Origin of the sequence: Streptomyces sp. NPDC097981, assembly GCF_040302565.1 — a bacterium.
Taxonomy (GTDB): domain Bacteria; phylum Actinomycetota; class Actinomycetes; order Streptomycetales; family Streptomycetaceae; genus Streptomyces.
On record NZ_JBEORW010000003.1, the window covers coordinates 1 to 57,175 of the forward strand.

The 57,175-nt window shown below is 72.6% G+C and carries 48 protein-coding genes and 2 pseudogenes (1 of these 50 cut by a window edge); 27 read left to right on the forward strand and 23 right to left on the reverse strand.

What is annotated here, in order from left to right:
- Positions 1-145 precede the first annotated feature (145 nt).
- The 4 genes from ABTY04_RS03310 to ABTY04_RS03325 form a co-directional block, all read right to left on the reverse strand.
- Positions 146-1,609, reverse strand: coding sequence for a catalase (locus ABTY04_RS03310; protein WP_352211601.1), 1,464 nt, complete (start codon positions 1,607-1,609; stop codon positions 146-148).
- Positions 1,610-1,676: 67 nt separating this feature from the next.
- Positions 1,677-4,100, reverse strand: a complete 2,424-nt coding sequence (locus ABTY04_RS03315; RefSeq protein ID WP_352211602.1) for a SpoIIE family protein phosphatase — start codon at positions 4,098-4,100, stop codon at positions 1,677-1,679.
- A 252-nt stretch (positions 4,101-4,352) separates the two neighbouring features.
- Positions 4,353-5,048 carry a cytidylyl-2-hydroxypropylphosphonate hydrolase gene (gene fomD / locus ABTY04_RS03320; protein WP_352211603.1) on the reverse strand — a complete coding sequence of 232 codons (696 nt, stop codon included), beginning with the start codon at positions 5,046-5,048 and terminating at the stop codon, positions 4,353-4,355.
- A gap of 132 nt (positions 5,049-5,180) precedes the next feature.
- Positions 5,181-6,596: a class II fumarate hydratase gene (locus ABTY04_RS03325; protein ID WP_352211604.1), complete on the reverse strand. Its 1,416-nt coding sequence runs from the start codon at positions 6,594-6,596 to the stop codon at positions 5,181-5,183.
- A gap of 106 nt (positions 6,597-6,702) precedes the next feature.
- On the opposite strand from ABTY04_RS03325, the gene ABTY04_RS03330 reads away from it, so the two are divergent.
- The gene (locus ABTY04_RS03330; protein WP_352211605.1) at positions 6,703-8,256 is read left to right on the forward strand and encodes a ricin-type beta-trefoil lectin domain protein; all 1,554 of its coding nucleotides are present in this window, start codon (positions 6,703-6,705) and stop codon (positions 8,254-8,256) included.
- Between the two features lie 114 nt (positions 8,257-8,370).
- Here the strand turns inward: ABTY04_RS03330 and ABTY04_RS03335 are convergent, their stop codons facing one another.
- Positions 8,371-9,135 (reverse strand): glycerophosphodiester phosphodiesterase, encoded by a 765-nt coding sequence (locus ABTY04_RS03335; protein WP_352211606.1) that lies wholly within the window; start codon positions 9,133-9,135, stop codon positions 8,371-8,373.
- A gap of 53 nt (positions 9,136-9,188) precedes the next feature.
- Here ABTY04_RS03335 and ABTY04_RS03340 point away from each other — a divergent pair, with 53 nt between their 5' ends.
- Positions 9,189-9,557, forward strand: a complete 369-nt coding sequence (locus ABTY04_RS03340) for a hypothetical protein (RefSeq protein ID WP_352211607.1) — start codon at positions 9,189-9,191, stop codon at positions 9,555-9,557.
- Positions 9,558-9,601: 44 nt separating this feature from the next.
- Here ABTY04_RS03340 and ABTY04_RS03345 read toward each other — a convergent pair whose 3' ends face one another.
- Positions 9,602-11,269, reverse strand: coding sequence for a fumarate hydratase (locus tag ABTY04_RS03345; RefSeq protein ID WP_352211608.1), 1,668 nt, complete (start codon positions 11,267-11,269; stop codon positions 9,602-9,604).
- A gap of 148 nt (positions 11,270-11,417) precedes the next feature.
- Between ABTY04_RS03345 and ABTY04_RS03350 the strand changes: the two genes are divergently transcribed.
- The 3 genes from ABTY04_RS03350 to ABTY04_RS03360 all read left to right on the forward strand — a co-directional run bounded on the left by ABTY04_RS03350 (position 11,418) and on the right by ABTY04_RS03360 (position 13,374).
- Entirely contained in the window at positions 11,418-12,098 is a 681-nt protein-coding gene (locus ABTY04_RS03350) for a DUF1707 SHOCT-like domain-containing protein (protein ID WP_352211609.1), read from the forward strand.
- A gap of 117 nt (positions 12,099-12,215) precedes the next feature.
- Complete coding sequence (locus ABTY04_RS03355; RefSeq protein ID WP_352211610.1) at positions 12,216-12,815, forward strand: TIGR03086 family metal-binding protein; 600 nt, start codon at positions 12,216-12,218, stop codon at positions 12,813-12,815.
- A gap of 160 nt (positions 12,816-12,975) precedes the next feature.
- On the forward strand, positions 12,976-13,374 hold the full coding sequence (locus ABTY04_RS03360) for a WhiB family transcriptional regulator (protein ID WP_502996545.1): 399 nt from the start codon (positions 12,976-12,978) through the stop codon (positions 13,372-13,374).
- 83 nt (positions 13,375-13,457) lie between these two features.
- Here ABTY04_RS03360 and glpX read toward each other — a convergent pair whose 3' ends face one another.
- A complete protein-coding gene (glpX, locus tag ABTY04_RS03365; RefSeq protein WP_352211611.1) occupies positions 13,458-14,489 on the reverse strand; it encodes a class II fructose-bisphosphatase in 1,032 nt (343 codons plus the stop codon).
- Between the two features lie 212 nt (positions 14,490-14,701).
- Between glpX and ABTY04_RS03370 the strand changes: the two genes are divergently transcribed.
- Positions 14,702-15,223: a DUF4245 domain-containing protein gene (locus tag ABTY04_RS03370; RefSeq protein ID WP_352211865.1), complete on the forward strand. Its 522-nt coding sequence runs from the start codon at positions 14,702-14,704 to the stop codon at positions 15,221-15,223.
- Positions 15,224-15,344: 121 nt separating this feature from the next.
- On the opposite strand, the gene ABTY04_RS03375 is transcribed toward ABTY04_RS03370, so the two are convergent.
- From ABTY04_RS03375 to ABTY04_RS03390, 4 genes and pseudogenes are all read right to left on the reverse strand, one after another.
- Positions 15,345-15,935, reverse strand: a complete 591-nt coding sequence (locus tag ABTY04_RS03375; RefSeq protein ID WP_352211612.1) for a malonic semialdehyde reductase — start codon at positions 15,933-15,935, stop codon at positions 15,345-15,347.
- Between the two features lie 112 nt (positions 15,936-16,047).
- Complete coding sequence (locus tag ABTY04_RS03380) at positions 16,048-16,311, reverse strand: exodeoxyribonuclease VII small subunit (RefSeq protein ID WP_352211613.1); 264 nt, start codon at positions 16,309-16,311, stop codon at positions 16,048-16,050.
- 52 nt (positions 16,312-16,363) lie between these two features.
- Positions 16,364-17,596 (reverse strand): exodeoxyribonuclease VII large subunit, encoded by a 1,233-nt coding sequence (gene xseA, locus ABTY04_RS03385; RefSeq protein WP_352211614.1) that lies wholly within the window; start codon positions 17,594-17,596, stop codon positions 16,364-16,366.
- A gap of 224 nt (positions 17,597-17,820) precedes the next feature.
- Positions 17,821-19,196: pseudogene (locus ABTY04_RS03390) on the reverse strand (APC family permease).
- A gap of 94 nt (positions 19,197-19,290) precedes the next feature.
- On the opposite strand from ABTY04_RS03390, the gene ABTY04_RS03395 reads away from it, so the two are divergent.
- Together ABTY04_RS03395 and ppgK are read left to right on the forward strand one after the other, a co-directional pair.
- The gene (locus ABTY04_RS03395; protein ID WP_352211615.1) at positions 19,291-20,295 is read left to right on the forward strand and encodes a 4-hydroxy-3-methylbut-2-enyl diphosphate reductase; all 1,005 of its coding nucleotides are present in this window, start codon (positions 19,291-19,293) and stop codon (positions 20,293-20,295) included.
- Between the two features lie 21 nt (positions 20,296-20,316).
- Positions 20,317-21,063: a polyphosphate--glucose phosphotransferase gene (gene ppgK, locus ABTY04_RS03400; RefSeq protein WP_352211616.1), complete on the forward strand. Its 747-nt coding sequence runs from the start codon at positions 20,317-20,319 to the stop codon at positions 21,061-21,063.
- Positions 21,064-21,075: 12 nt separating this feature from the next.
- Here the strand turns inward: ppgK and ABTY04_RS03405 are convergent, their stop codons facing one another.
- Positions 21,076-21,600 (reverse strand): DUF6542 domain-containing protein, encoded by a 525-nt coding sequence (locus ABTY04_RS03405; RefSeq protein ID WP_502996546.1) that lies wholly within the window; start codon positions 21,598-21,600, stop codon positions 21,076-21,078.
- A gap of 135 nt (positions 21,601-21,735) precedes the next feature.
- Here ABTY04_RS03405 and ychF point away from each other — a divergent pair, with 135 nt between their 5' ends.
- The 3 genes from ychF (at position 21,736) to ABTY04_RS03420 (ending at position 27,114) form a co-directional block, all read left to right on the forward strand.
- Entirely contained in the window at positions 21,736-22,824 is a 1,089-nt protein-coding gene (gene ychF, locus ABTY04_RS03410) for a redox-regulated ATPase YchF (RefSeq protein ID WP_352211617.1), read from the forward strand.
- A gap of 689 nt (positions 22,825-23,513) precedes the next feature.
- The gene (locus tag ABTY04_RS03415) at positions 23,514-26,717 is read left to right on the forward strand and encodes a M36 family metallopeptidase (RefSeq protein WP_352211618.1); all 3,204 of its coding nucleotides are present in this window, start codon (positions 23,514-23,516) and stop codon (positions 26,715-26,717) included.
- Complete coding sequence (locus tag ABTY04_RS03420) at positions 26,710-27,114, forward strand: hypothetical protein (RefSeq protein ID WP_352211619.1); 405 nt, start codon at positions 26,710-26,712, stop codon at positions 27,112-27,114. The genes ABTY04_RS03415 and ABTY04_RS03420 overlap by 8 nt, the downstream gene beginning before the upstream one ends.
- Positions 27,115-27,159: 45 nt before the next feature.
- On the opposite strand, the gene ABTY04_RS03425 is transcribed toward ABTY04_RS03420, so the two are convergent.
- From ABTY04_RS03425 to ABTY04_RS03435, 3 genes are all read right to left on the reverse strand, one after another.
- Positions 27,160-27,360: a hypothetical protein gene (locus ABTY04_RS03425; RefSeq protein WP_352211620.1), complete on the reverse strand. Its 201-nt coding sequence runs from the start codon at positions 27,358-27,360 to the stop codon at positions 27,160-27,162.
- 109 nt (positions 27,361-27,469) lie between these two features.
- Positions 27,470-28,156: a zf-HC2 domain-containing protein gene (locus tag ABTY04_RS03430; protein WP_352211621.1), complete on the reverse strand. Its 687-nt coding sequence runs from the start codon at positions 28,154-28,156 to the stop codon at positions 27,470-27,472.
- Positions 28,153-28,722: an RNA polymerase sigma factor gene (locus ABTY04_RS03435; protein WP_352211622.1), complete on the reverse strand. Its 570-nt coding sequence runs from the start codon at positions 28,720-28,722 to the stop codon at positions 28,153-28,155. The genes ABTY04_RS03430 and ABTY04_RS03435 overlap by 4 nt, the downstream gene beginning before the upstream one ends.
- Positions 28,723-28,885: 163 nt before the next feature.
- Between ABTY04_RS03435 and ABTY04_RS03440 the strand changes: the two genes are divergently transcribed.
- The 3 genes from ABTY04_RS03440 to ABTY04_RS03450 are packed head-to-tail and all read left to right on the forward strand — an operon-like array spanning position 28,886 to position 32,011.
- Positions 28,886-29,341, forward strand: a complete 456-nt coding sequence (locus tag ABTY04_RS03440; protein ID WP_352211623.1) for a copper-binding protein — start codon at positions 28,886-28,888, stop codon at positions 29,339-29,341.
- Positions 29,331-29,786, forward strand: coding sequence for a hypothetical protein (locus tag ABTY04_RS03445; RefSeq protein ID WP_352211624.1), 456 nt, complete (start codon positions 29,331-29,333; stop codon positions 29,784-29,786). The genes ABTY04_RS03440 and ABTY04_RS03445 overlap by 11 nt, the downstream gene beginning before the upstream one ends.
- A 59-nt stretch (positions 29,787-29,845) precedes the next feature.
- A complete protein-coding gene (locus ABTY04_RS03450; RefSeq protein ID WP_352211625.1) occupies positions 29,846-32,011 on the forward strand; it encodes a DEAD/DEAH box helicase in 2,166 nt (721 codons plus the stop codon).
- 149 nt (positions 32,012-32,160) lie between these two features.
- Here the strand turns inward: ABTY04_RS03450 and ABTY04_RS03455 are convergent, their stop codons facing one another.
- Complete coding sequence (locus ABTY04_RS03455) at positions 32,161-33,141, reverse strand: SMP-30/gluconolactonase/LRE family protein (protein WP_352211626.1); 981 nt, start codon at positions 33,139-33,141, stop codon at positions 32,161-32,163.
- 79 nt (positions 33,142-33,220) lie between these two features.
- Here ABTY04_RS03455 and ABTY04_RS03460 point away from each other — a divergent pair, with 79 nt between their 5' ends.
- The 4 genes from ABTY04_RS03460 to ABTY04_RS03475 all read left to right on the forward strand — a co-directional run bounded on the left by ABTY04_RS03460 (position 33,221) and on the right by ABTY04_RS03475 (position 37,031).
- Complete coding sequence (locus tag ABTY04_RS03460) at positions 33,221-33,658, forward strand: MarR family winged helix-turn-helix transcriptional regulator (RefSeq protein WP_352211627.1); 438 nt, start codon at positions 33,221-33,223, stop codon at positions 33,656-33,658.
- Positions 33,659-33,938: 280 nt separating this feature from the next.
- On the forward strand, positions 33,939-34,970 hold the full coding sequence (locus ABTY04_RS03465) for an alpha/beta hydrolase (RefSeq protein WP_352211628.1): 1,032 nt from the start codon (positions 33,939-33,941) through the stop codon (positions 34,968-34,970).
- Between the two features lie 163 nt (positions 34,971-35,133).
- Positions 35,134-36,237, forward strand: coding sequence for an alpha/beta hydrolase (locus tag ABTY04_RS03470; RefSeq protein ID WP_352211629.1), 1,104 nt, complete (start codon positions 35,134-35,136; stop codon positions 36,235-36,237).
- Positions 36,238-36,245: 8 nt separating this feature from the next.
- Positions 36,246-37,031 (forward strand): trypsin-like serine peptidase, encoded by a 786-nt coding sequence (locus ABTY04_RS03475; RefSeq protein ID WP_352211630.1) that lies wholly within the window; start codon positions 36,246-36,248, stop codon positions 37,029-37,031.
- Positions 37,032-37,224: 193 nt separating this feature from the next.
- On the opposite strand, the gene ABTY04_RS03480 is transcribed toward ABTY04_RS03475, so the two are convergent.
- Both ABTY04_RS03480 and ABTY04_RS03485 read right to left on the reverse strand, forming a co-directional pair.
- On the reverse strand, positions 37,225-38,034 hold the full coding sequence (locus ABTY04_RS03480) for an isocitrate lyase/PEP mutase family protein (protein WP_352211631.1): 810 nt from the start codon (positions 38,032-38,034) through the stop codon (positions 37,225-37,227).
- A 99-nt stretch (positions 38,035-38,133) separates the two neighbouring features.
- Positions 38,134-39,249, reverse strand: coding sequence for a pyridoxal-phosphate dependent enzyme (locus ABTY04_RS03485; RefSeq protein ID WP_352211632.1), 1,116 nt, complete (start codon positions 39,247-39,249; stop codon positions 38,134-38,136).
- Between the two features lie 194 nt (positions 39,250-39,443).
- Between ABTY04_RS03485 and ABTY04_RS03490 the strand changes: the two are divergent.
- From ABTY04_RS03490 to ABTY04_RS03520, 7 genes and pseudogenes are all read left to right on the forward strand, one after another.
- Positions 39,444-41,026: pseudogene (locus tag ABTY04_RS03490) on the forward strand (S8 family peptidase).
- A gap of 128 nt (positions 41,027-41,154) precedes the next feature.
- Entirely contained in the window at positions 41,155-42,258 is a 1,104-nt protein-coding gene (locus ABTY04_RS03495; protein WP_352211633.1) for a DUF4190 domain-containing protein, read from the forward strand.
- 148 nt (positions 42,259-42,406) lie between these two features.
- A complete protein-coding gene (locus ABTY04_RS03500; RefSeq protein ID WP_352211634.1) occupies positions 42,407-43,159 on the forward strand; it encodes a GntR family transcriptional regulator in 753 nt (250 codons plus the stop codon).
- A 359-nt stretch (positions 43,160-43,518) separates the two neighbouring features.
- The gene (locus ABTY04_RS03505) at positions 43,519-43,704 is read left to right on the forward strand and encodes an SPOR domain-containing protein (RefSeq protein ID WP_352211635.1); all 186 of its coding nucleotides are present in this window, start codon (positions 43,519-43,521) and stop codon (positions 43,702-43,704) included.
- 30 nt (positions 43,705-43,734) lie between these two features.
- Positions 43,735-44,184 carry a (deoxy)nucleoside triphosphate pyrophosphohydrolase gene (locus tag ABTY04_RS03510; protein WP_352211636.1) on the forward strand — a complete coding sequence of 150 codons (450 nt, stop codon included), beginning with the start codon at positions 43,735-43,737 and terminating at the stop codon, positions 44,182-44,184.
- 163 nt (positions 44,185-44,347) lie between these two features.
- Complete coding sequence (locus ABTY04_RS03515) at positions 44,348-44,776, forward strand: ATP-binding protein (RefSeq protein WP_352211867.1); 429 nt, start codon at positions 44,348-44,350, stop codon at positions 44,774-44,776.
- 158 nt (positions 44,777-44,934) lie between these two features.
- Positions 44,935-47,547, forward strand: coding sequence for a SpoIIE family protein phosphatase (locus tag ABTY04_RS03520; protein ID WP_502996555.1), 2,613 nt, complete (start codon positions 44,935-44,937; stop codon positions 47,545-47,547).
- 190 nt (positions 47,548-47,737) lie between these two features.
- Here the strand turns inward: ABTY04_RS03520 and ABTY04_RS03525 are convergent, their stop codons facing one another.
- From ABTY04_RS03525 to ABTY04_RS03545, 5 genes are all read right to left on the reverse strand, one after another.
- Positions 47,738-49,855 carry a TPM domain-containing protein gene (locus tag ABTY04_RS03525; protein ID WP_502996547.1) on the reverse strand — a complete coding sequence of 706 codons (2,118 nt, stop codon included), beginning with the start codon at positions 49,853-49,855 and terminating at the stop codon, positions 47,738-47,740.
- A gap of 194 nt (positions 49,856-50,049) precedes the next feature.
- On the reverse strand, positions 50,050-50,823 hold the full coding sequence (locus ABTY04_RS03530) for a succinate dehydrogenase/fumarate reductase iron-sulfur subunit (RefSeq protein ID WP_352211637.1): 774 nt from the start codon (positions 50,821-50,823) through the stop codon (positions 50,050-50,052).
- The gene (locus ABTY04_RS03535; RefSeq protein WP_352211638.1) at positions 50,820-52,724 is read right to left on the reverse strand and encodes a fumarate reductase/succinate dehydrogenase flavoprotein subunit; all 1,905 of its coding nucleotides are present in this window, start codon (positions 52,722-52,724) and stop codon (positions 50,820-50,822) included. The genes ABTY04_RS03530 and ABTY04_RS03535 overlap by 4 nt, the downstream gene beginning before the upstream one ends.
- Before the next feature lies 1 nt (position 52,725).
- On the reverse strand, positions 52,726-53,547 hold the full coding sequence (gene sdhC, locus ABTY04_RS03540) for a succinate dehydrogenase subunit SdhC (RefSeq protein WP_352211639.1): 822 nt from the start codon (positions 53,545-53,547) through the stop codon (positions 52,726-52,728).
- A 136-nt stretch (positions 53,548-53,683) separates the two neighbouring features.
- A complete protein-coding gene (locus tag ABTY04_RS03545; protein ID WP_352211640.1) occupies positions 53,684-53,905 on the reverse strand; it encodes an Rv0250c family protein in 222 nt (73 codons plus the stop codon).
- Between the two features lie 349 nt (positions 53,906-54,254).
- Between ABTY04_RS03545 and ABTY04_RS03550 the strand changes: the two genes are divergently transcribed.
- Both ABTY04_RS03550 and typA read left to right on the forward strand, forming a co-directional pair.
- Positions 54,255-56,621 carry an ABC transporter family substrate-binding protein gene (locus ABTY04_RS03550; RefSeq protein ID WP_352211641.1) on the forward strand — a complete coding sequence of 789 codons (2,367 nt, stop codon included), beginning with the start codon at positions 54,255-54,257 and terminating at the stop codon, positions 56,619-56,621.
- 315 nt (positions 56,622-56,936) lie between these two features.
- Positions 56,937-57,175, forward strand: the 5' portion of a protein-coding gene (gene typA, locus ABTY04_RS03555) for a translational GTPase TypA (protein WP_352211642.1). 1,666 nt of this gene lie beyond the right edge of the window; the window shows 239 of its 1,905 coding nt (coding positions 1-239); it begins with the start codon at positions 56,937-56,939; its stop codon lies beyond the right edge, outside the window.

Genomic DNA, 57,175 nt, shown 5'->3' on the forward strand with positions numbered 1-57,175 from the left:
CCGCCCACCACCGCGCGCCCCCCGACCACCCCCCCGCCGTCCCGTTCCCGCCCCCCCCCGCCTCCCCCCCCCCGCAGGCACGGGGCCGGCGGCCCGGCGGCGTATCCGGGCTCCCGGGCTCCCGGGCTCCCGGGCCCGCGGGGCCTCAGCCGTCCCGGACCGCCGCGGCGATCCGGTCGCCGAGCGCCCCGTCGATGCTGCGCCAGTACCGGAAGGCGCGCTCCAGGACCGGGGCGCTCACCCCGTCCTTCAAGTGCCCGCTCACGTTCGCCACGAGGCGGTCGCGAGCCGGGTCGTCCAGCACCCGCCGGACCAGCGTGCCGGGCTGGCCCCAGTCGTCGTCCTCGCCGCGCAGGGAGTACGCCTCCCGCACCATCTCGCCCGCCGCGGCCCACCCCGCCGGCCCGCCGAAGCGCCCGCCTCCGGCCGCCGGGCCGCCGTACGAGTTCGGGGCGTACGGGCGCGCCGTCGCCGATGCCTCGAAGCGCATCGCGCCGTCCTTCGCGTACGAGGAGACCGGCGAGCGGGACCGGTTCGGTGGGAGCTGGGCGTAGTTCGCCCCGATCCGGTAGCGGTGCGCGTCCGGGTACGAGAAGAGCCGGCCCAGCAGCATCCTGTCCGGCGACGGGCCGATGCCGGGGACCAGGCTGGAGGGCTCGAAGGCGGCCTGCTCGACGTGGATGAACCAGTCCTCCGGGTTCCGGTCCAGGGTCATCCGGCCGACCTCGATCAGCGGGTGGTCGCCGTGCGGCCACACCTTGGTCAGGTCGAACGGGTTGAACCGGTAGTCCGGGGCGTCCTCGAACGGCATGACCTGGACGTACATCGTCCAGCTCGGCGGCTCGCCGCGCGCGATCGACTCGTACAGGTCGCGGCGGTGGCTGTCCGGGTCCTCGCCCGCGATCCGGTCGGCTTCGTCCTGGGTGAGGAACTCGACGCCCTGGTCGGTCTTCAGGTGGTACTTCACCCAGAACTTCTCGCCGCCGCCGTTGACCCACAGATAGGTGTGCGAGCCGTAGCCGTTCATGTGCCGGTACGACCTCGGGATGCCCCGGTCGCCCATCAGCCACGCCACCATGTGCGCGGACTCGGGGGAGAGGGTCCAGAAGTCCCATTGCATGTCGTGGTCGCGCAGCCCGCTGTCGGGGCGGCGCTTCTGCGAGCGGATGAAGTCCTGGAACTTGCTCGGGTCGCGCACGAAGAAGACCGGCGTGTTGTTGCCGACGAGGTCGTAATTGCCGTGGTCCGTATAGAACTTCAGGGCGAAGCCGCGCGGGTCGCGCCAGGTGTCGGGGGAGCCCTGCTCTCCCGCGACCGTCGAGAAGCGGGCCAGCATCCCGGTCCGGCGGCCCGGCTGGAACAGGTCGGCCCGGGTGAACTGGCTGACGTCGTTGGTGACCCGGAAGACGCCGTAGGCGCCCGAGCCCTTGGCGTGCACCACCCGCTCGGGCACCCGTTCCCGGTTGAACTGGGCCATCTTCTCGATCAGGTAGTGGTCCTGGAGCAGGACCGGGCCGTCGGGGCCGACGGTGAGCGAGTGCTCGTCACTCTCCACCGGGACCCCGGCGTTGTTCGTCGTGTACGGGGTCTTCCGCGCGTCCTGGGTCACGAGCGTCCTCCCGCGGGGTGGGTCGGCTTTCCTCGCCCCCCGCTTGCTCGTCCCCGCGCCCACCCAGTCAACGCCGGTCATGCGCCCCCGGCAACGGGAGCTCGAACCAGACCACCTTTCCGCTGCTCAGCCGGGTGGCGCCCCAGCGGCGGGCCATCCGGTTGACCAGGAACAGCCCGCGGCCGCCCTCGTCGGTCTCCCGGGCCCGGCGCTGGCGCGGCAGCTGCGGGGAGTCGTCGCCGACCTCGCAGCGCAGCACGTCGGTCCGCAGCAGGCGCAGGGTCACCGGCCTCTCGGCGTACCGGACGGCATTGGTGACCACCTCGCTGACCAGCAGCTCCAGCGAGTCCTGGAGCTCCTCCAGGCCCCAGCGGGACAGCGCGCGGCGGGCGAACCGGCGGGCCCGGCCCGGGGCGGTCTCCTCCGGGTCCAGGAACCAGTACGCCACGTCGCTGGGCGCGATCCCGTCGAAACGGGCCGCGAGCAGCGCGATGTCGTCATCCCGGTCGCCCGGACCGAGCATGTCCAGGACGTCGTCGCAGAGCGCCTCCAGCGGCGGCGGGTGGTCCAGGCCGGTCAGCTGGGCCGTGGTGGCGAGCCGCTCGCGGAGCTGCTCGATGCCGGTCCACACGTCGCGCAGCCGGGACTCCACCAGGCCGTCGGTGTACAGCAGCAGGGTGGCCCCGGCCGGGGCGTCCAGCTCCACGGCCTCGAAGTCCACGCCGCCGACGCCGATCGGGGCGCCCGGGGGCACGCGGAGCACCTCGGCGCGGCCGCCCAGGTGCAGGAGCACGGGCGGCGGGTGGCCGGCGTTGGCGATGGTGATCCGGTGCGAGACGGGGTCGTAGACCGCGTACAGGCAGGTGGCCATCCGGTCGGAGCCGAGGCGCTGGGCCTGCTCGTCCAGGTGGTGCAGGACCTCGGCGGGCGGCAGGTCCAGCTGCGCCAGGGTCTGGGCGGTGGTGCGGAGCTGGCCCATGATCGCGGCGGAGGTCATGGAGTGGCCCATGACGTCGCCGACGACGAGCGCGACGCGGCTGCCCGGCAGCGGTATGGCGTCGTACCAGTCGCCGCCGACCCGGGCCGTCTCGGCGGCGGGCAGATACCGCGAGGCCAGCCTGACCCCGGTGGGCTGGGGCAGGCCGTCGGGCAGCATGGTGCGCTGGAGCTCGTCGGCGATGTACGCCTCGCGGCCGTACAGGACCGCCTTGTCGATGCCGAGCGCGGTGTGCGTGGCCAGCTGGGCGGCGACCAGCAGGTCGTTCTGCTCGAACGCGGGCCGCTCGGGGCTGCGCAGGAACACCGCGGAGCCGATGACGCGGCGGCGGCCGCGCAGCGGCGCGAGGATGGCCCGCTGGCCGCGCGGTACGGGGTGCTCCGAGCCGAGCAGCTCCGCGAGCGCTTCCTTGGCCCCGTCGGCGGACCCGAACACCGGGCGTACGCCGCGCAGCACCTCGGCGAGCGCCCCGCCGGTACGGATCTCGCACAGCTCCGCCGCGGGCAGGTCACCCTGCGGGCCGACCATCGGCAGCTGGCTGAAGTCGAGCTCGCCGGCGGCCCCCGCGGCCCCGGCGCCCTCCGCTCCGGTCAGATCGTCGATGGGCCGGAGCCGGTCGGTGCGGCGCAGCCTTAAAACGACCGGGCCGACGGGACGCTCGTCGCCCACCGGCAGGGGATCCCGCAGGTAGACGAGGATGGCGTCCGAGAAGGTCGGCACGGTGGCCCGGCACAGTCCGAGCACGATCTCGTCGAGGTCGATGCCGCGGGCGATCCGCCGGGTGGCGGCCCCGACGAAGCGCAGCCGGTCCCCCTCGCGGCGGGCCACCCCGCCGTCCGGGGCCGGAGCGCCGGCCGCCGCGGCAGCGGCCTCTGCTGCGTACGCCGGCCCGGCGTCCGTGTCCTCGCCGGCCGCAGCCTGTCCGGCGGCAGCGGCGTCCGCCCCGGACGCGCGGGTGCGGGCCGCGGGAAGGCCGCCCTCCGGGCCGCGCGGGCGGGAGCCGCCCGGTATCCCGGCCGCCTGCCGGTCCTGCCCGGCCGCCGGGTCCTCGTCGTGGGCGGCCGCCGTGTGTGCGGCGTTGCGCGCCGCTTCCCCGTCGCGCCGCCGGGAACCGCCCGCCGCCGCGTCGCGCGCGGCATTGCGGGCCGCCTCGCCGTCGCGGCCCCGGCGGCCGGCCGCGCCCTGGGCCGCGGTGCCGCGCGTACGGCCGCGGGCCGGGCGGGCCGGGCCGTCCTGTGGGGCGGGGACACCCTCGCCGCGCGGGCGCGGGACGTCCGAGCCGGGGCCCGCGGCCTCCGCGTGCGCGCGGACGGGGTCGTCGCCGGGCGCGGCCGAACCGCGTACGGCCTCGGCCGCGGGGACGGGGGCCTTGCCGTGGCCCAGCTCGTCCGCTGGGCCGCCGGAGGAGGCAGGCATGCCGGGGCCGCCCGGGGCCGGTGTCGCGGCGGCCGCGCCAGGCTGCGGGCCCTCCTGCGAGGTGGGGTACTCCGTCACGCGTGGAATTCCGTCCGTTCGCGCTCGATGTGCGCTGCACTCAACTCGGTCAGTCGCGGTATACCCGCTCAGCGGCGGGGACACCATCGCCCCGCGGTTCCGCGTCCCGCTCGTTACCTCTCGCTCTGCGTTGACCTCCGGTCAAGTCCCGCGTACGGCACGACATTTACGGATGTGCGGTTGAGCACTCCTCCCGCGCGCGACCTGCGGAGGGAGATCTTACGTTTGAACCCCGGGGGCGCATCAAGGGTCTCATGAGGTCATATGCGCCGGAGTGCGGTCCCAGTCCTCGGGCAGGGCCGGAACTCTCCAGGCGGGATCCGGCCGCCAGTCCTGCCAGCCGTCGCGGAACGGAGCCCCCCACGCCTTGATCACGTCCACCGCGGCCCGCCCCGCGTCCTGTACCCGGAGCGCCTGTTCGGCGTCCATCAGGCCGGACCGCTGGGCCTGCGCGAACTCGTCCTCGTCCCGCCACTTCCACGTACGGTCCGGGTAGACGGAGATGTCCAGGAAGTGGTCCACGGAGTCGACCCCGCCGGACCACCGGGTCCGCGGCTCTTCGAGGTTCACGTACCAGCTCTTGAACCGCCAGCCGTGCTCCCAGAACAGCCACACCGACCACGGGTCCGCCGGGCGGGCCAGCTTCAGCACGCCGGCGCCGAACCAGCGCGACCGTACGGTGGTGCGCGGCGCGGTGTACCGGGTGGCGAGCGGCTCCTCGTGGACGGGGGTGCCGTCGGCCAGCACCGGCTTGACGCACTCGGTGCCGGGGGCCATCCACACCGCCAGCAGTTCGTCGGTGTCCTGCACCACGGTCACCGGGCGGCAGATGTGGACCGCGCCCTTCAGGCCCGGGGCGTGGTCGCGGTAGCGCCAGAGGACCTGCTCCCCGGGCCGCCAGCGGGTCCCCTGCGCGTCGCCGCCCCCGCGGCCTCCGGTACCTGTCATGCGCAGATCTTAGGGCTGGGGCCCCTGCGCCCGCTGCGGTGCAGGTCACGGAGGTGCGCGGGGACGGGAAACGACCGAATCCGGCCCTCCCCCTTGACTTCGTAAGGGGGGACCCCCAGTCCGGAAACGTTTTCAGGGCCGGGTCATCCGCAGGACGTCGAGGGCCTCGTCCAGCTGGTCCAGGGTCAGGGCGCCGCGGTCGACGTAGCCGGACTCCAGCACGACCTCCCTGATCGTCTTCCGCTCGGCGAGGGACCTCTTGGCGACCTTGGCCGCCTCCTCGTAGCCGATGTACCGGTTCAGCGGGGTCACCACGGAGGGGGAGGACTCGGCGAACTCCCTGGCCCGCGCCTCGTTGGCGGTGATCCCGTCGACGGTGCGGTCGGCCAGCAGACGGCTCGCGCTGCCGAGCAGGCGGATCGATTCCAGCAGGTTCTTCGCCATCACCGGGAGCATCACATTGAGCTCGAAGTTGCCGGCCGCGCCCGCCACGGCGACCGTCGTGTCGTTCCCGGTCACCTGAGCGGCCACCATGAGCACGGCTTCCGGGACGACCGGATTGACCTTCCCGGGCATGATCGAGGAGCCGGGCTGGAGATCGGGGAGATTGATTTCGGCCAATCCCGTGCGCGGTCCCGAGGCCATCCAGCGCAGATCGTTGGAGATCTTGGTCAGCGAGACGGCGATCGTACGGAGCATCCCCGAGGTCTCCACCAGCGCATCCCGCGCCCCCTGGGCCTCGAAGTGGTTGCGGGCCTCGGTCAGCGGCAGCCCGGTCGCCGCGGCCACCTCGGCGATCACGGCGGCGGAGAACCCGGGCGGGGTGTTGATCCCGGTGCCCACCGCGGTCCCGCCCAGCGGCAGCTCGGCGAGCCGGGGCAGGGCCGCCCACAGCCGCTCGACGCCGTAGCGCACCTGGGCGGCGTACCCGCCGAACTCCTGGCCCAGGGTCACGGGGGTGGCGTCCATCAGGTGCGTCCGGCCCGCCTTGACCACCCCGGCGAACTCGTCGGCCTTGCGCTCCAGGGCGGTGGCGAGGTGTTCCAGGGCCGGGATCAGCTCACGGGTGACGGCGGCGGTCGCGGCGATGTGGATGGAGGACGGGAACACGTCGTTGGAGCTCTGCGAGGCGTTGACGTGGTCGTTGGGGTGGACCTCGCGGCCGAGCCGCTCGCCGGCCAGGGTGGCGATCACCTCGTTGGTGTTCATGTTGGACGAGGTCCCGGACCCGGTCTGGAACACGTCCACCGGGAAGTGCTCGTCCCAGCGGCCCGCGGCCACCTCGGCCGCCGCGGACCGGATCGCGCCGGCGATGTCCTCGTCGACCACCCCCAGCTTCGCGTTCACCGTGGCGGCCGCGGCCTTGACCAGGGCGAGCGCCTCGATGTGGGCGCGCTCCAACCGCTGCCCGGAGACGGGGAAGTTCTCCACCGCGCGCTGTGTCTGGGCGCGCCATTTGGCGTGCGCGGGCACCTGCACCTCGCCCATCGAGTCGTGCTCGATCCGGTACGGGCCTGCTTCTCCGTGGGCCTGCTGATCATTCGTCATCTTCGTCGCCTCCTCAAAAAGTTGAGCAATCGTCTTGTTCGAAGTGTTCCCAACTCCACTACCGGCCAGTAAATACCGGGGGTAACACCAACGTCGGGGAGGCGTCATGACACGTGTACGTACGAAGCCCGGGCTCAGATCTACCTTCGCCGCCGCCGCGGCGGTCGCGGCCGCCCTCGGGGGCGTCACCGGCATCACCCCCATGGCCCACGCGGCCACGGCCGCCACGGTCGCTGCGCCCGCTGCGCCCGCCGTGGCCGTCACCCCCCTGTCGCCCGAGCTGGAGGCCATCCGCGCAGCGGAGGCCGTCAAGATCTACGGCGACCCGGCCGTCCGGCCCCTGAACGAACGCAAGACCGGGCTGATCTCGCTCGGCGACAGCGAGATCTCGGGCGAGGGCGTCGGCAACTACGACCCCGCGACGAACACCTCCGCCAACCAGTGCCACCGCTCGCCCGACACGGCGATCCACCGCACCGGAATCCCGGCCGACCTGACCTTCAACGTGGCCTGTTCCGGCGCCTACACCGGCAACATCCGGATAGGCGGCAGCAAGCAGTACGCCGACGAGCTGGTGCAGAGCGACAACCTCGCCATCAAGGCCCGCAACACGAAGATCAAGCTGGTGCTGCTCGTCGCCGGCGCCAACGACGACCTCCAGTTCGGCCCGGTCATGACCGACTGCGTGACCCGCTGGGTGCTCAGCCAGGGCACCTGCGAGCCCAAGTACGGACCGGGCTGGCAGGCGCGCGTCGACGGCCTGAAGCCCAAGGTCGAGTCCACCGTCGCCGACCTCAGGACGGTCATGCGCGACGCGGGCTACGCCGACTCCGACTACAAGCTCGTCGTGATGGGCTACCCCAGCCCCATCGGCCCCGACTTCTACGACAACCCGAACTTCCCCGGCAAGCTCCCCGGAGGCTGTGCCGGCTACGACTCCGACGCCGCCTGGGGCCGCAACTACGCGGTGCCCGCCTTCGAGAAGGGCATGCGCGCGGCGGCCCTCGCCTCGGGCGCGACGTACCTGGACAACTCGCGGCTCTTCCAGGGCCACGAGGTCTGCATGGAGGACACCTGGGCCCGCGGCCTCTACCTGGACCTCGGGGACCACTTCCCGTGGGACGAGAACACGGCCCGGCAGTCCTTCCACCCCAACGACCGCGGCCACGGCGCGTTCGCGTCCTGCCTGACCCAGCTCTACGACTCCGGCCTGCGCGAGGGCTCCTGCGCCGACCCGGCGAGCACCGGCACGCCCGTCCTGCAGGCCGGGGCCTGGGACGACCTGTACAGGCCGCTCAAGAACGAGGCGACCGGCAACTGCCTCGACTCCAACGGCGGTTCCAGCGCCAATGACACCAAGGTCATCGGCTGGGACTGCCACGGCGGCCGCAACCAGGGCTGGTGGTACGACTCCGCGAAGAAGTCCCTCCACATCGAGCTCACCCACGACCGCTGTCTGGACGCCCCGGGCGCCAACTACGGCGCCGGCACCGGCCTGATCCTCTGGAACTGCCACGGCGGCGCGAACCAGAGCTGGGTCCGCGACGGCGCCACCCTCCGGCCCGCGGCCGCCCCGGGCATGTGCCTGACCGTGGCCGCCGCCCACGACCAGCTGCGCCTGCAGACCTGCAACGGCTCGGCGAACCAGCACTTCGTGTAGAAGGCACAGCGGGTAACCCCGCCCCGATCCGCCGGATCCGCCAGATCCGCCGGCTCCGCCCGAACCCCCCACACCCGGCCGGTGCACCCGGCCGGGTGTCTCCACGCGCGGCGCTCACAGGCCGCTCAGGTACTCCCGTACCTCCCGGGGACGGTTGGTGATCAACGTGTCCACGCCGAGGCGGACGCACAGCTCCACGTCCTCGGGCTCGTCGACCGTCCAGACCCGCACGCGCAGCCCCTTGGCCCTCAGCCGCCCCACCAGCCCCGGATCCTTGCGGACGAGGTCGATACCCGGGCCGGCGTGTCCCGCGAACGGCGGGCGCAGCGGCCGCAGGGCCCGCTCGATCAGGTACACCGCCGGCAGGCCGGGAGCCAGCCGGTGCAGCCGGATCAGGGCATTGCGGGAGAAGCTCATCACCTCGACACGGCCGTCCGAGCCGTCGGCGAGCCCGTGGTCCTTCAGGACCCGTACGAGCTCGGCCTCCAGCCGGCCGCCGGCACGGGTGGGGTGCTTGGTCTCCACGGCCAGCCCGACGGGCCGGTCGGCGGCCAGCGCCTCCTTGAGCAGGTCCTCGAAGAGCAGCACCTGCGCCCCGCGGTGCTCCTCGCCCTTCCACCCGCCGAAGTCGAGCGCGGCCAGCTCCTCGTACGTCATGGCGGAGACGACCCCGCGCCCGTCGGAGGTCCGCTCGACCCGTCGGTCGTGCACGCACACGAGCCGCCCGTCGGCGCTCAGCCGTACGTCGCACTCCAGCGCGTCGGCGCCGTCGGCGATGGCCTGCCGGTAGGCGGCGAGGGTGTGCTCGGGGTGCTCGTGGGAGGCCCCGCGGTGGGCGATGACCCGCACGTCGCGGGCGGTGGGGAGCAGCTGTGTCATGGAACCGACGTTATCCGGATGCGGTGGAGCCTCCGGCACCGCATCATCCACGGATGGCCGAATTCTCCGTGACATTGCATTGCGAACCGTGCGAGTCCTGCCGGCACCAGGTATGGCAGCGCATCATCGACGGCCGGCTGCGCTGGTACGAGTCGTCGTACTGCACCGCCGAGGGGCGCGCGTACGAGTCGTCCGGCGGCGGCTGGGGCCCGCCGCCGCCGTGGATCCGCGAGCGGATCCTCAGGGCGCAGGGCACGGTCCACCTCGCCGTCGGCGGCCCGGACGGCCTTCCCCTGCAGGCCGTCCGCGAGCTGTACGCCCTCACGGTCCCGCAACTGCGCGAGGCACGCGCACACGGCCTGCCCGCGACCCCGGTCGAGGCCGAGCTGCTGCGCGGGATGCACGGCGGGCCCCGGGGGTGACCACCCCCGGGGCCCGAAGCGGCCGGACCGGTCAGGCCGGGGCGTTACGCCAGGCCCGGGCCGCGGACCGGGATGTGCGTGAACGTCGGCTCCGGGGCCGGGTTCTGGAAGAAGTCGTTGCCCTTGTCGTCCACGACGATGAACGCCGGGAAGTCCTCGACCTCGATCTTCCAGACCGCCTCCATGCCGAGCTCCTCGTACTCCAGGACCTCGACCTTCTTGATGCAGTCCTGGGCCAGGCGTGCCGCCGGGCCGCCGATCGAGCCGAGGTAGAAGCCGCCGTGCGTGCCGCACGCGTCCGTCACCTGCTGCGAGCGGTTGCCCTTGGCCAGCATGACCTTGGAGCCGCCCGCCGCCTGGAACTGCTCGACGTACGAGTCCATGCGGCCGGCCGTGGTCGGGCCGAAGGAGCCCGAGGCGTAGCCCTCGGGGGTCTTCGCCGGGCCGGCGTAGTAGACCGGGTGGTCCTTCAGGTACTGCGGCATCTCCGCGCCCGAGTCCAGCAGCTCCTTGATCTTGGCGTGCGCGATGTCGCGCGCCACGACCAGCGGGCCCGTCAGGGACAGGCGGGTCTTCACCGGGTGCTTGGTCAGGGTGGCCAGGATGTCGTCCATCGGCTGGTTCAGGTCGATGGAGACCACGTCCGAGGACGTGCTGAGGTGCTCATCGGTGGTGTCCGGGAGGAAGCGGGCCGGGTCCGTCTCCAGCTGCTCCAGGAAGACGCCCTCGGCGGTGATCTTCGCGGTGGCCTGGCGGTCCGCCGAGCAGGACACGGCGATGGCCACCGGCAGCGACGCGCCGTGGCGGGGGAGGCGGACGACGCGGACGTCGTGGCAGAAGTACTTGCCGCCGAACTGCGCGCCGATGCCGATCTTCTGGGTCAGCTCGAAGACCTGCTGTTCGAGGGCCTCGTCGCGGAAGCCGTGGCCCAGCGGGGAGCCCTCGCGCGGCAGCTCGTCCAGGTAGTGGGCGGAGGCGTACTTCGCCGTCTTCAGCGCGTGCTCGGCGGAGGTGCCGCCGACCACGATCGCCAGGTGGTAGGGCGGGCAGGCCGCCGTACCGAGCGAACGGATCTTCTCCTCCAGGAACTTCATCATGGAGGCCTCGTTGAGGACCGCCTTGGTCTCCTGGTACAGGAAGGACTTGTTGGCCGAGCCGCCGCCCTTGGCCATGAAGAGGAACTTGTACGCGCCGCCGTCGGTCGCGTAGAGCTCGATCTGCGCGGGCAGGTTCGAGCCGGTGTTCTTCTCCTCCCACATGGTGATCGGGGCCATCTGCGAGTAGCGCAGGTTCAGCCTGGTGTACGCGTCGTAGATGCCGCGCGAGAGGGCCGCCTCGTCCCCGCCCTCGGTGAGGACGTTCTGGCCGCGCTTGCCCATCACGATCGCCGTACCCGTGTCCTGGCACATCGGCAGGACGCCGGCCGCCGCGATGTTCGCGTTCTTGAGGAGGTCGAGCGCGACGAACTTGTCGTTCGACGAGGCCTCGGGGTCGTCGATGATCCGGCGCAGCTGTGCGAGGTGCGCGGGGCGCAGGAAGTGCTGGATGTCGTGGATGGCCTCTTCGGCGAGCTTGCGCAGCGCCTCCGGCTCGACCTTGAGGAACGTACGGCCGTCGGCCTCGAAGGTCGAGACGCCCTCCGAGGTCACCAGCCGGTAGGGGGTGGTGTCCTCGCCCAGGGGCAGCAGGTCGGTGTACGCAAACTCTGGCATGACGGCAGTCATTCCTCACTCGGCAGACAGCGCTGACGACCAATTGGCAGCGCCCGACCAGCGTAGGACCTCTCCCGCGGGCTGTGGCTGTGAGGTAAGGCTCACTGACGGCTATCGCGATCTATCGCGTTTCGCTATGCTGTCTGACGTGGACCTGGAAAAGAAGCCTGCCGCCGCCCCCGGAGCCGCCCCTTCCGCGTTGCGGGCCTCCGACGCCGACCGTGACCGGATCGCGCAGATCCTGTCCGACGCCCTCGCCGAGGGCCGGCTCACCGCCGACGAGCACTCCGATCGCCTGGACTCGCTGTACGCCGTGAAGACCGTCGGGGAGCTGGAGGTGCTCGTACGGGACCTCCCCGGGCCCGGCGGCGTCCCCACGGCGCCCGCGTACCCGCAGGCACCGGCGGCTCCGGCCCCTGCCGGTCCGGGCGCGGCCCCGGAGACCGTGGTCGCCGTGTGCAGCTCCGCCGCCCGCAAGGGCCGCTGGCGGCCGGGAGCGCACACCCGCGTGGTCTCCGTCCTGGGGGACGTCTCCATCGACCTCACCGAGGCCGTCTTCGAGCAGCAGGTCACCGAGATCAACGTGACGAGCGTGCTGGGGAACGTCGAGATCCTGGTCCCGGAGAACGTGACGCTCCGCGGCTACGGCAGCGGGGTCCTCGGCAACTTCGAGGTGCACGGCGAGGGCCGCGCCGAGACCACCGACCCGAACGCGCCCGTCGTGATCGTCCGGGGCTTCTCGCTGCTGGGCAACATCGAGGCCCGGCCCAGGCTCGGCGCCCGCCTGGTGGACCTGGCCCTCAAGCTGCGCAAGCGCCAGGAGGGATAGGTCCGGCAGGCCCCGCGGGCCCATTCGCCGGTTCCGGCCCCGCCCGGCAGGGTGTGCCCGCAGCAACAGCCTGGAATTTCAGCCGACTTGGCGGCGAACCGTCCATAGGATCGGCCCATGACCGCATCCAAGTGGGACCTGCTCGATCACGCACACGAGGCACTGCGCTCCGCCGTCGACGCAGTGCCGGCCGACGGCTGGGACCGCCCGACGCCGTGCGACCGGTGGAACGTCGGCCAGGTGCTCCAGCACGCGGCCGGCGACCAGCTCGCCTACGCCGCCCGCCTCACCGGCGGTCCGGGCCCCGCCGAGGACCCCTTCGCGCCCACCGCCATCCTGGCCGCCGCCCCCGCGGAGCTGCTGCCCCCCGCCCTCGACGCCGCGGCCGAGGCCTTCGCCGGCGTCGCGCCCGGCACGGCGGAGGTCACCGTACCGCTGCCCCCCTTCACCGTCCCCGCCGAGACCGCGGTCGGCGCGGCCGCCCTCGACGCCGCCGTCCACGCCTGGGACATCGCCGTCGCCACGGGGCGGCCCTCCCCGCTGACCCCCGCTCTCGCCGCGGCCCTGCGGCCGGCGGCGGAAGCGCTCGCGGAGCCCCTGCGCGGCTTCGCCTACGGTCCGGCGCTCGTGCCCGCCCCCGATCCCGTCGCCGACCCGGCCGCCTGGCTGCTCGCCTTCCTGGGCCGGCGCTCCGACTGGACGCCGCCGGACGTGTGAGGGCGCGGGCGGCGGCGCGCGGCGGCACGCGGCGGCGTCGCGTTTCGGTCGAAGTTCCGCCGGGCGGCGCGCTTGCCCCACGCAGTGCATAGGGGCGCGTACAGCGGGTAGGGACAGGTGCATCGTCTCTCGCTTGCGTATACGTCGTCAGGAGTAGACCGTGCAGCATCCGCCGCATCAGTCCCTGCAGGTAGCCGCCGTACAGAGCCTTCAGGCGCGTCCGGCCGCCGTGCCGAAGCCGCGGGTGCCGGCGAGGGAAGAGGACGGCCCATGGCATGCGGAGGCGGTGTGCCGCCGGGACGAGGCGGGGCTGTTCTTCGCCCCCTCCAAGGAGCCGACGGCGGCCAGGCTCTCCCGGGAAGAGGCCGCCAAGCGCGTCTGTGCGCGCTGCCCCGTGATGGTCGCGTGCCGCGAGCACGCCCTGCTCCAGCCCGAGCCGTACGGGGTCTGGGGCGGGCTCACCGCGGCCGAGCGCCGCGTGGTGCTGGCCCGGCGCAGGCGCCGGGCGGCGGAACTGCGCCAGGCCTCGGGAGCCGGGCCGATAGCCGCCGCGGGCTGAAGCCCGTACGCACGGCGAGAGGGGCGCCACCGCCGAACGCGGTGACGCCCCTCTCGCCGTGCCGGCTGCCGGCCGGCCCGGTCCTACTTCGCGCGGTCGAAGTCGATCGCGCTGTACGCGCGCAGCTTCGACAGGCGGTGGGTCGAGTCGATCTGCCGGATCGTGCCCGACTTCGAGCGCATGACCAGTGAGGACGTGGTCGCGGTCTCCGAGCGGTAGTGGACGCCGCGCAGCAGCTCGCCGTCCGTGATGCCGGTGGCGACGAAGAAGACGTTCTCGCCGGACACCAGGTCGTTGGTGTGCAGGACCCGGTCCAGGTCGTGGCCCGCGTCGAGGGCCTTCTGGCGCTCGGCGTCGTCCTTCGGCCACAGCTTGCCCTGGATCGTGCCGCCGAGGCACTTGATGGCGCAGGCCGAGATGATGCCCTCGGGGGTGCCGCCGATGCCCAGGAGCAGGTCCACGCCGGTGCCCTCGCGCACGGCCATGACCGAACCCGCGACGTCGCCGTCCGAGATGAACTTGATCCGGGCGCCGGTCTCGCGGATCTCCTTGACGATGCCCTCGTGGCGGGGGCGGTCCAGGATGATCACGGTGACGTCTTCGACGGCCATGTTCTTGGCCTTGGCGACGCGGCGGATGTTCACCGAGACGGGTGCGTTGATGTCGACGAAGTCGGCGGCCTCGGGGCCGGTGACCAGCTTCTCCATGTAGAAGACCGCGGACGGGTCGAACATGGTGCCGCGGTCGGCGGCGGCGAGCACCGCGATGGCGTTCGGCATGCCCTTGGCGTTCAGGGTGGTGCCGTCGATCGGGTCGACGGCGATGTCGACCTCGGCGCCGGTGCCGTCGCCGACCCGCTCGCCGTTGAAGAGCATCGGCGCTTCGTCCTTCTCGCCCTCGCCGATGACGACGACGCCGTTCATCGAGACGGTGGAGATCAGGGTCCGCATCGCGTTGACCGCGGCGCCGTCGGCGCCGAGCTTGTCGCCGCGCCCGACCCACCGGCCCGCGGCCATGGCGGCGGCCTCGGTCACCCGGACGAGCTCCAGGGCCAGGTTGCGGTCAGGGGCCTCGGGAGAGACCTCAAGCTGGGGCGGCAGGTTGTGCTCGGTCATCGGAGCGCACCTTTCTGTACGGCGACGGCCGGGAAGTGAGGGTGCTGGAACTCTATCGGTACATCGACAAATTGAGCAGACCGGGTCACGTATGAGCGGAATACCGGTCAGGCGATTGGCCTGAGCGGACATCTTGCGGGCCGGTGCGGACGGCGCGCCGACCCCGGCGGAGATCGCTCCCGGCCATGGGGGACGATGGTGGCGTGGCAGGTATGAAGGGCAAGCAGACGGTCTGGGACATGGTCCGGTCGCTGGCGGTGATCGGTGTCGTCGTCGCGGTGATCTACATCTTCGTCCCACATGACGAGAAGGCCGATCCGACACACGTGGTCGACTACCGGGTGGAGACGATCACCGCCCGGCGCGCGGCACCGTACCCGGTGGCCGCGCCCGTCGGGCTTCCCGCGGAGTGGCGTGCGACCTCGGTGACGTTCGACCGCACGGCCGCGAACGCCTGGCACCTGGGCTTCCTGGACCCGAAGGGGCAGTACGTCGCGATCGAGCAGGCCGGCGACGCCTCGGCCAAGCACCTGGCGAGCGTCACCCGGCAGGCGAAGGCCACCGGGCAGACGCAGCAGGTCGGCGATCTGGTCTGGGAGCGCTGGGAGGGCGACAAGTACGACGCCCTCGTCCGGCACGAGCAGGGTTACACCACGGTGGTGACCGGCACGGCCTCCTTCGAGGGCCTCGGCAGGATGGCGGCGGCGCTGGAGTTCAAGCAGGGCGCCCGGTAGCCGGACGCCGGGAGCACCGGCACGCGGCATGCGGTGTGCACCGCGTGCATCTCGTACGGCATGCGGAAAGGCCGCTCCCCCGGAATCCCGGGGGAGCGGCCTTCTGCGTAGCCGTCGCGACTCAGACGGTGGTGATGACCTCGTCGAAGCTCAGGCGCGGGCCGCGCGGGAACCACGCGTCCTCGCCCGGCTTGCCGATGTTGACGACCATCAGCGGGGTGTGGTCGCCGTCCAGGAACTCCTTCTGGACGCCGGCGAAGTCCAGGCCGCCCATCGGGCCCGCGGCCAGGCCGGCGGCGCGGATGCCGACGATGAAGTACGCGGCCTGCAGGGCGGCGTTCATCAGCGCGGCCTGCTCGCGGACCGGGCGCTCGCTGAAGAAGGCGTCCTTGGCCTGCGGGAAGTGCGGCAGCAGGGCCGGGAGCTCCTCGTGGAACTCGTTGTCCGCGGAGAGGATCGCGACGAGCGGTGCGGAGGCGGTCTTGGCCTGGTTGCCCTCGGCCATGTGCTTCACGAGGCGCTCGCGGGCCTCGGGGGAGCGGACCAGGGTGATGCGCAGCGGGGTCGAATTGAAGGCGGTGGGGCCGTACTTGACCAGGTCGTAGATCGCCTGGACCTGCTCCTCGGTCACCGGCTCGTCGGAGAACGAGTTGGCGGTGCGGGCCTCGCGGAACAGCAGGTCCTGGGCGGCGGAGTCAAGAACGAGAGACATCGGAAAGCCTTCTTCCTACGGAGGTGAAGCGATGCCCAGACTCTAGGCCGAAAGTTGTAGAACTTTCAACTAAATCCCCGCCGGGGTGACCCGGATCACGTTTGGGTCCGCCTCAGGCGTCCCGCTCGTCACCCCCGCCCCCGCCCCCGGCCCCGCCCCCGCCACCGGCCTCCGCTTCGCGGGCCGCCAGTGCCGAGTCGAGCCGGGCGCGGGCACCTTCCAGCCAGTGCCGGCAGACCTTCGCGAGTTCTTCGCCGCGCTCCCAGAGTGCGAGGGAGTCCTCCAGGGAGGTGCCGCCGGCCTCCAGCTTGCGGACGACCTCGATGAGTTCGTCCCGGGCCTGCTCGTACCCCAACGAGGTATCGGTTTCCGTCATTCCCGTCCCACCTTGTGTGTTCAGTGCATCGAATATGTCGCGGGTGCGCGGCTCACTCGGCGGGCTGCCGGCCGCCGTGCCCCGCGACCCGCACGGAGAACTCGCCCTCCGCCACCCGTGCGCGCAGCACCTCGTCCGCCGAGACGTCCTCCGGCGAGCGCACCACGTGCCCGTCCGCCCGCTGGAGCACGGCGTACCCGCGCTCCAGCGTCGCCGCCGGGGACAGCGCCACCACCCGGGCCAGGGTGTGCGCGAGCTCCGAATCCGCCCGGTCCAGCAAGTGGCCCAGGGTCCGCCGGGTGCGTCCCAGCAGGGCCTCCAGCTCGGCTTCCCGCGTCTCCACCATCCGCTGCGGATGGACGAAGACCGGCCGGGCGAGGGCGTGCGCGAGCCCCCGCTCCTCCCGGTCGAGCAGCCCGCGCACCGCCCGCAGCCCCCGGCCCTGGAGCTGGCGTACCCGCTCCAGCTCCTCGCCGACGTCCGGGACCACCTTCTTCGCCGCGTCGGTGGGCGTGGAGGCCCGCAGGTCCGCGACGAGGTCCAGCAGCGGGGAGTCCGGCTCGTGGCCGATCGCCGAGACCACCGGCGTACGGGCGGCCGCGACCGTCCGTACGACCTCCTCGTCGGAGAACGGCAGCAGGTCCTCCACGCTGCCGCCGCCGCGCGCCACGATAATCACGTCGACCTCGTCCAGGGCGTCGAGCTCCTTGACCGCCCGGATCACCTGGGGCACCGCGTGCACCCCCTGGACGGCGACGTTGCGCACCTCGAAGCGGACCGCCGGCCAGCGGCGACGGGCGTTCTCCAGCACGTCGCGCTCGGCCGCCGAGGCCCGCCCGACCACCAGCCCGATCAGCTGCGGCAGAAAGGGCAGCGGCTTCTTGCGGTCCAGCGCGAACAGGCCCTCGGAGGCCAGCGACCGCTTGAGTTTCTCCAGGCGCGCCAGCAGCTCCCCGATGCCGACGGGCCGTATCTCGGTGACCCGCAGGGACAGCTGCCCGCGCGGGGCGTACCACTCCGGCTTCGCCAGGACGACGACCCGCGCGCCCTCCGAGACCACGTCCGCGACCTCGTCGAAGACCTGGCGGAAGCAGGTCACGCTGACGGAGATGTCGTGCGAGGGATCGCGCAGCGTCAGGAAGACCACCCCCGCCCCCGGCCGCCGCGAGAGCTGCGTGATCTGCCCCTCCACCCACACCTGGCCGAGCCTGTCGATCCAGCCCCCGATGAGCCGGGACACCTGGCCGACCGGCAGCGGCGCGTCAGCCGACGTATTCAGACCCATGTATGCAGGCTAACCGCCCGCGCTGACAGCGTCTCAGGCTCCGCCGATGGTGTCGCCGTCCGGCACCCCGGCCCGTCACCGCGCCGCCGGGGTGCCGGCGCCGCCACCGCGACCGGCCGACTCCCCCGTCCGGCCCGCTGCACGGCCCCGCGCCGGGGCGGCCGGGGCCTGCGTGCGGCCCCCGCGGGGGTGCCGCCGGGCGGCCGGGCAGCCCGGCGGGGCTGTCAGGCGTCCCGGTCCGCGGTCGTCCGGCGGTGGCCGCGCTGGGCGGCGAGCACCAGCAGGCCCACCGCCAGCCACACCGCCCCCACCAGCTGCGCCGTCCAGGCCGCCTCGACGATCACCGTGACGGTCACCAACGCGCCCAGCGCCGGGATCACCAGGTGCTTCCACCAGACCGGTGCGCCCGCCCCCCGCTTCACCACGAACCAGCCGACCACCGAGGCGTGCAGCAGCGTGAACGCCACCAGCGCCCCCACGTCCACCACCGACACCAGCTGGCCGAGCCCGTCGTCGCGGCGGGCCGCCCACACCGCCGCGGCCAGCGTGATCGCCGCCGCCACCAGCAGGGCCGCCCGCGGGGCCCCGTCCGAGGTACGCGCGAGAGCCCCCGGCAGCCGCCGCTCCCGGGCCATCGCGAACACCAGCCGACCCGCCGCCGCCTGCCCGGCCAGCGCCGCGAAGGCCGCCCCGACCGCCTTGCTGACCGCGACCAGGTCGTGCAGCCAGGAGCCGGCCGAGGACTCCACCGCGTTGTAGAACGCCGGGCCCTGCTGCGCCGGATCGGCCGCCAGTTCCGCCGAGGACACCGGCATCAGCAGCGCCGCCAGGTAGCTCTGCACGAAGAACAGCGCCCCGGCCAGCGCCAGACAGAACAGCACCGCGCGCGCCACCCGCACCGAGCCTCCCGTCACCTCCTCCGCGAAGGAGGCGATCGCGTCGAAGCCGAGGTACGAGAGGACCGCCACCGACACCGCGCCCAGGACTGCCGCAAGGGAGAAGCCCGCGGAGCCGTCCCCGGTCAGCGGGGAGAGCCAGCCGCGCTGCGCCCCGTCCCGGACCAGCACCGTCACCGCGGCGGACACGAACACCAGCAGCACCGCGATCTCCAGGGCCAGCACGGCGAAGCCCACGCGCGCGGCCGCCCGTACGCCCCACAGGTTGAGGGCGGTGGCCACCAGCACGGCCAGCGCCGTCCACGCCCACCGGGAGACCTCCGGGACCAGCGCGTTCATCGCGATCCCGCAGAAGAGGTAGGCGACCGCCGGGATCAGCAGGTAGTCGAGCATCGCCATCCAGCCGGCGATCAGCCCGGCGCCCTCGCCGAGCCCCTTGCGGGCGTACGTGAAGACCGAGCCGGCCTGCGGGGCCACCTGGCCATCTGGGCGTACGAGAAGGCCGTGAAGGCCATCGCGACGGTCGCGAAGAGGTAGACGAGGGCGACGGCGCCGTGCGATTTCGCGTCCAGGGTGCCGAAGACCCCGACCGGGGCCATGGGGGCGATGAAGAGGAGCCCGTACACGACCAGGTCCCGGAATCCGAGACTCCGCCGCAGGGCCGGCTTCGGCGCCGTACCGGGGTCCGTCACGGACGGCGCCATCAGTCCTCCGTTCCTCCGAGGGGCGGTCGGCTCGTGCGTTCGCCCCAGTCTGTTCCGAACGGGCGACGTCAGGCCTCCCGGAGACCCCCGTACGATGGACCGCATGACTGCTGCCGCCCCTGCTCCCGCTTCCCGACGCGTCCTGCTCGCCGCCCCGCGCGGCTACTGCGCGGGCGTGGACCGAGCCGTGATCGCCGTCGAGAAGGCCCTTGAGCAGTACGGTGCGCCTGTCTACGTCCGGCACGAGATCGTGCACAACAAGTACGTCGTCCAGACGCTGGAGAAGAAGGGCGCCATCTTCGTCGAGCGGACGGAGGAGGTGCCCGAGGGCTCCATCGTGATGTTCTCCGCGCACGGCGTGGCGCCGGTGGTGCACGAGGAGGCTGCGGCCGGCAAGCTCGCGACGATCGACGCGACCTGCCCGCTGGTCACCAAGGTCCACAAGGAAGCCGTCCGGTACGCGAAGGAGGACTTCGACATCCTCCTCATCGGCCACGAGGGCCACGAGGAGGTCATCGGCACCTCCGGCGAGGCCCCGGACCACATCACGATCGTCGACGGCCCGGACGACGTGGACAAGGTCGTCGTGCGCGACGAGTCGAAGGTCGTCTGGCTCTCGCAGACCACCCTGTCCGTCGACGAGACGATGGAGACGGTCGACGCGCTGAAGACCAGGTTCCCGCTGCTGGTCTCGCCGCCGAGCGACGACATCTGCTACGCCACCTCGAACCGCCAGGCCGCGGTCAAGGTGATGGGCGCCGACTCCGACCTGGTCATCGTCGTCGGCTCCAAGAACTCCTCGAACTCGATCCGGCTGGTCGAGGTCGCCCTCGACGCGGGCGCACGCGCCGCGTACCTCGTCGACTTCGCGAGCGAGATTGACGAGGCCTGGCTGGAGGGCGTCACCACGGTGGGCCTGACCTCGGGCGCCTCGGTGCCGGAGGTGCTGGTCGAAGAGGTCCTGGAGTGGCTGGCCGCCCGCGGCTACGCGGACGTGGAGATCGTCAAGACGGCCGAGGAGTCGATCGTCTTCTCGCTGCCGAAGGAACTGCGCCGCGACCTGCGCGCCGAAGCGGCCGCACTGGTCGCCGAGAAGTAGACCGTTTCGTACGGTGATTCCATGCAGATCTTCGGCGTGGACATCGGCGGTTCCGGGATCAAGGGCGCTCCCGCGGACCTGGACCGTGGCGACCTGGCGCAGGAGCGCCACAAAGTACTGACACCGCAGCCGGCCACCCCTGACGGGGTGGCCGGCTGTGTCGTCGAGGTGGTGCGCCACTTCGACTGGGACGGCCCCGTGGGGGTGACGTTCCCGGGGGTCGTCACCGGCGGCGTCACCCGTACGGCGGCCAACATGGACAAGGGCTGGATCGGTGTCGACACGGCGTCCCTGCTCTCGGACCGGCTCGGCGGCCAGCCCGTCACGGTCCTCAACGACGCCGACGCGGCCGGGATCGCGGAGATGACGTACGGCGCCGGCCGCGGCCGGGACGGGACGGTGATCATGCTGACTCTGGGCACGGGCATCGGCAGCGCCCTGTTCACGGACGGCCGGCTGGTCCCGAACTCGGAGCTCGGCCACCTGGAGCTCAAGGGCCACGACGCGGAGAAGCGGGCCTCGGTCAAGGCCAAGGAGGACGGGGACCTCACCTGGGAGCGCTGGGCGCACCGGGTGCAGAGGTACCTGGAGCACGTGGAGATGCTCTTCTCCCCGGACCTCTTCATCATCGGCGGCGGCGTCAGCCGCAAGCCGGAGAAGTTCCTCCCGCTGATAAGGGACGTCCGCGCCGAGATCGTCCCGGCGAAACTCCGGAACAACGCGGGCATCGTGGGGGCGGCGATGGCGGCGAGGGGATCGGCCGGCTAGGCGTCGGGCAGGCTAGGCCGTGCGGCGGGGCAGCCTCCGCCGGGAGATGAGCACGGCCTTCCGTACGACGACGATCAGCGCGGAGACGAGCGTTCCGCCGTAAAGCCAGCCGGCGTGCAGCGCCAGGACCGACACGATGCCCATGAGCTGCGCGCCGAAGCTGCCGGAGCCGCCGGAGACGGGCCAGACTCCGACGGCGAAGGCGATGGGGGCGCTGATCGGGGCGGTGATCAGGTCGGCGGGGCGCACCCAGAGGGCGGTGGCTGCCGCGACGGGCAGGAAGAGCAGTCCGTACGCGAACAGCGAGCTGTCGAAGAGCAGCCAGACGATCCCGGCGACCAGGGTCATGGCGGTGCACGCGAACAGCCCGCCGCCGAGCCCGGTCAGCCGGGGCCGCGGCAGCCGCCGGGCCGGCGCGGGCCGGGGCCGGCCGCCCTGGGCGGGCACGCCGCCGATGGGCCGGTCCGGACCCTGGGCCGGGCGCCGCGGCTGCTGTCGCCGAGGGTGATCCACCGAACGCGTCTTGTATTGCTCCACCCCACAAAACTAGGTGGGCCGAGCGCGGTATCGGTGTGGGGACACGCGTACAACGACTGCCGCTCATCGGAAAGTAAACTGTCCGGTGGCCCACTCCCGGGCCGCCGCCCCCTCCAGCTACGGGAAGTCGCCAACGTGTCGCTCACGATCGGAATCGTCGGCCTGCCGAATGTCGGCAAGTCGACCCTGTTCAACGCCCTGACCAAGAACGACGTGCTGGCGGCCAACTACCCGTTCGCCACCATCGAGCCGAACGTCGGCGTCGTCGGCGTCCCGGACCCGCGCCTGGCCGTCCTCGCGGGCATCTTCGGCTCGCAGCGCCTCCTGCCGGCGACGGTCGACTTCGTCGACATCGCGGGCATCGTCCGCGGCGCCTCGGAGGGCGAGGGCCTGGGCAACAAGTTCCTCGCGAACATCCGCGAGTCGGACGCGATCTGCCAGGTCATCCGTGCCTTCAAGGACGAGAACGTCGTGCACGTCGACGGCAAGGTCTCGCCGAAGGACGACATCGAGACGATCAACACCGAGCTGATCCTCGCCGACCTCCAGTCCATCGAGAAGGCCATTCCGCGCCTGACGAAGGAGTCCCGCCTCCAGAAGGACAAGGTCGCGGTCCTGGCGGCGGTCGAGAAGGCGCAGAAGATCCTTGAGGCGGGCGACACCCTGTTCTCGCAGGGCATCACGAAGGGCACGGAGCAGGGCGACCTCCTCCACGAGCTGCACCTCCTGACCACGAAGCCGTTCCTCTACGTCTTCAACGTGGACGAGGACGAGCTGGTGGACGACGCCTTCAAGGCGGAGCAGAGCGCGCTGGTCGCCCCGGCGGAGGCGATCTTCCTGAACGCCAAGCTGGAGCAGGACCTCTCCGAGCTGGACGACGAGGAGGCCCTCGAACTCCTCCAGTCGGTCGGCCAGGACGAGCCCGGCCTGGCCACCCTCGGCCGCGTCGGCTTCGCCACCCTGGGCCTCCAGACCTACCTGACGGCCGGCCCGAAGGAAACCCGCGCCTGGACCATCAAGCAGGGCGCCACGGCCCCCGAGGCGGCCGGCGTGATCCACACCGACTTCCAGCGCGGCTTCATCAAGGCCGAGGTCATCTCCTTCGCGGACCTGGTCGACTGCGGCTCGGTGGCCGAGGCCCGCGCCAAGGGCAAGGCCCGCATGGAGGGCAAGGACTACGTCATGCAGGACGGCGACGTGGTCGAGTTCCGCTTCAACGTGTGATCGTGCCGTTGCTTTACGCTGGATGATTCGTCAAGCGTGCAGGTCAGAAGGGGTCGACTCTTCAGGGGGTCGGCCCTTTCGTCATCGCCGTGCCGGATGAGTGCCGGATGTCTTGACGCAATGTCAGCAGCAATCGGGTCCGGCCCCACTCGGGAGGAACCCGTCGGGGACGGTGCGGGCCGCCGGAGTTGAGCCTCGGAGTCGGTGTGGAGGACGGGGCGGGAGCCGTCGGAGACGGCCGGGCCGCAGAGGTGGTGGGTGCCGCCCGCGCCGCAGCCGGCGACGGGCTCCACCGGGAGGCCGTTGGGCAGGGCGATCGATTCGATCGGGTCGGTGCGGGCAAGGCCGAACTCGCCGTCGCAGGACAGGTGGAAGGCGGCCTCGGGATTCCCGGCGATCCCTCGGAGCAGTGCGTCGCCGGGCATGTCCGTGCCGGTGCTCGGGGGCTTCGCGGTGGGGTGGGGTTGTCGAGGTCGAGGGTGATCTCGAAGGGGGCGCGGCGCCGGAGGGAGCCGCGGAAGATTCCGGCGGGCGGGGGAGGCGCGCGGAGAGCCTCGTTGACGTGTGGATCTTGCTGAGTATGTTCACGGAGCGCGCGCGGTCTCGACAGCAGACCAGGGGGGAGCGTGGGCGCTCGGGAGGCTCAGGCCGTGACCAGATGGCGATTCCGTACGAGGATGTGGACCGCAGTGACCACCACGAGCCTGCTGCTGGCTCTGGCACCCGGGTTGGCGACGGCCGTGCCGCCGGGTGCCGCGGACCCCGCCGATCCGACCGTACGGCGCGACCCCGCGACGGGGCATGCGCGGATGATCTTCAACTCCGGCGGCTATCTGACCCCGCCCTCCGGTGAGGCCCCCGAGCACGTCGCGCTCGCGTATGTACGGGCGCACCGCGGGGAGTTCGGCCTGACGGCCGAGCAGGCGGGGCAGCTCGTCGTCCTCTCCTCCTACCCCACGAAGCACAACGGGGCCCGGCAGGTGACCATCGGTCAGAGCATCGACGGCATGCGCGTCCACGGCGGGCTGCTCACCGCCACCGTCGACAAGCGCGGCCGCCTGGTTATCCTCGGCGGCCAGGTGGTGACCGCCGAGCCGGCCGGGACCGTCGAGCTGACGGCGAAGCAGGCCCTCGACCACGCCGCCGAGGCGCAGGGCGCGCGCCCCCAGCGCGAGATCACGGGCACGGACAACCGCAACAAGGGCCGGCAGAAGTTCAAGAACGTCTATGCCAAGAGGCTGACGAAGCCCAACGACGTCACCGCCGAGCTGGTGTGGTTCCCCAGCGACTCCGGCCGCGAGCTGCGCCCGGCCTGGCTCACCGACATCGAGGTCTCCGGCACCTCCTGGTACGAGACCGTGGTCGACGCCGCCGACGGCCGGCTCCTGAGCCGCGAGAGCCGGTACCACCACGCCGGTCCCGAGGGGACCGTCTTCACGGCCCAGCACCCGGACATCAGCGGCGCCACCCGTACGGTCACGCCGTTCACCGGGCGCGACGGCTCCTGGGTGGCGGACCGGCTGACCCAGGGCAACAACGTCAACGCCTACCGGGACGAGGACGGCGACAACACCGTGCCGGACACCGGGAACGACGCCCTCCGCCCGCAGTCCCCGGCCGGCGGCGACCCGGACTACCAGCACTTCAACTACACGTTCAACGACACCTGGCGCACCAACGCCGCCGCGACGCAGGCCAACCTCGACGCGGACGTGAACCCCGTCATCACGCAGCTCTTCTACTACACCAACGTGATGCACGACTACCTCTACAACCTGGGGTTCGACGAGGCGTCGCGGAACTTCCAGGTCGACAACTTCGGCCGCGGCGGCACGGGCAGCGACCCGGTGCTGGCCGAGGCGCAGGACGGCTGGGACTTCGGCTGCCTGGACGGCAGCACGCCGCCGAACGCGATCCGGTGCACGAACAACGCCAACTTCGGCACCCCCGGGGACGGCGCCAGCCCGCGCATGCAGATGTACATGTGGCAGCCGCCGGGCCAGCCCTGGCGCGACGGTTCGCTCGACGGCGACGTCATCGCGCACGAGTACGGCCACGGCGTGTCCAGCCGCCTGGTCGGCGGCGGCAACCTCGGCGGCGGCGCCCAGACCGGCGCCCTCGGCGAGGGCTGGAGCGACGCGATCTCCTTCCTCAAGTGGGGCGACGCGACGGTCGGCGAATACGTCACGGGCAACACGGCCACCGGCGTCCGCTCGCAGGCCTACGACACGTCCACCGAGAAGTGGGGCACCTTCAGCCCGGCCCGCGGCGTGCACCGCAACGGCGAGATCTGGGCCGCGACGATGTACGACATCCGCAAGGCGAAGGGCATCGCGTTCACCGAGCAGCTCGTCATCGACGGCATGAAGAACACCGTCACCTCGCCGAGCTACCTCGACGCGCGCGACGGCATCCTGGCCGCCGACATGACCAACAACGCCGGCGCGAACCAGTGCCTGCTGTGGCGGGTCTTCGCCGGCCGCGGCATGGGAGCGAACGCCGGGTCGAGCGCGGACCAGAACACCGTGACGGCCGACGAGACCGTACCGGCCGCCTGCCTGCCGACCGCGGCCGCCGGCGGCCCGTACACGACGAACGAGGGCACGGACGTCACGCTCAGCGCCGCCGGCTCCGCCAAAGGGACCGCGCCCTCGGCCGGGGACCTGACGACGTACGCGTGGGACCTCGACAACGACGGGCAGTACGACGACGCCACCGGCGTCACCACCACCTTCGGCCAGGTGGGCCAGGACGGCGCCTACACCGTCGGACTCCGGGTGACCGACAGCGCCGGCAACACCGACACCGACTCGACGACCGTCACCGTCGCGAACGCCGCGCCCGCCGTGACCCTGCAGCCGGTCCCTCCGGCCGGGGAGAACACCCCGGTCACCCTCACGGGCGAGATCACCGACCCGGGCTGGCTCGACCCGCTGACCGCCACGGTCGACTGGGGCGACGGAGCGGGCCCGCAGGAGCTGACCGGCGCGCTGGAGAACACGCGCCCCGACGCGACGCTGAGCTTCGCCGCGGCGCACACGTACGGGGACGACGGCACCTTCACGATCGAGGTCTGCGCCAGTGACGACGACACGAGCACCTGCCGCTCGGTCGACGCGACGATCACCAACACCGACCCGACCGCGGCGATCTCGGCCGACGGGCAGACGACGTACAACGGGCAGAAGGCCTTCATCGCCCACGCCGGCACGCCGGTCGCCGTGACCGGCACGTCGACCGACCCCGGGAGCGACGACCTGACCCTGACGTGGCTGTGGGGCGACGGCGCCTCGGACAACCTGGTCTCGCTGGTGAACCCGCCGGCCACCGACCCGGACCCGAGCCCCTCGATCCAGCCGCGCAACGTGACGGCGACGAAATCGCACGCCTACCCGGCCGCCTGCGTCACCACGCTGACCTTCACCGGCCAGGACGACGACGGCGGCAGCGCCTCCGACACGGCTTCCGTGATCACCACGGGCAATGCGCTGCGGGCGCGCAACCAGGCGTACTGGATGGGCGAGTACGACGGGCGGGCGCCGGACCAGTTCACGCCGGCCCAGCGGGCCTGCCTGCTGAGCGTGGTCTCGTTCATGAGCACGGTGTACGGGCCGCTGACCGAGGCCCAGGCGTACGCGATCCTGAGCTCGGGCTCCCCGCAGCCGAGGCCGCTGGTGTCCCAGCAGCTGCTCGCGGCGTGGCTCAACTTCGCGAACGGGTCCTACGACCTGTCCACGCCGGTCGACACCAACGGCGACCTGAAGACGGATTCGACCTTCGGGGCGGCGATGGCGGTCGCCGAGGCGGTCTACAACAACCCGGCGTCGACGCGGAACCAGCTGCTGTACCAGGTCGACGTACTGCTGCGGTTCAACGTGCGTGACGGTGGCTGACCGACGGCTGGTGTGCCTCGCCGCCCTCGCGCTCTTCACGGGGTGCGGGGGCGGCCGGGCGCGTCCGCCCGCGAAAGGCACGCATGACCCGGGTGGTACGGGCGCCACGGGCGCCGGCGCGCCGACCCCGGCGCAGGGCCGCGCACTCACCGGGGCCGACGACGGCTTCGTGGGGCGGCTCACGGTCGGACAGACGGCCCGGCTGCTCCTGCCCCTCCCGGAAGGCGGGCCGGAACCCACCGCCCAGGGTGATTCGGTCCTGCTGATCCGCATCAGCAACGTGACGGGCACGGGCCACCGCGAGTGGGAGCTGCGCGCGGTACGCGAGGGCACCACCCGCATCTCGGCCCCCCGGGCCGACGGCCCGCCGGCCACCTTGACGTTCACCGTCCCCTGACCGGCCGACGGGCGCGCCCGGAGGGGAGCGGGCGCGCCCGGGGTGCTAGCGGCGGGAGCCGGGGGAGTCCGAGCGGCGGGGACGGTCTTCGGGCGCCTCCATGCCCATGCCCATCTCCGTGTCCATGTCCATGTCCATGTCGTCGGACATGGGCCTCTGCGCATGGCCCTTGGCTTCCTGCATCTTCTGCTTGGCCTGCTGGTTGAGCTTGCTGGCCTTGTCCAGGGGCGGCTGCTTCTTCGCCATGACGGTTTCGCTCCTCGGAAGGGGTGAGGGGGACGTCCACGGGGGACGTCCCCCACCCTGGCACCGGACGGTCACTCCCGCATGTCGGACCGTCACCGTCGGTGACCGGTCAGGCGAAGTGGGCCGAGGCGAGGACCGAGCCGTCCGGGGTGAGGAGGCGGGCGCCCGCGAGGGTCGTGGGGTTCACGTCGGCGGTCGCGACCCAGTAGCCGTAGCCGTCCTGGAGCGAGAAGGTGCCCAGGCGGGTCATCGTCCCGTCCTTGTGGTCCAGGACGCAGCTGACCTCGGGCGCCGGCTTCTCCAGGTCCACCGACATGTACAGCCAGCCCTGCGTGCCCGGATGGGCGAAGACCCGGCCCACCTCCCGGCCGTCCGTCATCAGCGGCGCCTGGAGCAGCTGGGCGTTCGCGCGGGCCGTCGGGGACGCGGGCGCCGACGCCTGCTCGATCGCCGTACCCGCCGCCCAGCCGCCGAACCCGCACGCCACGGCCAGGGCCGCCGCCGCGGCCGCGACCCGGGGCCGCGGCAGCAGCCGCCGGCGGGCCGGCGCCGGCTTCGGGGGCGGGGGTGGCAGGAGGGCGGTGGTGACGCGGCTCTCGAAACCGACCGGGGGCTCCGTGCCCGGCAGCAGGCCGAGCAGGCCGTCGCCGACCAGGGCCAGCTTCTCGATGTGCACCCGGCAGCCCGGGCACTGGTCCAGGTGGGCCACCGCACGGGCGCGCTCCCGGGCCGGAAGGATGCCCAGCGCCAGCTCGGCGTCGAGCTCCCTCAGCTGCTCGCAGGTCATCTCGCTCATCGCCGGCTCTCCTCGGCCCCCAAGGTCCTGCGCAGCTTGTGCATCGCCGTCCGGATCCGCGTCTTGGCGGTCCCGAGCGGGATCTGCTCCAAGTCGGCGATCTGCTGTGCGGTCATCCCGTAGATTCCCGCCATCACCAGGGCGCGTGCCTGCTCCCGGGGCAGGTCGGCCAGAGCCGCCCGTATCCCGGCCGACGTCTCGGCGGCGAGCGCGTGCTGTTCGGGTGTCTCCGTCACGATGTCGAGAAGGGCGTCCAGGTCCTCGGGGGCGACCGGATTGGCCCGGCGGGCCCGGACCGCGTCGATGGCCAGGTGGTGCGCGATGGCCGTCAGCCAGGTCCGTACCGACCCGCGGCGCGAATCGTAGACCTGCGCGTGCCGCCACGCCCGCTCGAAGGTCTGCTGCGCGATGTCCTCGGCGAGCTGCGCGTCGCCGACCACGGCGATGGCCACACCGAAGACAGTGCGCTGGAAGCGGCGCACGAACGCGACGGCGATCTCGGGATCGCCCGTCATCAGGCCCGACAGCAGCGCTTCGTCCGGTGCACGCCCGAGGGGGAGGCCCATTCTCTGCACATCAGTGGGTACGTTCGGCCTTCCCGGATGGATTGGGTCCGGTTCGTGGGGAAACACCCCTTCATTGTCCTCCTGTCCGGTAAATCCCCCAGCGTCGTCCCTGCGTATCCCCTGCGACAGAACACAGCGGAGGGCCGAGCCGGAGGGCCGAGCCATGACAGGAACACTCAGCCGGACCAGGCGCGCGGGGCTGGGGCTGGCCGCCGGGGCGCTCGCGGGGCTGCTCGCGGCCTGTGGGGGAAGCGGCGGCGGCTACGGGAGCGGATCGGCGGCCGCCCCTGCCGCGCCCCCGCCGGCCAAGAGCGCCGAGGCGGCCGCGACCCCGGTCACGGCGGATCTCAGCGACTTCCACATCGCCCTGTCGAAGAAGACGTTCACGGCCGGGGACTACGCGTTCACCGTCAAGAACACCGGCCACCACGACCACGCCCTGGAGATCGAGGGGCCGGGCGGAGAGCAGCGCTCGAAGACCCTGGAACCGGGGGAGAGCGGGAAGCTCGACATCACCCTCAAGGACGGTACGTACGAGGTCTACTGCCCCGTCGACGGGCACAAGGACCTCGGGATGAAGACGGAGATCACCGTGGGTGGTGCCACCCATGGCTACTGAGCGCTCCGCCGAGCGAGCCGCCGGGCGCCCGGCCGAAGGTCCCGCCGCGCACGTCGGTGCCGGTGCCGTCCTCGCCCTGAGGCTGCTCGGCGCCGGCCTGACCGCGGCGATGGCCGCGATCCACCTCCGCCTCTGGGCCACGGGGTACGCGGACCTGCACGTGATCGGCGTGCTGTTCCTGCTCAACGGGATCGGCGGCGCCCTGCTGGCCCTCGCGCTCGCGGCCGCCCCCGCCCGCCACCTCGGCGCCGTGGCCGCCCTCACCGGCCTGTTCACGGCCGGCACCCTCGCCGGGCTGGTCCTCGCCCTCACCTCGGGGCTGTTCGGCTTCACCGAGTCCCCCGACGCGGAGCTGGTGCGCCCCACCCTCGTCGTCGAGTCCGCCGGGGCCGTCACCCTGGCGGCCCTGGCCGTACTCGCCCGCGGGCGGGCGCCGCGCCGCTGACGGTAGGTTGCGTGCAGTCGTTACCCGGCGCAGCCGGGCGCAGTCGAGGGGTGAGGGGCATGCGGCGCAGGGCGTCCGAGGCGATCGACGCGGGCGAGCGCCTGCACGCGGCGGCCGCCGCACTGCTGAGCGACCACCGGCGGGCCGTCGAAGCCGTACGGGAGGCCTGGGAGCCGATCCACACCGAGCTGGCCCGCTCCGAGCTGCGGCGGATCCCCGTCGACCGGCTGACCCTCGTCACCGAGGGACGGCTGCGGGTGGCCGCCATCGAGGCGGCCGGGTTCGACACCGTGCAGCAGGTGCTGGACGCCGGGCGCCACCGGCTGCGGCAGATCCCCGGAGTGGGGCAGCAGACCGCCGACCAGGCGCTCGGCGCCGCACGGCAGCTCGCCGAAGCCGTCGGGGAGACCGTCGCCGTGCACCTCGACGTGGACCGCCCGGAGCCCCGCACCACCGCCCTGGTCACGGCCCTCCAGCTGCTCGTCGAGGCCGGGCCCGACGCCCGCCGGGCCGTCGAGGCGGCCACGGCACTGGACGCCGGGCTCGGCCCGCTCCTCGCCGCCGCACGGCCCGCCGCCGGCCTGCTGCAGAGGTGGTTCGCGGGCCGGGAGCGGCGCGAGCGGGCCCTCGCCGCCGCCCGGGAGATCGGCCGGCTGGCCGCGGAGGCCGAAGGCGGCGGCGTGCCCGTGCTGCTCGGGCAGGCCTCGGTGGACCTGCTGCGCGGCCCCGCCGACGAGGCGGCCGCCTGGGTCGACTTCGAGCTGCGCTCCGCCGAGTACCACGGCCTGCTCGCGGAGATCACCGAGCAGGCCGGGTGCGGCCCCGACCCGGCCGCCGCCCGGGGATTCCTGCCCGAAGCGCTGGCCGAACGGGTCCGCGCCCAGCCGCTCGACGGCACGCACCGGCGGGTCTCGCTGCGCGGGTACCAGTCCTTCGGCGCCCGCTTCGCCCTCGCGCAGCGGCGGGTGATCCTCGGCGACGAGATGGGGCTGGGCAAGACGATCCAGGCGCTCGCCGCCCTCGCGCACCTCGCCGCCCAGGGGCAGAGCCACTTCCTGGTGGTCTGCCCGGCCGGCGTCCTGATCAACTGGACCCGCGAGATCGAGGCGCGCAGCACCCTGCGCGCCGTCGCCCTCCACGGCCCCGGCCGGCACGACGCGTTCGCGGACTGGCGCGGGGAGGGCGGGGTGGCCGTGACGACCTTCCAGGCGCTGACCGGCTTCCCCGAACTCGCCGCCGGCCGGCTGGGGATGCTCGTCGTGGACGAGGCGCACCACGTGAAGAACCCGCAGGCGCAGCGCTCCCTGGCGGTCGCCGCCTGGGCCGCCCGCTGTGCGTACGTCCTCTTCCTCACCGGCACCCCGATGGAGAACCGGGTCTCGGAGTTCCGCAGTCTCGTACGGATCCTGCGGCCCGAGGCGGCCTCGGGGATCGGCGACGTCGACACGGTCGCCGGGTCCAAGGCCTTCCGCAAGGCGGTGGCGCCCGCGTACCTGCGGCGCAACCAGCGCGACGTACTCGCCGAACTGCCCGGGCTCCAGTGGACCGACGAATGGGAGGAGCTGAGCGCGGCCGACCGGGACGCCTACCGGGCGGCCGTGCGGGCCGGCAACTTCACGGCGATGCGCAGGGCCGCGTACGCGGAGCCGGAGAAGTCGGCGAAGCTGCAACGGCTGTGCGAGCTGGTGGCGGATGCTGCCGCCAACGGCCTGAAGGTCGTGGTGTTCTCTTCCTTCCGCGAGGTGCTCGGGGTGGTCGGGGACGTGCTCGGCCGCCCGCCGCTCGGGGGCCGGCTCTTCGGTCCGGTCTCCGGGAGCGTGCCGGCAGCGCGCCGCCAGCGGCTCGTCGACGGGTTCGTCGCGGCGGCCGGGCACGCGGTGCTGCTCGCGCAGATCGAGGCGGGCGGCATCGGGATCAACCTCCAGACGGCTTCCGTGGTGATCATCTGCGAGCCGCAGGTCAAGCCGACGATGGAGCAGCAGGCGGTGGCCCGCGCGCACCGGATGGGCCAGGTGCGTGCCGTGCGGGTGCACCGGCTGCTCGCCACCGACGGGGTGGACCAGCGGATGCTGGAGGTGCTGGAGCGCAAGGCGCGGCTCTTCGACGCGTACGCCCGGCGCAGCGTGGTGGCGGAGTCGGCGCCCGAGGCGGTCGACGTCTCGGACACCTCGCTGGCCCGGCGCATCGTCGAGGAGGAGCAGGCGCGGCTCGGCGCCGCCCGCTGACGGCGAACGCTCCGCCTGCCCGCCTGCCCGCCTGCCCGCCTGCCCGCCTGCCCGCCGGACCCCGGGTCGTCGCTGAACGGAGTCCAGCGCAGCGCTGCGAAGCCGCTGAGGCCTGCCGGGGCCGAAGCGTGCGGGCGGCGTGTGAAGGATCAGAGGCCGCGGACCGAGGCGATCGTGAACGCCGTCGGCGTCCCCGGGCCCATGGGGCCGCCCTTGTCGAACTGGGAGCGGACCACGAGCGTGCGGCCCGGGGTGTGGCTGAGGGTGGTCGGGATCTGCAGGGATGCGTCCGTGATCGTCCGGGTCAGCCGGGCCCGGGTGCCGTCGGGGTCGAGGCGCCACCGTGTCAGGGTGTTCGTGGTGTTGTGGGCCACGCGCAGGGTGCCGTCGGGCGCGAGGTCGAGGCCGTCGGCGTGGGTGAGGTCGCCGCCCTGGAGGGCGACGCGGGATATCGCGCCGGTGCGCAGGTCGATCCGGTGGAGGTCGCCCGCCGTCATGTCCACGGCGAGGAGGAAGCGGCCCGCCGGGTCCGAGACGATCCCGTTGAGGCTGACGGTGCGCCCCGGGTACGGGGTGAGGTGGTCGTGCAGGTCGTACGCGGCGGTCAGCGGGCCCGAGCCGGCCGCGAGCTGGGCCGGGGTGACCCGGTAGACGAGCGCGCCGAAGCTGTCCGTCAGGTAGGCGGTGCCGTCCGGGGTGATGGCCAGGTCGTTGACGAAGAAGGGGGCGGTCCCCGCGACCTCGAAGTGGGCCAGGCGCGTGCCCGACGCGGTGTCGTAGACGGAGACCCCGGAGGTGGAGTCGGTCACCCAGAGGCGGCCGCGGGCATCGACGCGCAGCCCGTTCGCCGTGTGCCGGCCGTCCCTGCCGGCCGGCAGGAACACCTCGGCGGTGCGCCGCCCGGGGCGGGCCCGGTAGACGGTGCCGTCCGCGTACGAGCCGACGTACACGGTCTGGTTGCGGGGGTCGGTGGCTATGCCTTCGGGGTAGACCTTCTCGCCGGGGAGGGTGAAGGCCGTGGCGATGCGGCTGTCCGTGGTCCCGTCCGCGGCCTCGGCGGGCGGGAGGACGCCCAGGGTGAGTGCCGTGGTCAGGGCCAGGAGCGTGGCGGGCAGGAGCTTCTTCAGCACAACGAGTGTCCTCTTCCGTGTAGGTGAACACGAAGATAGATTAGAGCTCTAATGCATGCAAGGGCCTTAGGATGCAGGGATGACCTCCATGCCTCCCGAGGAGCGCATCGGCTCGCACGTCAAGCGCGCCGAGCAGGCGCTGCTCGCGGCCAAGAACGCTGCGTTCAGGCCCGCCGCAGTAACGGTTCCGCAGTACGCCGCGCTGCTCTGGCTCGCCGAGAAGCCGGGGATCTCCGCGGCAGCGCTCGCCCGCCTGTGCGGGGTGACGCCGCCGACCATGAACACGGTGCTGAAGAACCTCCAGGAGCGCGGGCTCATCGAGCGGACCCCGCACGAATGGCACCGCAACGTGCTGGAGACCCGGCTCACCGACGAGGGCCGGGCGGTGATGGAGCTCGCCGACGCCGGCGCCGTACGGGTGGAGCGGGCGCTCGCCGCCGCGTTCACGGACGAGGAGCGGGAGCAGCTGATCAGCCTGCTCGGGCGGTGTGCGGAGGCGCTCGACGCCCAGAGGTGAGTTCTGCTGTTCGGGTTCCGGACGGATGAGATCCAGGCCATGTATGTGCCGGGTTTCGGAACTGTCCGTGGGATGCGCACATCAGAACCAAGGAGATAGCCGGCTGTTCTGTCCCAACGGGGGGCAGCCATGACCGTTCGGAGCGAAGTTCGTGCACCAGTACCCGCAGGCCGGCCTCGAACGGCAGCCCCCGCCCCCGTACGAGCCGCCGTCCGGGCCGCAGGATCCCGGAGCGCCGCGGCCGCCTCGCTCCCGCCGCGCGATATGGATATCCGCCGCCGTGGCCTTCGCGCTCCTGCTCGGCGGCGGAGGCTTCGCCGCCTGGAAGCTGGAGTGGTTCTCCGGCAACGGCGGCTCCGTGAGCTTCGGCAAGGCCCCCGCGTCGGCCGCGCCCGACGCGGGCAAGCAGTCCCCGGGCGCGCCGTCGGCCCCCGCCAAGCCCACCGGCGATCCGGACGTACAGCTGCCGGCCGGCCCGAAGTCCGACTTCAAGCAGACCGCCAAGCTCGACGATGGCACGATCATCGCGAAGACCCGCCTCGCGGGCGCGAAGTCCGGCTTCGAGGGCGACGTCTGGGTCTGGACGCCGAAGGAGTACAACGAGGCGAAGTACGAGAAGAGCGCCTTCCCGGTGCTCATCGCGCTCCCCGGCGGCAACGGCTTCCCGGCCAACTACTGGTCCGACCGCAGCCTCGGCCTCCAGAAGGCCATCAGCGAGGGCGTCCAGGCCGGCACCAGCCTGCCGTTCATCGTGATCATGCCGGTGCTCAACCCGGACAGCAAGTACTACTACGACGGCGCCGACATCCCCGGCCAGCCCAAGATGGGCACCTGGATCGCCGAGGACGTCCCGGACTTCGCCAAGGCCAATTTCCGTACGTACAAGTCCCGCGACGGCTGGGCCTTCATGGGCTCCTCCTCCGGCGCCTTCGTCGGCATGAAGACCGTCCTGCAGTACCCGGACCGGTTCAAGGCCGTGATCGCCAGCGGCGGCGAGATCGTCCCGGACTCCCCGCTCTGGAAGGGCCACCAGGCGGAGATGGACGCGAACAACCCGGAGAAGCTCGCCAAGAAGCTGATCGACACGAACGGCCCCGAGGTCTACATCAACTTCCAGGTCGGCACGAAGGAGACCGGCAAGGACCGGATGGTCAAGTTCCAGCAGCAGTTCGGCAAGGGGCCGGTGAAGACCACCATCCGCGACATCCAGAACGGTGAGCACAACGGCTGGCACTACGTCCGGGGCATGAAGGAAGGCTCCCTGGAGTGGATCAGCAAGGTGCTGAAGGCGCCGCAGCCCGCGACCGGCTGACCAGGCCGTACGCACGGAGCCCGGGCCCGGGGTGGCAAGCGCCACGTCCCGCCGGTCCCAGGCAACCCATCCGATCGTTGACACCTCTGTAAAGGGTGTAAGGGGGACCGATCGGTCGGACCCGCGCTCTTCGGGAGCGCCGGAGAAGGAACGGGACAAATCCGTGCAGCATGACCAGCTTCAGGGCGACGCCGGCCTCATGACCGAGGAAGGCCCGCCGACCACGGGCCGCCGCCGTCCCAAGCGCCCGCGCAGGCTTCTGATCAGCGGTGCGCTGGCGTTCGCCCTCGCCGCCGGGGCCGGCGCGGCGGCGTACAAGTACGGGCTCTTCTCCGACATAGGGGATCCGGTGTCCTTCGGGAAGGTCCAGGAGTCGGCCGCGAGCGAGGACATCCGGCAGGGAGTGAGCATGCCGACCGGGCCGAAGGCCCAGTTCGTCCGGACGTACCGGCTGCCCGACGGCACGCAGATCGGCCGGACGACCCTGACCGGCGCGAAGTCCGGGTTCACCGGTGACGTGTGGGTGTGGGTCCCCAAGGAGTACGACGAACCGAGGTACGCCAAGAGCGCCTTCCCGGTCCTGATCTCCCTGCCGGGCGGCCGGGGCTACCCCACCAACTACTGGGGAACGGGCCCGGGCCTCGGCCTGGAGAAGGCCGTGAGCGACGGGGCGAAGGCCGGTACGAGCCTGCCCTTCATCCTGATCATGCCGGTGCACAACGCGGACACCAAGCACCACTTCGACGCCTCGGACATCCCCGGCGAGCCCAAGATGGGCACCTGGATGGCCGAGGACATCCCCGATTTCACGAAGGCCAATTTCCGGACCTTCACCTCCCGGGACGGGTGGGCCTTCATGGGCTCCTCCGCGGGCGGATTCGGCGCGTTCAAGCACGTCCTGAAGTACCCCGACCGGTTCAAGGCGGCCATCGCGAGCGGGGTCGACATCGTCCCCGACTCCCCGCTGTGGAAGGGGAACACGCAGGCCATGGACGAGAACAACCCCGAGAAGCTCGCCGAGAAGCTGATCAAGGAGGGTGGTCCGGACGTCTACATCAACTTCCAGATCGGCACCAAGGAGACCGGCCGCGAGAAGGCCGAGAAGTTCATGGACGAGTATGGGAAGGGCCCCGTGCACACCAAGCTCCAGGTGATCCAGGATGGTGAGCACAACGGAAAGTCGTACGTACGCGGAATGAGGGAGGGCGCGCTGGCGTGGATCAGCAAGGTGATGCTCGCACCGACCCCCGATCCCGGCGTGCGATGAACGCAGTGGTGAGGGGTGCATCGGCGGCGGCCGCAGCCGGAGTGGTGGCGGTGCTCGCCGTCGGCTTCGTCAAGGCGACGGACGAGGACGCGAACGCGGTGCACCCCTTCCCCGGCGTCGGCGTGCTCATGGCGAACGGGGAGCACTGGTGCACGGCGAGCGTCGTCGACAGCCCCAAGGGCACCGTCGTGGCGACCGCCGCGCACTGCGTGGCCCCGGCGGGGGAGGGCGGTGCGCCCGGAGAGGTCGCGCACGACGGCCGGGCCATCGGCGACCTCTCCTTCGCCCCCGCCTTCACCGGGGAGGGGGCGGGCCGCCAGCCCCTCGGGGTGTGGAAGGTCCGCGCGGTCCACGTGGACGAGCGCTGGACCAAATGGGGCGAGGACACCGCCGATTTCGCCTTCCTCAGCATCGAGCCGGACAAGGACGGCCGCACCGTCCAGCAGGTGGTCGGGGGCGCCGAGGAGGCCCCGAAGCCCGACTGGACCTCGGGGTACGAGCGCGAGGTGACGGTCGTCGGCTATCCGGAATCGGACCGCAATCCGCAGAACAAGCCCGTCTCCTGCACCACCCAGACCGGCCACGACCAGGAGGACCCCGCGATGCTGTACATCAGCTGCGCGGGCTTCTGGTCGGGCACGAGCGGCAGCCCCTGGATCGCCGACCGGGGCGGTCCGGGGAACCCGGGCCGGCTGATCGGGGTGCTGAGCGGCGGGAACACGGACGTGGACTCCACGGCCGCGCTGTTCGACGAGAAGGCCAAGGCGCTGTACGAGCGGGCCGCCCGGGACTGACGCCGGGCCGCGGGCCGCGGGTACGGGGCGCCGTCCCCTCGGCCGCCACTGCCTGCGCCCGGTGCTGACGATCACGCGGTCCAGACGGCGCCGGTGACCTGCGACCGGCGGTTCCCGGAAGCCTGCTCTCAACACTCTCCGAGGTGCGCATGACCGGATCCCGGGGTCGTTGGCGTGTACACGCTTCCCGGTCTCAGCCCTTGAGCAGGGCGTTCAGCTCGCCGTACGGGAGGGACGCGTCGAGCGTGGTGTACGTGCCGCCCGCGATCAGCTCCTGCGCGGCGCGGCGGACCACGTCGTACGCGGCCGATGCGACCGAGGAGCCGAGGCTGACGCGGGCGACGCCGAGGGCGCCGAGCTCGGCGACGGAGGGGGCGCCGGGGCCGGCGAGGATGTTGAGCGGGGCGTCGATGCCCTTGGCCAGTTCGGCGACGACGGCCGGGTCGGTGACGCCGGGGACGAAGATGCCGCTGGCGCCCGCCCGGAGGTAGGCGGCGGCGCGGGCGAGGGTCTCGTCGAGCCGGTCCTCCTCGTCCCCGAGGCCGAACAAGTACGTGTCGACGCGGGCGTTGACGTACAGCGGGACCCCGGCGGTGTCCGCGGCGGCACGCGCCGCGGCGACGCGCTCCGCGTGGTCGGCGGCGGCCCGGGTGCCGTCCTCGATGTTGATGCCGGCCGCGCCGGCGGCGAGGACCCCGGTGACGGTCTCCGCGACCCCCGCGGGGTCGGCGCCGAAGCCGCCCTCGATGTCGGCGGTCACCGGGACGGAGACGGCCGCGACCACCCGGGCGACCAGGTCGAGGGCGCGGTCGCGGGTCAGCGCGTCCCCGTCGGGTGCGCCGAGGGGCCAGGCGACCCCGGCGCTGGTGGTGGCGACGGCGGGGGCGCCGGCGGCCTCGACGAGGCGGGCGCTGACGACGTCCCAGGCGTTGGCCAGGGCCAGCGGGGCGGCGGGGTCGTGGAGTTCGGCGAAGCGGCGGGCGAGATCAACTGTGGTGGTCATGGGCCCAGTTCACCAGACCGGTCCCGCCCGCGGCTGGCGATTTTCCGACATGTACGCGGGGGCGCGGGGGCGTGGCGCGTGGGCGCGTGGCGCCGTTGGTCAGGCGGCCGGGCCCGCCGCCTTGAGGCCCGCCCCGCAGAGGGGGAGGACCGCGCTGCGGCCCCGGAGGGGGTCGTCGGGGGAGAACGGTCCCACCGCCGCCCAGCAGGCCGCCGCCGTCGGCTCCACGAAGAGCCCGCGCTGCGCCAGGTCCCGCCGGGCCGCGCGCAGGGCCGGCTCCGGGACCGTCAGGAAGGTGCCGCCGGACGCGCGGACCGCGGCCAGGATCTGCCGGGCCCGCGGCGGGGCCGGGATCGCGATCCCCTCGGCCAGCGTGGGCAGCTCCGGCACCGGGTCGGCGTCCTCCGCACCCGCGGCGAAGGCCGCGGCCAGCGGGGACACCGCCGCCGCCTGCACCGCGATCAGCGCCGGCGGCTTCACCCCGCGCCGGGCCAGTTCCCCGACCGCCAGCGCCGCCCCCAGCAGCAGGGTGCCGTTGCCGACCGGGACGACGAGGGTCTCGGGGAGCCTGCCGCCGAGCTCCTCCCACACCTCGTACACGTACGTCTTCGTCCCGTGCAGGAAGTACGGGTTGAAGACGTGGCTCGCGTAGAAGACGCCCGGCAGGCCGGCGGCCGCCCGCGCCGCCGCCGCCGTCGCCTCCCGGCCGCCCGGCACGACGCGGACCGCCGCCCCGTGCGCCCGCATCTGCTCCGTCTTCTTCTCCGAGGTGCCCTCGGGCACGAAAACTTCACAATCCAGCCCGGCCCGCGCGCAGTACGCGGCCACGGCCGTCCCCGCATTGCCGCTGCTGTCCGCGACGACCCGCTCCGGACCCAGCCGGCGGGCCAGCTCCACGAGCATCACCGCGCCCCGGTCCTTGAACGAGAGCGTCGGCATCAGGAAGTCGAGCTTGGCGTGAACCCGTTCCGCGAGCGGGACCAGCGGGGTGTTCCCCTCCGACAGCGTCACGGAGAACGCCCCCGGCAGCGGCAGCGCCGGCCCGAACCGCCACAGCGAGTTGGGTCCCGCGGCCGGTTCGAGCGGACTGGCCGGATCCGGTGTGAAGTCGAGGTCCCACGGCCCACCGCACAGCGGGCAGCACCAGGGTGCCGTCCGGGCGTCCGCCCGCGTGGCGTCTTCGGGACAGACGTAACCGGGGAGTGCGTGCGTCATGTGCAGAGCGCCTTTGCTCATTCATGGCCGTTGTATGGCACGGATGTTACGCGTTCGCCGTGCCCTTGTGGGATGGCGAACGGGTGGGTCAACCTTTCGGAGGCGGCAGCCCGGCAGGCCCCTTGGATTGTCATGGGCATGTAAATCTGCTGCCCCACCCCCCGCACCGCACCGCCTATGAGGAGGACCCCCGCATGTCCGTGATGCGTCACACCCGCCGGAAACTCGCCGGCATCAGCGCGACCGCGGTCGCGGCACTCGCGCTCGGCGCCGCCGCCGCGTTACCGGCCTCCGCCGCCGACAACGGCCCCCAGGGCGTCGTCGAGAACGCCGGAGCCCCCGGCTCCGTCGCCGGCAGCTACATCGTGACCCTGAAGGACTCGGCCGCCCGCTCCACCGCGGACAGCGGCAAGGCCGTCGCCAGGCGCCACGGCGCGAAGATCGACCGGACCACAGCGCCGCCCTCAACGGCTACTCCGTCGCCGCCTCCGATGTGCAGGCCAGGAAGCTCGCCGCCGATCCGGCGGTCAAGTCCGTCGTGCAGAACCGGACGTTCACCGTCGACGACGCCCAGGGCACCCAGCCCGGCCCGCCCTCCTGGGGCCTGGACCGCATCGACCAGCACGCACTCCCGCTCGACAGCAGCTACACCTACCCGGACAAGGCCGGCGAGGGCGTCACCGCGTACATCATCGACACCGGCGTCCGCATCACCCACGGCGAGTTCGGCGGCCGGGCCTCCTACGGCTACGACGCCATCGACAACGACAACACCGCCCAGGACGGCCACGGCCACGGAACGCACGTCGCCGGCACCGTCGCGGGCAGTTCGTACGGCGTGGCCAAGAAGGCCAAGATCGTCGGTGTCCGCGTCCTCGACAACAACGGCTCCGGTACGACGGCCCAGGTCGTCGCCGGCATCGACTGGGTGACCCAGCACGCCGTCAAGCCGGCCGTGGCGAACATGTCCCTCGGCGGCGGCGCCGACTCCGCGCTCGACACCGCCGTGCGCAACTCCATAGCCTCCGGGATCACGTACGGCGTCGCCGCGGGCAACGAGTCCACGGACGCGAGCACCAAGTCCCCGGCGCGCGTCGCCGAGGCCATCACGGTCGGCGCCACGACCAGCGCCGACGCCAAGGCGAGCTACTCCAACTACGGCTCGATCCTGGACGTCTTCGCCCCCGGCTCCTCCATCACCTCCTCGTGGGGCACCGGCGACACCGCCACCAACACCATCTCGGGCACCTCGATGGCCACACCGCACGTCGTGGGCGCGGCCGCCCTGTACCTCTCGCAGAACCCGGCGAGCACACCGGCCCAGGTCTCCTCGGCCCTGGTCGCCGCGGTCACCCCGAACGTGGTGACCGGTCCCGGTTCAGGCTCCCCGAACCGCCTGCTGTACGTGGGCGGCGGCACCACCCCGCCCAACCCGGGCACCCGTTTCGAGAACCCGGACGACTACGCGATCAACGACGACGCGACCGTCGAGTCGCCGCTGACCGTCAGCGGTGTCCCCGGCAACGCCCCGGCGGCGCTGAGCGTGTCGGTCGACATCAAGCACACGTACATCGGCGACCTCAAGGTCGACCTGGTCGCCCCCGACGGCTCGGTCCACACCCTGCACGACCGCAGCGGCGGCAGCGCGGACAACATCGTCAAGACCTATACGGTCAACGCCTCTTCGGAGGTCGCGGCCGGGGTGTGGAAGCTCCGCGTGAACGACAACGCCGACCTCGACACCGGCAAGATCGACTCCTGGGCGCTCCAGTTCTGACCCACTCGGGCCGAACGCGCAGCACGGGGCGCGTCGAACGGCGGGGGCGACCGTCACGGCGGCCGCCCCCGCTGCGTACTATTTCGCGCATTCGTTCGCGCCCCCCCGTGATGGAGCCCCCCCGCACCGTGAGCACCCCGCCGCCTCCCTACTGGCCCGCTCCGCCCCCGCAGCAGCCGTACCGGGAGCCCGCGCTCAACGGTTTCGCGCTCGCGTCGCTGCTGGTCGGGCTGTTGTGCCTGCCGCCGCTCGGCATCGTCTTCGGGATCGTGGCGCTCGTCCAGATCGCGCGGAAGGGGGAGCGGGGCAGAGCGCTCGCGATCACGGGCCTGGCGGTGTCGGTCGCGATGACCGCGGCCCTCGTCCTCGTCACGGACCGGGTGGCGGACCGGCTGTCCGACCGGCTGGACACGCTCCAGCGGCTGGAGCGCGTCGAGGGCGAGCTGACCGACATCGACGAGATGCGCGAGGGTGACTGCTTCAACGTCCCGGGCGGGGACCTGCTCGACGAGGACCCGCTCATCTACCGGATCGCGTGCACCGAGGTGCACGAGGGGGAGGTCACCTCCTCGACCCGGTTCCCCGCCGGCCGTTTCCCCGGGGCGCCCGAGCTGAAGAAGGCCGCCACGGACGCGTGCTGGAAGGCGCAGGACGCGTACGCGATGGACACGTGGGCGCTGCCCTCGTACGCGGACATGTACTACTTCGCGCCCTCGCGGGATGCGCGGGGCGGCGACCGGCGGCTGCTCTGCGTCATCGGCACCGCGGAGGAGGAGCACCGCGGCAGCCTGCGGAAGGACGCCGGGATGCTGAAGCCGGAGCAGGTGGCCTTCCTGCGCGTGATGAACCAGGCCGACCTGGCGCTCGGGAGCGGGCCGGAGACGGAGATCGACGAGGCGCTGCCGGAGTACCGGGACTGGGCCCGCGAGGTGGACCTGGCGCTGGCCGGTGAGGCGCGGATGCTGGCCGGGGCGCAGGAGCACCCGGAGCTGGCCGGGCCGGCGCGGGCGCAGCTCAAGGAGGTCGAGGCGGCGCGCGCGGGCTGGCAGCGGGCGGCGAAGGCGACGAAGCCGGCGGAGTTCCAGGGAGCGTGGGACGAGGCCTCGGGCGCGCTGTCCGTGGACACGGAGAAGGCGCTGCGCGGGGCGTACGGCCTGTCGACGACGGTGCCGGACTGGCTCGCGGAGCAGTCGGGCGGCGATTCGGGCGGGTCCTCCTCCGCCGCTGCCTGAGGGCCGCCGAAAAAGGTGTCCTGTAACGCACGGTAACGGGTTTCAGGACCTGGCTTCATCACTTCGGGTGAAACTCTGGCCCTTGCTTGCGATGTGCAACCGCAGGTTGCCAGGGTGTAGCTGTCTGTCAACCTGATGGGAGTGGCCAGTGACTTTCGGTGAGCAGCCGGCCTATCTGCGCGTCGCCGGGGATCTGCGACGGAAGATCGTCGATGGGTCCCTGCCCCCGCACGCCCGGCTCCCTTCGCAGGCCCGGATCCGCGAGGAGTACGGGGTCTCCGACACGGTGGCGCTGGAGGCGCGCAAGGTCCTCATGGCGGAGGGGCTGGTCGAGGGCCGGTCCGGGTCGGGTACGTACGTACGGGAGCAGCCCGTGCCGAGACGGGTCGCCCGCTCCGGATACCGCACGGGCGGGGCCTCGACGCCGTTCCGGCAGGAGCAGGCCGAGGCGGGGGCCCGGGGCACGTGGGAGTCCGGCAGCGAGCAGACGGCCGCGCCGGCGGAGATCGCCAAGCGGCTCGGCATCGAGATCGGCGAGCGGGTGATGCGGACGCGGTACGTGTTCCGCGACGCGGGGGAGGCGATGATGCTGTCGACCTCGTGGGAGCCGCTCGCCGTGACCGGGCGGACGCCGGTGATGCTGCCGGAGGAGGGGCCGCTCGGGGGCTCGGGGGTCGTCGACCGGATGGCCGCGATCGACGTCGTCGTGGACAACGTGGTGGAGGAGGTCGGGGCCCGGCCGGGCCTGGCGGAGGAGATCATGCTGCTGGGCGGGGTTCCGGGCCATGTGGTCCTGGTGATCTGCCGTACGTACTTCGCGTCCGGCCGGGCGGTCGAGACGGCCGACGTGGTGGTCCCGGCGGACCGCTACCGCCTGTCGTACCACCTCCCGGTCCGGTGAGCGGACGAGCCCGTCCCGGGAGTTGACCGGGCGCCGGGGCGCCGGGGAGCCGGCGCGTGGGGGGCGATCCCGGGGCGCGCCCGTGCGTGACGGAGTGTCACGGGCCGGGCCGCGGCGGCCCCGCCGCAGGGCGCCGGAGGCGGGGCGGCGGTGCTGCGGGGCGGCGGTGCTGCGGATGCCCGCGGTGCGCCGGGTGCGAACCGGCGCGCACGGCGCGCTCGTACGTGTGGCCGGATGCGTACGCCTGTGAGGTACCTCTTCGTGAAAAACCGTATCCGCTCCGTAAAGGTCGGGCGTAAGGTCGGGCATATGCGCAATGCGGTTTCCCGGGCAGGTACACCGGCGGAGGGTGAAACGCGATGAACGACGGCGGTGCCCTGCTCCCATGGCTGGTCATACGTCAGGACGACAACGGCAACCGCTACCGGGTGGGCCGGTACTCCACCCGGGCCGAGGCCCAGAAGGTCGTCGACAGCCTTGATGACAGAGGCCACAAGCAGCTGTACTGGGTCGAGCGGATCGGTCAGATTGCCACGACGAACTGAGCATCCTTGTGTTGACATAGGCTCCGCCCCATGACGGTACGAGTGGTCGTGGGCGGAGCCCTTTTTCGTGAGGGCCGCCTGCTGGCCGCCCGCCGCAGCGCACCCCCGGAGGTGGCCGGACGCTGGGAGCTGCCCGGAGGGAAGACGGAGCCGGGCGAATCCGTCCCCGAGGCGCTCGTACGCGAACTGCGCGAGGAGCTCGGCGTGGAGGCCGAGGTGCTGGAACGGATCCCGGGGGAGTGGCCGTGCAGGCCCGGACTCGTCCTGCACGTGTGGACCGCCCGGCTGCTGTCCGGCGAGCCCGAGCCGCTGGAGGACCACGACGAGCTGCGCTGGCTCGCGCCGGAGGAGCTGGACTCCGTGGACTGGCTCGACCAGGACCGGCCGGCGGTCGCCGAGGCCGGACGCAGACTGCGCGCCGAGCGCGCCGAGCGCGCCGAGCGCGCCGAGCAGCACTCCCGGTCGCACGGGGGCGCGTGACGCGCGTGCGCTGGGCCGTCTGCGCCACAGTGCGCCGGTGCGTGAGGGATCGGGTGGTACGACGCCTCGAATATCGGGTATGTCGCTATTAGTCCCAATCGTGTACTGCCCCTCGTGGCTCTGTCCCTGCTGAATCGGACTGGGGTCGTTGCCGGCCCGGGAAGTGATCGGCGTGATCGACACAGACGGTGAATGCGCCGAGTGGGCCTTCCCCGCCGAACCCGGAGCCGTCCGCACCGCCCGCCACGCCGTGCGCGGCACGCTCAGTTCCTGGGGCCTGGACTCCGTCGGCGATGTCACCGTCCTGCTGGTCAGCGAGCTGGTCACCAATTCACTGCGGTACGCCTCCGGCCCCATCGGGGTCCGGCTGGTGCGGCGCAATCCGGCCGGCGGGAGTGCGGCGGGGTCGCCCGCGCTCCTCGTGGAGGTTTCCGATCCGCTTCCGGATCCGCCCCTCGCGCGGGTCGCGCATCCGGACGACGAGGGCGGCCGCGGGCTCCACCTGGTGGCCGTCTCGGCGCAGCGCTGGGGGACCCGGCACGGGAAATCGGGCAAGACCGTGTGGTTCGAGTTGGCACTTCCTGGTGAGTAACAAGGTGAAGGATGGCCGACGATCACAGCGCATGGCTCGAAATAGTCGGGACCTTTTTGTGATCGTGAACGCCGTGCCGTGCGGGGCCGTGGTGCTGAATACTTCGGTCATGGCCGGTCCGGTTGCGGTGAGCTGGAGGGGACGGTCGCGTGAGCGAGATACCTGCGCAGGCACATCAGGCCCGTGTGCCCGGGGAGACATGGCACGACTCCTTGTGGCACAGCAGCCCGCCTGGCTCGATATATGACTACATAAAGGTCGCGTCTTTCTCCATCGGACCCGACGGGCTCATCGACCAGTGGAGCCTGCGCGCCGAGGAACTGTTCGGGCTGACCGCCGCGCAGGCCGTGGGCCGGGACCCGGTGGACGCCTTCATGCCGCCGGAGCTGCGCGCCGGCGGGCACCGCAGGGTGGCCGAGATCCTCGACGGCAAGGAATGGACCGGCCTCGTCCCCTTCCGGATCCCCGGCGGGAACGGAGAGCACGGCGTGGCCGAGATCTATGTGATGCCCACCCAGACCGAGACCGCCGAGCGGGCCGCGCTGTGCGTCGTCGTCGACGTACGCGCGCTGCGCCGGATCGAATCCGACCTCGCCGCCTCGCAGGCCATATTCGGCCAATCTCCTTTCGGCTTCCTGTTGTTCGGCACGGACCTCACCGTGCAGCGGGCCAACCGCCGTTTCGCGACCGTCTTCGGCGGCGCCGTCGAGGAGCACCGCGGCCGCACCGTCCACGACTACCTCCCGCCCCAGGAGGCCGACCGGATGGCCGAGGCCCTGCGGCGGGTCCTGGAGACCGGCGACTCCGTCACCGACCTCCAGATCACCGGCGCCGCCCCCGGCAGCCGGGAGCGCCGCCACTGGTCCGTCAACCTCTACCGCGTCCACGGCGGCACCGGCCGCCCCATCGGCGTCGCGGGCATCGGCATCGACGTCACCCGCCGCCACCTCGCCGCCCGCGAGGCCGCCGGGGTCCGGCGCAATCTCGCCCTGCTCAACGAGGCCGGGCACCGCATCGGGAACTCCCTCGACCTGGAGACCACCGCCCGCGAACTGCTGGACGTGACCGTCCCGGGCTTCTGCGACCTCGCCGCCGTCGACCTCTACCAGGGGCTGCTGCTCGGCGACGACGACCGGCCCGCGCGGCCGCACGGGCCCGGCGTGCCCTCGCTGCCGCCCGGGCTGGGCGCCGGACGGGCGCCTTCCGCGCCGCTGCGGAGGGTCGCCTTCGCCTCCGCCGTCTCGGACGCCCCGCTGTCGGGTCCGGGCGCGCTGGTCTCCGTAGGGGCGATCCACCGCTACCCGGCGGCCTCGCCGGGAGCAGTGGCCCTGCGGACCGCGCGGCCGCGGCTGATCGAGGGCGGCGGACCGGACGACCTCGTGCAGTCGACGCTCATCGTGCCGATGGTCGCGCACGACACCGTGGTCGGACTCGCCCAGTTCTCCCGTACGAAGGGCAGCGAGCCCTTCGGGGAACGGGACCGGGCGGTGGCCGTGGAGCTCGCCGCCCGGGCCGCCGTCTGCATCGACAACGCCCGGCTCTACCGGCGCGAGCACGAGCGGGCACTGATACTCCAGCGCAGCCTGCTGCCGCCCGGCGACCCCGAGGCGGCCGGCCTGGACATCGCCTGCCGCTATCTGCCCGGGAACGCGGCCACCGAGGTCGGCGGGGACTGGTTCGACGTCATCGAGCTGCCCGGACACCGCACGGCGCTCGTCGTCGGCGACGTCATGGGCCGCGGGCTGCGGGCCGCCGTCGCGATGGGCGAACTGCGCACCGCCGTACGGACCCTGGCGCTGCTGGACCTGGAGCCGGCGGAGGTGCTGACCGCACTGGACGAGATCGCCCGGGGGCTCGGCGCGCCCGGCGACTCCCAGCAGGCCTCCCGGGCGGCCCTGCACTCGCGGGACGCGGACCGCTCGGAGGTGTACCTCGCGACCTGCGTGTACGCCGTCTACGACCCGGTGACCCGGCGCTGCACCATCGCCAACGCGGGCCACATGCCGCCCGTGCTGGTGGAGCCGGCGGAACCGGGCGCCGCGCCGCGGCCCGGGCTGCTGCTGGAGGTCCCGCCGGGGATGCCGCTCGGGGTGGGCGGGGAGCCGTTCGAGGAGGTGGAGGTGGACCTCCCGGAGGGTGCCCTGCTGGCCCTGTACACGGACGGGCTGGTGGAGTCGCGGGACCACCCGCTGGAGGAGGGGCTGCGAGGGCTGCGGGAAGCGCTCGCCGACCCGGTACGACCGCTGGAGGACGTGTGCGACCACGTGCTGAACACGCTGGACACGCGGCACGGTGAGGACGACATCGCGCTGCTGATGGCGAGGGTGCAGGGGCTGCCGATCGACGCGGTGGGCGACTGGCAGCTGCCGCGCGAGGCACGGTCGGTGGGCCGGGCGCGGGAGCTGGCCCGGGCGAAACTGCCCGCGTGGGGACTGGAGGGGCTGCTGGACACCACCGAGCTGCTGGTCAGCGAGCTGGTGACGAACGCCCTGCGGTACGGCGAGGGGGAGATCCGGCTCCGCCTCCTGCTCGACCGCACCCTCGTCTGCGAGGTCTGGGACGGGAACCTGGTGCAGCCGCGGCGGCGCCGGGCCCGGGACACGGACGAGGGCGGGCGGGGCCTCCAGCTGGTCGGCATGCTGTCCGCGGGCTGGGGCACCCGCCGCACCCACCGCGGCAAGACGGTCTGGTTCGAACTCCCCCTCCCGGGCGCGGCGGCGGAAGCCGTCTCGGAGCTCTCGGCGGAACAGCTGCTGAGCATGTACGGCTGACCGCCCGGCCGGGGGAGGGCCCGGCGGAGGGGCACCTGAAGGCCTGGCGGGCGAGGGGCTTCAGGCGGCCGTGCCGGACTTGAGGGTCGCGTTGATGTCGGCCTTCGCGAGCCGGGTGACGCGGCCGAGGACGGTCTGCTCGCTCATCGGTGCCCTTTCAGGTGGCCTGCCACGGATGGAGGAGAGCGGGTCAGAAGCGGCCGCCGCCGCCCATGCGGCCGCGGGTGCCCGAGCCGCCGAACGAGCCCGGACCCGGCCCCCCGCCCCCGAAACCGCCGCCCCCGTCCCCGAAGCCCCCGCCGAAGCCGCCGCGCCCCCGGCCGCCACCCAGGACCTCGCCCAGGATGATCCCGCCGAGGACCGCGCCGCCCATGCCGCCGCCCTGCCGGGGCCGCCCGCCGTACGGGTCCCGGTACGCCCGTACGTCCTGCTCGGCCAGCTGCTGCGCCTGCCGCGCCAGCGCATCCGCCTGCTGGGCCTCCGCCAGCGCGGCCGCCGGGTCCGGGCCCGCCGGGGCCGCCGCCCGCTCCAGGCGCCGCCGGGCCTCCGCCAGCCGGGTACGGGCCTGGCTGCCCACCGCGCCCCGGCTCGTGGTGACGTAGTCCGCCGCCGCGCCGATCGCGCTGCGCGCCGGGAGCATCGCCCGGTCCAGCAGGGCCGCCGCCCGCCGGCTGCCCGCCTCGCGTTCCCGGGCCCCGGCCGGCGCCTCGTCGAGGACGGCGCCAGCCTCCACGACCCGGCGCAGCGCGTCGATCGGGTCGTACCGGCCGGCCGCCTGCTCCCGCCGTACGTCGGACAGGACCGCCTCCGCCCGGCCGATCCGGCCGCGCAGATCCGCCGCGGACACCCCCTCGGAGGTGCCGGTCAGCAGGCCGCGGGCATCGGCGAGGCCGGTGTCCGTCTCCGTGAGCGCGCCGGGCAGCTTCCCGGCCGCCTCCGCCAGCTCCTGCGCCCGCCGCTCCACCGCGTCCACCAGCGTCGCCGCCTGGCCGACCGCGCCCTCGGCGGCCCGTACGTGGACGGCCGCCTTCCCGGTATCGCCGCCGTCGAGCGCCGCCCGGGCCTCGCCGAGGCCGGTGGTCGCGAACAGCAGGCGGTCCCGGGCCCGTTCGGCGTTGGAGGCCACCGGCGCGGACGCCGAGTCCGCATAGTGCCCGGCCAGCGCGGTCAGCGTCGCCTCCGCCGTCGTCGTACGGCCCGTCAGGTCGCGGAAGTGCGCCTCCACCGTGGCGAGCGCCTGCGGGGCGTTCTTCTCCAGGTCCCGCAGCCGGTCGAAGTCCGCCGACTCGGCGTCGAGCCGCCGGTTCGCCTCCGTGCAGTGGGCCACGATCCCGTCCAGCATCCGCCGCCGGGTGGGGTCGTCCTCGGGGTACGCGTCGTCGAGCTGCTGGCGCAGCCGGAACGCGGCCGTCAGCTCGCTCTGCGCGAAGGCGAGGGCCTCGCTGAAGGTGCCCACCGCCGCGTTCCCGAACTGCGCGGAGGCGAAGCCGAGCTCCTCGGTGCTGGTGCGGATCGCGTCGTCGGTCTCCACCAGCAGGGCCTTCGACTTGGCGTCCAGCTCGTCCAGCGGGAGGGCGGTCGTGGTCGCGGGCTGCGCGCCCCAGCCCGTCGTACCGCCACCGCCCGAGGCGCCGCCCCTGCGCTTGCGGCGGCTGTGCGCGTACACCGCGAGGGCGCCGGCCGCGCCGACGACGACCACCGGGAGCACGAAGTCCCCGGCCCCGCTCCCGCTGCTCGTGTCACCTCCGGGATTCGCCTCGCCGGGGGTGATGGCCGGCACCGGCACGGGCTTCCCGTCGAGTACGGCGCCGTACCCGTTGGCGGCCCCGATCGCGGCGCCCGCCCAGTCGTTCTGCCTCAGGGCGGGCTCGATGGCCGTACGGGCGACGTCCGCGAGCTGATTCTCGGTGAACCCGGAGTCGACATCGGCCGAATAGGCGTACTGGCGTGCCCCGGTCGCCACGGCCAGCAGCACGTCGTCCTGGCCGAGTCCGTTCTTCTGCGCGGTGGCATCCGCCCAGCTCTGGGCGGAACGCCCGGAGAAATCGTGCACGTACGTCACGTAGAGCCGGATCCGGTGGCCCTCGTACAGCCTGTCCAGCGCGGAGGCGACGGCGGCCTTCCGGTCCCCGAGGGCGCCCACGCGGTCGGTGATCTGCCCCTGCCCGGACAAGGTGACGGGATCATCGGCCCGGGCGGTCGGCGCCCCCGCCGGCCCCCAGCCGCCGAGCCCCAGCAGCGCGGCGGCCAGGAGGAGCCCGACCCGTACGGATGTCCCGGCGGCGGTGCGTCGCTTCGGCGGGGTCACATCTGGGAGCGTATGGGCCGTTCTGGCCGCCCGCACCCGGAGCACCGGGGCGGGACCCCCCTCTGGCCGGGCGGGAGAGCACGAGCTCGCCCGGCCGCAGGCCCAGCCACCCGCACCGCAAAGCCCCCTGGCGTCACGGCATGTGGCGTTCTCCCAGGGGGCATTGTGTCCTGCGGAGCGAACGGACGGGGGTGCTACAGGTCGCCGCGCCTGCGGATCTTGTTCCCCAGCCACACCAGCGGGTCGTACTTGCGGTCCACCGCCCGCTCCTTCAGCGGGATCAGCGCATTGTCGGTGATCTTGATTCCCTCGGGGCAGACCTCCGTGCAGCACTTGGTGATGTTGCAGTAGCCGAGGCCGTGCTCGTCCTGCGCCGTGCGCTTGCGGTCCAGGCCCGCCTTCGCCGCCGCGTCCAGGGGGTGCATGTCCAGTTCCGCGACCCGCATCAGGAAGCGCGGACCGGCGAACACCTCCTTGTTCTCCTCGTGGTCGCGCACCACATGGCAGGTGTCCTGGCACAGGAAGCACTCGATGCACTTCCTGAACTCCTGGGAGCGGTCCACGTCCACCTGCTGCATCCGGTACTCGCCCGGGGCCACCCCCTCCGGCGGCACGAAGGCCGGGACCTCGCGCGCCTTGCGGTAGTTGAACGACACGTCCGTGACCAGGTCCCGGACGACCGGGAACGCGCGCAGCGGGGTGACCGTGATCGTCTCGGCCCGGTCGAAGGTGGACATGCGCGTCATGCACATCAGCCGCGGCCGCCCGTTGATCTCCGCACTGCACGAGCCGCACTTGCCCGCCTTGCAGTTCCAGCGCACCGCGAGGTCCGAGGCCTGGGTGGCCTGGAGCCGGTGGACGATGTCCAGTACGACCTCGCCGTCGTGCACCTCGACGGTGAAGTCCTGCAGTTCCCCGCCTTCCGCGTCGCCCCGCCAGATCCGGAAGCGGGCGTCGTAGTCAGTCACTCGTAGAGCTCCCCTTCGGCGAGGTACTTGGCCAGCTCTTCCTTCTCGAAGAGCGCGAGCAGGTCGGGGCGGATCGGTTCGGTACGGGTCCGGACCAGGGAGATCCGGTCGGCGGCCGGGTCCGCCGGCGCGGGGTCCACCGGCCGGCACAGCAGGGTCACCGGCCGCCAGTCCCGCTCCATCGACGGGCAGTCCTCCCGGGTGTGCCCGCCGCGGCTCTCGGTGCGCTCCAGGGCCGCACGGGCCACGCACTCGCTGACCAGCAGCATGTTCCGCAGGTCCAGGGCCAGGTGCCAGCCCGGGTTGAACTGCCGGTGACCCTCGACGCCGGCCCGGGCCGCCCGCACGCGCAGCCCGGCGAGCTTCTCCAGGGCCTCGGCCATCTCGCCCTCGCGGCGGATGATCCCGACCAGGTCGTTCATGGTCGTCTGGAGCTCCTGGTGGAGCGTGTACGGGTTCTCCGCGCCCTCGGCGGCATGGAACGGGGCCAGCGCCTCCGCCGCCGCCGCGTCGATCTGCGCCGGGGAGACCGCGGGCGGCGCACCGGCGAGGCCCGCGGCGTACTGCGCCGCGTGCAGACCGGCCCGCCGGCCGAACACCAGGAGGTCGGACAGGGAGTTCCCGCCGAGCCGGTTCGAGCCGTGCATGCCGCCCGCGACCTCGCCCGCCGCGAAGAGGCCCGGGACCCCGACGGTGGCGGCGGTGTCCGAGTCCACCGCGATCCCGCCCATCACGTAGTGGCAGGTCGGGCCGACCTCCATCGGCTCGGCGGTGATGTCCACGTCCGCCAGCTCCTTGAACTGGTGGTACATGGAAGGCAGCCGCCGTTTGATCCGCTCGGCCGGCATCCGGGTGGACACGTCCAGGAAGACCCCGCCGTGCGGGGAGCCGCGGCCCGCCTTGACCTCGGAGTTGATGGCCCGGGCCACCTCGTCGCGGGGGAGCAGCTCGGGCGGACGCCGGTTGTGGTCCGGGTCCTCGTACCAGCGGTCGCCCTCCTCCTCGGACTCCGCGTACTTCTCCTTGAAGACGTCCGGGACGTAGTCGAACATGAACCGCTTGCCCTCGCTGTTGCGCAGCACGCCGCCGTCGCCGCGCACCGATTCGGTGACGAGGATCCCCTTCACGGAGGGCGGCCAGACCATGCCGGTCGGGTGGAACTGCACGAACTCCATGTTCAGCAGCGGGGCGCCCGAAAGCAGGGCCAGCGCATGGCCGTCGCCCGTGTACTCCCAGGAGTTCGAGGTGGTCTTGAAGGACTTGCCGATCCCGCCCGTGGCCAGGACGACCGCGGGGGCCTCCAGGACGAAGAACCGGCCCGACTCGCGCTCGTAGCAGAAGGCCCCCGAGACCTTGTCCCCGTCCTTCAGCACGCGGGTGACCGTGCACTCCTGGAAGACCTTGAGCCGGGCCTCGTGGTCCCCGAACTCCTTGAAGTCCTCCTGCTGGAGCTGGACGATCTTCTGCTGGAGGGTGCGGATCAGCTCCAGGCCGGTCCGGTCCCCGACGTGCGCGAGGCGCGGGTACTCGTGCCCGCCGAAGTTGCGCTGGGAGATCTTCCCGTCGGGCGTGCGGTCGAAGAGCGCGCCCCAGGTCTCCAGCTCCCAGACCCGGTCGGGCGCCTCCTTCGCATGGAGTTCCGCCATCCGCCACTGGTTGAGGAACTTCCCGCCGCGCATGGTGTCGCGGAAGTGCACCTGCCAGTTGTCGTGCTCGTTGACGTTGCCCATGGAGGCGGCGATCCCGCCCTCGGCCATCACCGTGTGGGCCTTGCCGAACAGGGACTTGCAGATCACGGCCGTACGGGCGCCCCGCTCGCGGGCCTCGATCGCGGCCCGCAGCCCGGCGCCGCCCGCGCCGACCACGACCACGTCCCACTGCTGCCGGTCCACTTGAGCCATGTCAGAAGATCCTCGGGTCGGTGAAGGTGCCGCTGGCCAGCAGGTACACGTAGAAGTCGCACAGGGCCACGCTGATCAGGGAGGACCAGGCGAGGAGCATGTGGCGGCCGTTGAGCCGGCTCACCCAGCCCCACAGCCGGTAGCGCACCGGATGTTTGGAGAAGTGCCGCAGGCGGCCGCCCATGATGTGCCGGCAGGAGTGGCAGGACAGCGTGTAGGCCCAGATCAGCGTGATGTTGACGAGGAACAGCAGCGTCCCGAGGCCCATGTGGCCCCACTCGTAGCGGTCGTTGCGGAAGGTCAGCACGGTGTCGTACGTGAGGATGCCCGCGACCGGCAGCGCCGCGTAGAAGAAGTACCGGTGGATGTTCTGGAGGATCAGCGGGAAGCGCGTCTCCCCGGTGTACTTCGCGTGCGGCTCGGCGACGGCGCAGGCGGGCGGAGAGGCCCAGAAGCCCCGGTAGTACGCCTTGCGGTAGTAGTAGCAGGTCAGCCGGAAGCCGAGCGGGAAGACCAGGATCAGCAGGGCGGGGGACAGGCCCCACCAGCTGCCGAACAGGTCCAGGTTGGGGCCGCCGCGCATCTCCCGGCAGTTCTCCGCGAGACACGGGGAGTAGAACGGGGAGACGTACGGGGCCGCGTAGTAGTCGGCGTTGGCGAAGGCCCGCCACGTCGAGTAGACGATGAAGGCGAGCAGACCGGCCGCGGTGGCGGCGGGGGCCAGCCACCACCGGTCGGTGCGCAGGTGCCGGGCTGCGATCGAGGCCCGGGAGGCGTCGTGGACGCCGGTCAGCTGCCGGGGTGGTTCCGTGCCTGTGGCCAAAGGGGACTCCGGGTGGAGTGATGAGGGATGACCCACGAGGCCCAGCCGCGGACGGCTGGGCCTGGGGGGTGCCCCCGGCGGTGGCCGGGGGGCGGGATGCCGGAACGCGGGGACGCGCGGGGGCGCGCCCGCGGGATCAGGGTGCCCGGCGGTCGCGGGCGCCGAGACCCTCGTCGTCGACGTCCTTCCACAGCGAGCTGTCGTACGGGGCGTCCGGGACGGGGACCATGCCCTCCCGGCCGGGCGCCCGCGGGGCGGCCCGGGCCTGCCGGGCAATGTCCTTCTCCAGCCGTTCCACGGAGCGGACCAGCTCGTTCAGGTTGCGTCGTACGGCGGTCAAATCATCTTGCAGGGACATGACTTGCCCTCACTTCCGCTGATTGCGGTGGCAACGCTCATGTGCGCCTGCGAGTGTCGCGCCTCCCGTCCCCGGTTGTGAAGGGACGTGCAGCGATTGCGGGCGCGCAGGCGCAATCTGTGCGCCCCTCCCTGCTCCCATTTTGATCCCTCTTGCGAGGGAACGCCCGCCCGTGGCGCAAGCGGGATTGGTCCGCACGGGTGGGGTTCGCGGCGTGGCGAGGGCCGGCTCCGAGAGGTGTGGCGGCCAGTGGATTTCAGTGTGTTGCAGAACCCGGTGTGATCAGCTCCATATACCGCCAAACGCGATCAAGTCGCCCCTTTCGCGCCCCGCCTCGGAGGTACCACCCATGTCCCAGAGAAGGCGCCGGTCCTTGGCGCTCCTGACCTCGGGAGTCCTCGCACTGCCGCTGCTCGCGGGCTGCGGCTCTGGTGACGACGAGGGCGGTCCCGTGGCCGCCGGCCAGGACATCGCGGCGACGGCGCGTGACAAGGTCGCCGACGGCGGCGTGCTCCGCTGGGCCGTGGACTCCCTCCCGGACACCCTGAACACCTTCCAGGCCGACGCCGACGCCACCACCACCCGGATCGCCGGGGCGGTGCTGCCCCAGCTGTTCACCCTGGACGACAAGGGCCGGCCGGTGGCCAACCCGGACTACCTGGAGAAGGCCGAGATCGTCGAACGGGAGCCCAAGCAGGTCGTCCTGTACAAGCTGAACCAGAAGGCGGTGTGGAGCGACGGCCGCGAGATCGGCGCCGCCGACTTCGTGGCGCAGTGGCGGGCCCTGAACGGCAAGGACTCGGCGTACTGGACGGCCCGCAACGCCGGATACGAGCGGATCGAGAAGATCGAGCGCGGCAAGACGGACCTGGAGGTCAAGGTCACCTTCGCCAAGCCGTACACCGACTGGCGCTCCCTGTTCTCCCCGCTCTACCCCAAGCAGGTCACCGGCACCCCGAACGCGTTCAACGAGGGCGCCCGCGGCACCCTCAAGGTCACTGCCGGACCCTTCAGCCTCGGGGCCATCGACAAGATCGCCGGCACCGCGGCGCTGACCCGCAACGCCCGCTGGTGGGGCCGGCCGGCCAAGCTGGACACGCTGCTCCTGACGGCCGTGCCCCGGGCCCAGCGCCCCGCCGCGCTGGCCGCCGGCAAGGTCGACCTGGCGGAGGTCGACCGCACGGGCGCGGACCGGATCGCGCTGGCCCGCCGGGACGCGGATCGCGCACCGGGCCAGGGCGGGACCCCGGCGCACGGACCGGGCTCCTCGGAGACCGCGGCCGAGGCCACGCTGTCCTGGGCGAAGGCGAACGGCGCCGACGAGGGCCAGGCGAAGACGGAGCAGGACCGCCGCGCGCAGAAGGCCGAGGCGGCCAGGAAGTACGCCGACGAGCAGTCGGCCCTGCGCTCCTTCACGGTCCGCAAGTCCCTGGAGCCGGCCTACACCCAGCTCGCCATGAACGGGGCCTCCGGCCCGCTGGCCGACGACCGGGTCCGGCGGGCGGTGGCCCGGGCGCTGGACCGCGGGGAATTGGCCGAGATCGTACTGAAGCCGCTGGGCCTGCCGGTGAAGCCCGTCGGCAGCCACGTGGCGCTGGCCGGGCAGCGGGCGTACGCCGACAACAGCGACGCGCTCGGCGGCAAGGACATCCACGCGGCCGAGGCCCTGCTCGCGGACGCGGGCTGGCGCCGGGGCGGCAAGCTCAACGAGCCGGCGGGGGCGAAGGCCGGCGCCGAGAACGCGGAGCACGCCACCCAGGACGACTCGAAGACCCCCTCGGGGCCGGGCACGGGCAACGACGGCCTGTACATCGTGGGCCAGGAGGACGAGCGCAACGGCGACAGCCCGGAGCGGGGCCCGGCGTCCGGGTCCGCGGTCAAGGCCGACCCGGACGCAAGGGGAATGGAGGCCCAGGGCGAGCGGGGAGACCCGGTCCCGGCCGCGGCCCCGCACACCGACGATCAGAAGGCCGCGCTGCTGGCCCAGGCCGAGGCCCTCGGCCCCGCGAACACGGCGGGCCCGGCCGGCGCCGCCGCCGACGCCAAGCGCGGCCCGGCCCGCCCCGGCGAGGCGCCCGGGCCCGGCAAGCCGGGGAGCCCCTCCCCGGCACCGGCCCCGGCCAAGCACACCCGTACCTCCGGAAACATGCTCGCCAAGGACGGCAAGGCGCTCTCCCTGCGTTTCGTCCTCCCGGCCGGCCCCGGCTCGGAGGCCCTGCGCACGGTCGGCGAGCGGATCGCCCAGATGCTCCGCAAGGTCGGCGTGAACACCGTGCTGACCAAGGTGGCCGACGCGAGCTTCTTCAAGGACCACGTCGCCTCGGGCCAGTACGACCTGGCGCTCTACTCCTGGCCGGCGACGGCCTACCCGGCCACCGACGCCCGCCCCATCTTCGCCAAGCCGCAGCCGGCCGCGGACGGCTCGCTCCTCGTCGAACAGAACTACACCCGGGTCGGCACCGACAACATCGACCAGCTCTTCGACCAGGCGGTCGGCGAGCTGGACGAGGAGGCCTCGCGCGAGCTGATGCGCAAGGCGGATGCCCGGATCTGGGCCGCGGCCGGTTCCATCCCGCTCTACCAGCGCCCGGAGCTGGTGGCCGTCAAGCCGAACCTGGCCAACGCCGGCGCCTTCGGCCTCGGCACCCCCCGGTTCCAGGACATCGGCTGGAAGAAGGCTCCGACCGCGAAGGAAAACCAGGAGAAGAAGAAGTGACAAAACGGGGCCAGACAGATTGAGCTTCGGCTCACAAGCTCAGATGTGACTCAAGTCGCTTGCCCGCCGGAGATCCGGCGGGCAAGGTCGTGCGTACCCGTTGACCCGCGGCAATACCCGCAGTACCCACGCCGGGAATCCCCCACCCCGTACCCGGTTCTTCTCAGTCGTCCGGCCTCTTGACAGACCCCGCGGCGGGCGGTTCCCGCCACGCGACGTACGATGGGGTAAGGCCGTGGCAGGTTTTCCGCCCGGTCGAGGCGCGCGTGCCGGACCGTACGCGACGCCATCCACGATCCCGGGAGAAGCGCCGAAGTGCCCACGCGCCACGACATCCGTAACGTCGCCATCGTCGCCCACGTCGACCATGGCAAGACGACCATCGTCGATGCCATGCTCAAGCAGGCCGGTGCCTTCGCCGCCCACCAGCAGCTCGACGACCGCATGATGGACTCGAACGACCTGGAGCGTGAGAAGGGCATCACGATCCTCGCCAAGAACACGGCGGTGAAGTATCACCCCAAGGACGGCGGGGCCCCGATCACGATCAACAT

What these genes read in the sequence shown, in the direction of transcription:
- fomD (WP_352211603.1), bottom strand. Translation starts at nt 5,048, where the DNA reads ATGACAGGTACCGGAGGCCGCGGGGGCGGCGACGCGCAGGGGACCCGC.
- ABTY04_RS03325 (WP_352211604.1), bottom strand. Translation starts at nt 6,596, where the DNA reads ATGACGAATGATCAGCAGGCCCACGGAGAAGCAGGCCCGTACCGGATC.
- ABTY04_RS03330 (WP_352211605.1), top strand. Translation starts at nt 6,703, where the DNA reads ATGACACGTGTACGTACGAAGCCCGGGCTCAGATCTACCTTCGCCGCC.
- ABTY04_RS03335 (WP_352211606.1), bottom strand. Translation starts at nt 9,135, where the DNA reads ATGACACAGCTGCTCCCCACCGCCCGCGACGTGCGGGTCATCGCCCAC.
- ABTY04_RS03340 (WP_352211607.1), top strand. Translation starts at nt 9,189, where the DNA reads ATGGCCGAATTCTCCGTGACATTGCATTGCGAACCGTGCGAGTCCTGC.
- ABTY04_RS03345 (WP_352211608.1), bottom strand. Translation starts at nt 11,269, where the DNA reads ATGCCAGAGTTTGCGTACACCGACCTGCTGCCCCTGGGCGAGGACACC.
- ABTY04_RS03355 (WP_352211610.1), top strand. Translation starts at nt 12,216, where the DNA reads ATGACCGCATCCAAGTGGGACCTGCTCGATCACGCACACGAGGCACTG.
- glpX (WP_352211611.1), bottom strand. Translation starts at nt 14,489, where the DNA reads ATGACCGAGCACAACCTGCCGCCCCAGCTTGAGGTCTCTCCCGAGGCC.
- ABTY04_RS03370 (WP_352211865.1), top strand. Translation starts at nt 14,702, where the DNA reads ATGAAGGGCAAGCAGACGGTCTGGGACATGGTCCGGTCGCTGGCGGTG.
- ABTY04_RS03375 (WP_352211612.1), bottom strand. Translation starts at nt 15,935, where the DNA reads ATGTCTCTCGTTCTTGACTCCGCCGCCCAGGACCTGCTGTTCCGCGAG.
- ABTY04_RS03380 (WP_352211613.1), bottom strand. Translation starts at nt 16,311, where the DNA reads ATGACGGAAACCGATACCTCGTTGGGGTACGAGCAGGCCCGGGACGAA.
- xseA (WP_352211614.1), bottom strand. Translation starts at nt 17,596, where the DNA reads ATGGGTCTGAATACGTCGGCTGACGCGCCGCTGCCGGTCGGCCAGGTG.
- ABTY04_RS03395 (WP_352211615.1), top strand. Translation starts at nt 19,291, where the DNA reads ATGGACCGCATGACTGCTGCCGCCCCTGCTCCCGCTTCCCGACGCGTC.
- ppgK (WP_352211616.1), top strand. Translation starts at nt 20,317, where the DNA reads ATGCAGATCTTCGGCGTGGACATCGGCGGTTCCGGGATCAAGGGCGCT.
- ABTY04_RS03425 (WP_352211620.1), bottom strand. Translation starts at nt 27,360, where the DNA reads ATGGCGAAGAAGCAGCCGCCCCTGGACAAGGCCAGCAAGCTCAACCAG.
- ABTY04_RS03430 (WP_352211621.1), bottom strand. Translation starts at nt 28,156, where the DNA reads ATGAGCGAGATGACCTGCGAGCAGCTGAGGGAGCTCGACGCCGAGCTG.
- ABTY04_RS03435 (WP_352211622.1), bottom strand. Translation starts at nt 28,722, where the DNA reads ATGGGCCTCCCCCTCGGGCGTGCACCGGACGAAGCGCTGCTGTCGGGC.
- ABTY04_RS03440 (WP_352211623.1), top strand. Translation starts at nt 28,886, where the DNA reads ATGACAGGAACACTCAGCCGGACCAGGCGCGCGGGGCTGGGGCTGGCC.
- ABTY04_RS03445 (WP_352211624.1), top strand. Translation starts at nt 29,331, where the DNA reads ATGGCTACTGAGCGCTCCGCCGAGCGAGCCGCCGGGCGCCCGGCCGAA.
- ABTY04_RS03450 (WP_352211625.1), top strand. Translation starts at nt 29,846, where the DNA reads ATGCGGCGCAGGGCGTCCGAGGCGATCGACGCGGGCGAGCGCCTGCAC.
- ABTY04_RS03460 (WP_352211627.1), top strand. Translation starts at nt 33,221, where the DNA reads ATGACCTCCATGCCTCCCGAGGAGCGCATCGGCTCGCACGTCAAGCGC.
- ABTY04_RS03480 (WP_352211631.1), bottom strand. Translation starts at nt 38,034, where the DNA reads ATGACCACCACAGTTGATCTCGCCCGCCGCTTCGCCGAACTCCACGAC.
- ABTY04_RS03485 (WP_352211632.1), bottom strand. Translation starts at nt 39,249, where the DNA reads ATGACGCACGCACTCCCCGGTTACGTCTGTCCCGAAGACGCCACGCGG.
- ABTY04_RS03505 (WP_352211635.1), top strand. Translation starts at nt 43,519, where the DNA reads ATGAACGACGGCGGTGCCCTGCTCCCATGGCTGGTCATACGTCAGGAC.
- ABTY04_RS03510 (WP_352211636.1), top strand. Translation starts at nt 43,735, where the DNA reads ATGACGGTACGAGTGGTCGTGGGCGGAGCCCTTTTTCGTGAGGGCCGC.
- ABTY04_RS03535 (WP_352211638.1), bottom strand. Translation starts at nt 52,724, where the DNA reads ATGGCTCAAGTGGACCGGCAGCAGTGGGACGTGGTCGTGGTCGGCGCG.
- ABTY04_RS03545 (WP_352211640.1), bottom strand. Translation starts at nt 53,905, where the DNA reads ATGTCCCTGCAAGATGATTTGACCGCCGTACGACGCAACCTGAACGAG.
- ABTY04_RS03550 (WP_352211641.1), top strand. Translation starts at nt 54,255, where the DNA reads ATGTCCCAGAGAAGGCGCCGGTCCTTGGCGCTCCTGACCTCGGGAGTC.